The organism is Metabacillus mangrovi, assembly GCF_009711125.1.
Taxonomy (GTDB): domain Bacteria; phylum Bacillota; class Bacilli; order Bacillales; family Bacillaceae; genus Metabacillus_B; species Metabacillus_B mangrovi.
On the sequence record NZ_WMIB01000025.1, the window covers coordinates 1 to 55,711 of the forward strand.

Consider the following 55,711-nt stretch of genomic DNA (forward strand, 5'->3'; position numbering starts at 1 on the left):
AGAGATCCGCTCGACTTGCATGTATTAGGCACGCCGCCAGCGTTCGTCCTGAGCCAGGATCAAACTCTCCAAAAAGTGTTTGACTAGCTCTTGTTTAAAACTTTAGAATTAACGTTGGCACTTCGATTTGTTCAGTTTTCAAAGATCATTTCGTAAAAGTGAAGCTTTATTATAATACCATCAGGCGTTTATAATGTCAACAACTTTTTACTCGTTTTTTTCTTGCGGCCACTGCGTTTTTGCAGCAACGAATATTAATATACCACCCGTGAGGGAAGAGCGCAATAGTTTTTTTAAAAAAATAAAAACAGAGTCCGTTTTTTATACGGAACTCTGTTTTTCTCTCTTAGCGGTGTCTCATTTGCGGGAAAAGCAGTACATCTCGGATGGATGCAGAATTGGTGAGCAGCATTACAATTCGGTCAATCCCAATCCCAAGACCGCCTGTCGGCGGCATGCCATATTCAAGTGCCTCGATGAAATCCTCATCCATCATGTGGGCTTCATCATTCCCCTGCTCACGCTCTTTCAGCTGTGCTTCAAAGCGTTCTTTCTGATCAATCGGGTCATTGAGCTCAGTAAAAGCATTTGCATGCTCACGGGCTACAATAAACAGCTCGAATCGATCTGTAAAGCGCGGATCCTCATCGTTTTTCTTTGCAAGCGGTGAGATCTCTACAGGGTGACCATAGATAAACGTAGGCTGAATAAGAGTTTCCTCAACCTTTTGTTCAAAAAATTCATTTATGATGTGGCCGACTGTCATGTGCCCGGTCACTTCTACACCGTGCTCTTTTGCTGCAGCCTTCGCTTCATCAACGCTCATTTCCTTCCAGAAATCAACTCCGGTTGCTTCTTTAATGGCATCTACCATATGCAGCCTTGTCCATTCTGGTTCTAGGTCTACCTCATACTCTCCATATTGGATGGACGTTGTACCGAGCACTTCTTTCGCGATATGGGCAATCACATTCTCTGTAAGCTTCATGATGTCTTTGTAGTCTGCGTACGCTTCATACAGCTCTATCATGGTAAACTCCGGGTTATGGCGGGTCGAAATTCCTTCATTCCGGAATACACGGCCGATTTCGTAAACTTTTTCAAGGCCGCCGACAATCAGACGCTTTAAGTGAAGCTCAATCGCGATTCTCATATAAAGAGGCATGTCCAGTGCATTATGGTGTGTAACGAATGGACGTGCAGAGGCACCTCCCGGGATGGAATGCATAGTCGGCGTTTCCACTTCAAGGTAGCCGTGATCGTCCAGGTATCTCCGCATGGATTGAATAATCTTGCTGCGGGTAATAAACGTTTGCTTGCTCTCAGGGTTCATGATCAAATCGAGATAACGCTGGCGGTAGCGCTGCTCAATATCTTTCAGGCCATGGTATTTATCAGGAAGAGGGCGCAAAGACTTCGTGAGCAGTTCAAAAGAAGTTGCTTTTACAGAAAGCTCGCCCACTTTTGTCTTGAAGACCACACCTGTTACACCCACTAAGTCTCCAAGGTCAGCAGTTGTAAACAATTCATATTGATCTTCACCTACTGCATCCAGGCGGACATAAATCTGAATCTGCCCTTGCAGGTCCTGAATGTGCGCGAAGCCCGCTTTTCCTTTTCCGCGCTTCGTCATAATACGGCCGGCGATGGTTACGCGGTGTTCCGCTCCCTCGAGGTCTTCTTTTGAAACCTCTTCATACTCGGCTGTCAGCGAAGCTGACTGGTGTGTGGCTTCAAACCGTTTTCCGAAAGGATCCAGACCTTTTTCTCTCAATGTATGTAATTTCTCGCGTCTTACCTGCAGCTGGTCATTTAACTCTTCATGGTTCATTTCCTGTTCACTCACGAGCTTCTCATCTCCTGTTCCTTATTTGCTTGATTTTACAAATATAAAAGGGGGAACCGCTCCAAACGGGCCGGCTCCTTCTATCTATTAAACAGCTTCAGCGCTATTTTCCTGTTTTGCTTCCATTTCTTCTGTAAATTCATCGAGGAGGCTTACAAGCTCTTCTCTTGTATTGCATGTGTTGACTCCGCTGCGGACATTGGCGTTGCCCCGGATTCCTTTCAGGTACCATGCAGCATGCTTCCGCATTTCGCGCACTGCTACATACTCGCCTTTAAGATCAATAAGACGATCCAGGTGCAGTTTGCAGACGGTCATTTTTTCCCTAACGTCCGGTTCTTCGGAAAGTTCTCCGGTTTCAAGATACTTGACGGTACGGTAAATCATCCATGGGTTGCCCAGTGCGGCGCGTCCAATCATTACTCCATCTGCACCGGTCGTTTTAAGCATTCTTTCAGCATCCTGCGGAGTTTGAACGTCACCGTTGCCGATAACCGGGATGTTTACTGATTCTTTTACCTGCTTAATCATATCCCAATCAGCGTGGCCTTCGTACATTTGGACACGGGTGCGGCCATGCAGGGCGATGGCTTGTCCGCCTGCACGCTCGACCATTTGCGCATTTTCAACTGCGTAAATATGATCGCTGTCCCAGCCGGTTCTCATTTTTACGGTTACCGGTTTATCTACCGCATCCACAACCGCGGATACCATTTCATAGATTTTATTCGGATCAAGAAGCCACCTGGCTCCGGCATCACATTTTGTGATTTTCGGAACGGGACAGCCCATATTTATATCAATAATATCGGCAGTCGTGTTTTTATCTACAAATTTGGCCGCTTCCACCAGTGTATCCTTCTCTCCGCCAAAGATCTGCAGGCTAAGAGGTTTTTCTCGTTCATCAATGTACAGCATGCCCATCGTTCTTGCGTTATTGTAAAGGATGGCTTTATCGCTTACCATTTCTGCACATACAAGGCCGGCACCGAATTCTTTAACTGTCAGGCGGAAGGCCGCGTTGCACACACCTGCCATTGGTGCAAGCACGACTCTGTTTTTCATTTGGATGTCGCCTATTTTAAACAACTGGTTTTTTCTCCTTTCTTTTATTCTTTAGGTGATAATTCCTCTACTGTCACATGAAGCGCCGCTGCAATCTCCCTCACAAACTCATGACTGGGAACCCGGTTGCCGCGCTCAACCTCGCCCAGGACGGAAACCGATATACCAAGATCTTTTGCAAAGCCTTCCTGGGTGTAGCCCTTCAGCTTCCGGTAGGCCCTTATCCGCCTTCCCCACTTCTCAGCTTCCATAGTCTGACCCCTTCTTTGTCCGATAATTGATCTATGATGACCGAAACTTGCTTATCTGCCGTTATGCTGCTATCTGAAGAAAGTTCATATAAAGGAATTAAAACAAAAGCGCGGTCCATCATCCTTGGATGAGGAATTATTAACCGCTCTGTTTCAATATTTTCATGATTATACAATAAAATGTCAAGGTCTAAAGTACGCGGTCCCCAGTGGATTTCCCTTGTCCGTCCGAGCTTTTTCTCAATATGCTGGGTTTTATCAAGCAATTCTTCTGGCCCCAGGGTGGTGGAAATTTCCACTGCCATATTTAAAAAAGGATTCTGGTCTGTATATCCAACCGGGTCTGTTTCATAAACAGAGGACTGTTTTACTACATCTATTTCTTCTTCCCCGCTTAAAAGGCTAATCGCATTCTTAAGGTAGTACTCCCTGTCTCCCATGTTGGAACCTAAAGCGAGGTAGGCGGTTTTTTTCATCACCGGTGCCTTGTTATTTCTACAGCTGCATATTCATAATGGCCCGGAATGGGAGGATCGGGCTTTATAAGCTTCACTGTTACGGAATGAACTTCAGGAAAACCTTTTAGAATATCTGCCGCAATGGTTTCAGCAAGGGATTCGATCAATTTCTTAGGTTCCCCCTCAATCACTTCCCTGCAGATCTTATAAAGCTCTCCGTAATTCACCGTATGCTCCAGCTGGTCTGTTTCTCCAGCTTTTCTCAGGTCTCTTTCTACAGTAAGATCCGCCCTGAACCGCTGGCCCAGTTTGTTCTCTTCTGCAAAAACCCCGTGGTAGCCATAAAATTGCATCCCCGAAAGATAAATTTTATCCACCTGCACGCCCTCCTTTCCCGAGCATGGCATCCATCATTTTCGCCATTCGGGCGATTTCCTTCACATCATGAACCCTCACAATGCTGCAGCCCTTTTGAATTCCTAAGCATACAGTTGCCCCGGTTCCTTCCATTCTTTCTTCAGGCGGCAAATCTAAAACCTTCCCAATGAATGTTTTTCTTGATGTGCCGAGCAATACCGGATACCCGAGACTTGTAAAAGCATCGAGGTTATTCATAACCGTCATATTATCATGATAATCTTTGGCAAATCCGATCCCGGGATCAAGAATAATATTGGCATCCTTTACGCCCGCTTCTCTTGCAAGGCTGACGCTTTCCATCAAATCGGATACCATGTCCGGAATTAAATCACTGTATGTGCGTTCTTTCCGGTTATGCATCAGCACAATCGGGACATTGAACTCTGCCGCTGCCGCTGTCATATCCGGATCGGCCTTGCCCCCCCATATATCGTTCAATAGATGTGCTCCTGCTTTGAGGGCCTCACGTGCGACCGATGCTTTATACGTATCGATGGAAATCGGTGCATCAACTTCCTTCGAAATCCGTTCTATCACCGGAATGACCCGCTCAAGCTCAAGCTCAGCCGGAACGAAGTCTGCTCCCGGCCGGGTCGACTCTCCGCCTATATCAATGATGTCTGCTCCCTGCTCAACAAGCATTTGAGCTTGTAAAACAGCCCGGTCGAGGGAATTGTATTTTCCCCCATCAGAAAAGGAATCAGGGGTCACGTTCAAGATTCCCATAATCAGCGTTTTCTCTTTATTATTCAGGGTATAATCCCCGCAGCGTATCCCGTGCTGCCTGTCCATCGTTGGTAAACCCATAGCCCTCATCCTTTACAGCTCATCTTTGCTCCATAAAACGTGCCTTTGTTTTTTGTACTCTCTTTGTAGTCTCTGTGTGATGACACCATTCTTACCTGCAAAGTATTGGTTATTGATCCGGTTAAACGGCAGAATTTCCTGAATCGAGTTGGTCATGAATGCTTCATCTGCATCCAGAAGCGCCTCAAGCGGAAAAAATCCTTCTTCATACGGCAGGTTCAGCTTCCTGCAAAGTGAAAGGACAAACCTCCGGGTAATGCCGTCCAGTGCACCTGTATCAGCTGAAGGGGTAAAAAGCGCCCCATCCTTTACCCAAAATACGTTTGATACAATTCCTTCACAAACATGCCCGTCCCCGGTCAGAAAAATGCCTTCTGTATCCATCTGCCCCTTTAATTCTTTTTTCGCCAGAAAGTTGTTCATGTAATGGCTTGACTTCATACGGAAAAGTCCCTCCGGGGTGTTTCTCCGGAGACTGAGCACCTGCCCCTGTTTTTGATCAGCCGGGACAGCAATCGGCCTTAAAAAACAGGAGATAACGGGCTCATTATAAACCTGATCCGTAAAAGCCGGACCTCCGTCACCCGCAGAAACTGCCAGCCTGACTGCCGCATCTCCGCTTTCAATCTGATTGGCCTCAAGCAGTTCCTGAACCATCCGAACGACTTCCCCAATCGCTAGGTCTGTCTCTATACCCAGTTCTGAAAGAGAACGATGAAGCCTCGTTAAGTGATCTTTTACTAAAAAAGGATGGCCCCGATAGACACGAAACGTTTCAAACACACCAAGGCCATACATATATCCATGATCAAAGAGGGAAATGTTCGCCTCTTCTGCTTTTATCAATTTTGAATTGAGGAAGACCAGCACTATACGACGCTCTCCTCTGTTTTCTTATAGGTCTTTATAAAGTTACTCAGCAGATATTTGCCCGCTGAAGTCATGATGGACTCCGGATGGAATTGCACGCCCTCGATTGGCAGCTCTTTATGGCGGATTGCCATGATTTCATTTTGCGCAGTTCTGGCGGTTACAGCGAGACAATCGGGCAGGGTTTCATTTTTTACAATCAGGGAATGATAGCGCGTTGCCAAAAATGGCTGCTCAATTCCACTGAAAATCGTTTGGCCGTCATGCTCAATTTCGGAAACTTTACCATGCATCAGTCTCTCTGCCCGAACGACATCTCCTCCGAAAACCTGTGCAATGGATTGATGTCCAAGGCATACACCGAAGATGGGAATCTCCCCTGCAAATTCCCGGATCGCATCCATGCTGATCCCCGCTTCATCAGGGCTGCATGGGCCGGGGGAAATCATCAGAAACTCCGGTTTCATGTTCCTGATCTCCTCCAGGGTAATTTCGTCATTTCTTTTGACAATCAGCTCTTCGCCGAGTTCTCCAAGATACTGCACCAGGTTGTACGTAAAGGAATCATAGTTATCAATCATTAAAATCACTCTGCTCACCTCATCGTTTTATTTGCTCTGCTTCACTCTGCTCTGCCGCCGCTTTTAATACAGCGGCTGCTTTCTTCAGCGACTCTTTGTACTCATAGTCGGGATTGGAGTCAATAACAATTCCGGCACCTGCCTGAATATAGCCCGCCCCGTCTTTCGCAAAAAGAGTTCTGATAACTATATTCAACTCTAAATCGCCGTTAAAATCAATCCATCCGACAGAACCGGTATAAATTCCCCTTCTTTTTGGTTCCAGTTCCTCAATGATCTCCATCGTGCGGATTTTTGGGGCTCCGGTAATCGTCCCTCCCGGAAATACGGCCCGGACAACGTCTGACAGTTTTTTGCCGTCTTCCATTTCTCCCTGCACGTTGGAAACGATGTGCATGACATGGGAATATTTTTCGATGGCCATAAATTCATTGACCTCTACGGTTCCGTAGCGGCATACACGCCCCAGATCGTTTCTTTCCAGATCAACGAGCATGACATGTTCTGCCCTCTCTTTTTCATTATCAATAAGCTCCTGCACCAGTCTCTCATCTTCTTCTTCATTTTCGCCTCTGGATCTTGTTCCGGCGATCGGCCGCGTGCTTAACTTGGAACCGCTCTTTTTGATAAGCAGCTCCGGTGATGCAGAAGCGATCTGGAAGTCAGGGGTTTCAATATAGCTCATATAAGGAGAGGGGTTGATGGTTCTGAGCCGCTCATAAATTTCAATAGGATGATGGGCAAGGGGCACTCCCTGTCTGACAGATAAATTGACTTGAAACACATCTCCAGCCGCAATGTATTCCTTGATCCGTTCCACGGCTTTTTTAAATTCCCCGGTTTCAAAATGGCCTTTAGGTTTTAAAGGCTCGGGGGCCATACGGGCTGATTTTTTTGCCGGACTGAGCCAGCGTGATTTCAGCCTGGATAGCCTTTCTGCTGCGGCATCAGCTGATTGGTCCAAAACAATTATATACAGCTCGTCCTTCTGATGATCCAAAATCGCCAGCTCATGAAAAAGCATCCAGAAATAATCCGGAGTTTCCAAGTCATCCTCGCCCAATTCCGGCAGCTTTTCAAAATGGCGTACGGCATCGTAGCTGATAAAACCTATTGCTCCTCCTTGAAAATCAGGCAGCTCGGGGTTCTGTTCCGTCTCGATCCTGGCCATGTAGTCCTGAAGCCATTGCAGCGGGTCGTCAGATTGAAAGGTTTGCCGCTCTCCGCCCTGCAGCAGCTGTATTTCCGCTCCTTTTGAAGAAAGGACAGCAGCAGGAGCGATCCCTGCAATGGTGTAGCGTCCCCCGCGGCCGCTCTCAAGCAATGCATGATAAGGTTCATTCTCCGTAAGCCATTTATAAGAACCGAAAAAATCTGCCGGACCGGTGATTTTCAGGTGATGGGGATACATTTTCATAAGCACACACTCCTAAAAGGCATATACCGATATTTTACTTGATGTACATCGGTTTCTCTATATCCAACTATTACCCTGGGCAAAAATAAAAACAGTCCGGAGACTGTTTTTACGTTCTTTTATTCAAATTGATAAAGCGGTGTGCTCAAGTAGCGCTCTCCGTTGCTCGGAATGATGGCCAGAACTTTTTTCCCTTTACCGAGTTCTTTAGCGACTTTAAGAGCTGCATAGATGGCGGCCCCGGATGAGATTCCTCCGAGAATCCCCTCAGTGCGGGCTGCTTCACGCGCATATTTGAAAGCATCCTCATTTTGAACGCCGATCACTTCTTCATACATCTTTGTATCCAGGATATCAGGAACAAAGCCTGCCCCTATCCCCTGAATTTTATGCGGTCCCGGCTTTCCACCGGAGAGTACCGGTGAATCTGCAGGTTCTACAGCATAGATTTTAATGTCCGGGAAATGCTCTTTCAGCACCTGGCCTGCGCCTGTGATCGTCCCGCCAGTTCCGATCCCTGAAATAAAGGCATCCAGCCCGCCATCCATCTGGCGTACAATTTCAGGTCCTGTTGTTAAGCGGTGAACTTCCGGATTTGCTTCATTTTTAAACTGCTGCGGCATAAAGTAGCCGTGCTCTTTGGAAAGCTCCTCGGCTTTACGGATCGCTCCGCCCATCCCTTCAGCTCCCGGGGTCAGCACCAGTTCAGCACCGTAAGCCCGCAGAAGATTTCTGCGCTCCATGCTCATGGTTTCAGGCATAACAAGAATTGCCTTAATTCCCTTAGCGGCAGCTACCATTGCAAGGCCGATTCCGGTGTTTCCGCTTGTCGGTTCAATAATGGTATCTCCAGGTTTTAAGCTCCCGTTCTGTTCAGCGGCATTTATCATTGCAAGCGCAATCCGGTCTTTTACGCTGCTGCCCGGATTCATAAATTCAAGCTTCAGGTATACATCTGCATAATCGTCTTCCACCATTTTGTTCAATTTAACAATCGGTGTTTCCCCAATCAATTCATGTATGGAATTTGCTACACGCATTCTGAACGCACCTCTATTCCGAGTATTTTTATTGGTTTAATTAAAACTTACCAACCCAATTCGGAATTGTCAATCTTTTTGCCCGTAAAACCATTCCGCTTCTGCTTCCTTCCAAAGGGGACGGACTGTAACAGAGCCTTCCATCTGCTCCAGCGCAAGCTGACGTTTTATCTGATCCTTCACTTCATTGTATGAGTAGGTCCGGCCTTTTATTTTCTCTTCTAAAAAAAGGACGGCAAATCCATCCGCTGTTTGGACGGGGGTACGGCTGTAAGAACCTTTATCCAGCTTCGCTGCTGCTTCCAGGTAGGCTTCCGGAGCTCCGCTGCCTTTCGACACGAAGCCCAGTTCGCCCTGCTGGACGTCCGCTGATGCAAATTCCTCAGCCATCGTTTCAAAACTGGATCCTTCATCCAACTCTTTAATGATCTCTTCGGCCTGACTTTCACTTTTCACAGCAATGTGGGAGAGGTGGTAGGCAGCCTCAAAGGAATATTCATCCTTATGGGCATCGTAGTACTTCTGCACCTCATCCTCCGGAACGTTTACATCCCTCGTAAGGAGCTTTTCCAGCAGGATGCTGTAGCGGATCTGCTCGCGCCACTGCCGATCATTTTCTGCTGATTCACTTTCTGTAGTATTGGAGGAGAGCTTAAACATGGTCAGTTCACGATTGACGGTCTCTTCATCTGCTGTCACATTGTATTTCTCTGACAGTTCCTGGACAACCTGGCTGTTTACCATCTGCTCAAGAGTTTCCTTCCCATACCGCTCCTCAAGCATAGCGAGCCAGTCTTCACGTGTAATGTCTGTTCCTCCTACTTCTGCTACCGCTTCAGCAGATGAATCAGGTTCTTTCTTGGCGGTGAAAAAAATTACGGTGCCAATGTTCAGCAATAGGAGTCCTATGCATGTGAACAACAGGGCTCTCTTATTCATTTCTCCACTCCCGGCTGGCTGTTATTTTGATTCTGCTTTAAGTTCCTCAAGCTCTTCTTTTGAAAAAATGTAAATCTCATTGCAGAAGTGGCATTGAGCTTCAGCCTGTCCGTCCTCTTCAATCATTTCTTCAATTTCCTTTGCACCGAGGCTGATGATCGCAGACCCAAACCGCTCCTTAGAGCATTGACACTGGAAGGAAACCGGCATTTTTTCAAGGATCTTTACATTGCCTTCCCCAAGGATTGTATCGAGGATCTGCTCAGGGGACAGTCCTTTTTCAATCAGCTTGGAGATGGGTTCCATATTGGTGAGGCGCTCTTCTATGGCTGAGATCGTCTTCTCATCTGCCCCAGGAAGAAGCTGAACGATAAAACCGCCGGAAGCGAGAATGGTGTTATCCGGGTTAACCAGCACTCCCACACCTACTGAAGAAGGAATCTGTTCAGAAGAAACGAGGTAATAGGTGAAGTCCTCTCCCAGCTCTCCGGATACAATCGGAACCTGGCCGGTAAAATGCTCTCTCATGCCGAGATCCTTTACAATGGTAAGCATCCCCTGCGTTCCGACAGCGCGGGCGACATCGAGTTTACCGAATTTATTCAAATCAAAATGAGTCTGCGGATGGGTTACATATCCTCTGACTTCACCTTTTGCATTCGCATCTACAAGAATCGGGCCAAGCGGTCCGTTTCCTTCTATTTTGATCGTAAGCTTGTCTTTCCCCTTAAGCATCGTGCCGAGCATTAAGCCGGCCGTCAATGTACGCCCAAGTGCAGCTGATGCAGTCGGCCACGTTTGATGCCTTCTCTGTCCCTCACCAACCGTTTCAGTTGATTTAACAGCATAGGCACGGACCTGCCCTTCATATGCAAGTGCTTTTACTAGATAATCCATTCTTTCTTGCTCCCTTCGCGCTGATTCATATGTCAGCGATTGCGGTCATAAATTAGCTGCAGTCCTTTTAACGTTAAAAAGGGATCTACGATGTCAATAGCTTCTGATTCATTTGCAATCAGGGAAGCCAGCCCGCCCGTTCCAATGACCTTTGGACTCTGGCCGGTTTCTTCCTTCATTCTTCTTACAATTCCCTCAACCTGTCCAACGTAGCCGAACAAGATGCCGGACTGCATGGCACTGACCGTGTTTTTCCCGACAATGGCATCCGGTCTGGCAATTTCAATTCTTGGAAGCTTGGCAGCCCTAGAGTACAGGGCCTCTGTAGAAATATTTACACCTGGCGCAATCGCTCCGCCCATATATTGTTTATCCTCGTTAATATAGCAATAAGTAGTGGCTGTTCCAAAATCGACAATGATGAGCGGACTTCCATATAGATGAATGCCTGCTACTGCGTTGACGATCCTGTCTGCTCCGACCTCTCTTGGGTTTTCATATTTAATATTTAAGCCTGTTTTGATCCCTGGTCCGACAACCTGCGGCTTAAGATCGAAATAAGATTTACACATCCGTTCAAGCGAAAACATAATAGGAGGCACAACAGATGAAATAATAATGCCCTCAAAATCTTTAAAGGAAATGCCGACATGCTCAAACAGGGATTTGAACAGCATTCCAAATTCATCCTCTGTCTTGTTGCGGCTTGTTTCAATCCGCCAGTGGAATTTCAGTTCTTCCTCTTCGTACACACCTATAACTGTATTTGTATTTCCGACATCCAATACTAAAATCAACGATTTTCACCACTCTATTTAGGTTTCTATAAGGGATAATAAATTATTCCGCCCCCATCATATCATAAAACACCTGCAGACAGAGGGCAATGTGCTTTGACACGCAGGGCGGGACAGAAAAAAGCCGCATCTCTATGGATGCGGCTTTATACCGTTAGTCTTTTTTCAGGTTGTTTCCATCAATATCATCAGAAGGAACATCTTCCGTCTTGCGCTGAATATTGATTTTCACATCTGAGGTGCCTTCAGAATCATTGAGGTCCTCAATCCGTTCAGGGAGCTTGCCATTTTTAATCAGATGATCGATCTGTTTCGCATCCAGTGTTTCAACTTCAAGAAGTGTCTTGGCTACAAGCTCGAGCTTATCACGGTTCTCAGTGAGAATGGTCTTCGCTCTGTCATAGCTTGTTTTAATGAAGCTTTGGATTTCGATATCAATTTCATGGGCAATCGCGTCACTGTAATTCGGCTCATTGTTGATGTCACGGCCCAGGAATACCTGCCCCTGAGACTGTCCGAACTGCAGCGGACCAAGTTTATCGGACATTCCGAACTCCGTAACCATGCGGCGGGCAATGCCGGTCGCTCTCTGGAAGTCATTGGAGGCACCTGTGCTTACTTCTCCAAAGACAATTTCCTCTGCTACGCGTCCGCCGAGAAGTCCGGTAATTTTATCAAGAAGCTCAGGCTTCGTCATAAAATAGCGGTCTTCTTTTGGAAGCATAACCGCATATCCGCCTGCCTGGCCGCGCGGAACGATGGTAACCTTGTGCACCATTTCTGCCTCATCAAGAACATGGCCGATAATGGTATGTCCTGCTTCATGGTAGGCAACAATGTTCCGTTCTTTTTCAGAAATGACCCTGCTTTTCTTAGCAGGCCCGGCTATTACACGATCTGTTGCTTCATCGATATCAATCATATCGACTTTTTTCTTATTCGAGCGCGCTGCAACAAGTGCCGCCTCATTCAGGAGGTTCTCAAGATCTGCCCCGGAGAATCCAGGCGTTCTCATTGCGATGGCTTTCAGGTCGACTGAACTGTCAAGCGGCTTATTGCGGGAATGAACCTTAAGCACCGCTTCACGTCCCTTCACATCAGGACGGTCAACTGTAATCTGACGGTCAAAGCGTCCCGGACGAAGAAGAGCCGGGTCAAGGATATCTGCACGGTTTGTAGCTGCAACGATGATAATTCCTTCGTTCGCACTGAAACCGTCCATTTCTACAAGCAATTGGTTCAGCGTCTGTTCACGCTCATCATGGCCTCCGCCAAGACCTGCGCCGCGCTGGCGTCCAACTGCATCAATTTCATCAATAAAGATAATGCATGGTGCATTTTTCTTCGCATTTTCGAACAGGTCGCGCACACGTGATGCACCGACACCTACAAACATCTCAACAAAGTCAGAACCGCTTATGGAGAAAAACGGTACTCCGGCTTCACCGGCTACTGCTCTTGCAAGAAGGGTTTTACCGGTACCTGGAGGCCCTACAAGCAGAACACCTTTAGGGATTCTTGCACCAAGTTCGGAGAATTTGCGCGGATCTTTAAGGAAGTCAACTACCTCAACAAGCTCCTGCTTCTCTTCATCTGCTCCAGCAACATCCTTGAATCTGACCTTTTTCTTTTCTTCACTGTACAGCTTCGCTTTGCTTTTCCCGAAGTTCATGACACGGCCTCCGCCGCCCTGAGCCTGGTTAAGCAGGAAGAAGAACAGGATGAAGATGATGACAAAAGGAATGATGGATGTGAAAAATGTTACCCACCCGCTCGTTTCCTCAGCAGGCTGAAACTCGGTTTTGCTTGATTTTGCAGCTGCGGTAATCTGGTCAATCGACTCACTTGGAACGTGAGTTAAGAAGAATTGATCCTTCTCTCCGCCTTTAAGCTGTCCTTTTACCTCAAAAACGCCTCTGACCGGCTTCGCGGTAATCTGGCTCACTTGCCCCGCTTCCAGCTTCGAAACGAATTCAGTGTAAGTCAATGGTTCTGTTTTCGGATTTTGGCCGTTAAACGTACTGACAATTCCGATCACAACCAAAAATATGAGTAAATAAAAGATCGTATTCCGGAAGATCCGTTTCATTCCTTACCTCCTCCCACAGTAGGCACAACTAGTTTAAATAGTATCATAGAAAATCATGCCAATACAAACAATATGGCGCCATTTAATCAGGCCTTAGTCCTCAGTTGGCATCCTGATAGACACGAGGCTTCAGAACACCGATATACGGAAGATTTCGGTAGCGCTCAATGTAATCGAGGCCATAGCCTACAACAAAGGCGTCCGGCACTTCAAACCCGACGTAATCAGCCTGGATATCCGCTTTTCGGCCGCTCGGCTTATCCAGAAGGGTTACAATTTTAATGGATTTGGCTTTCCGATACCTGAATAATTCCACAAGATAGCTCAATGTTAAACCACTGTCGATAATATCTTCTATGATAAGGATGTCCCGGCCCTCGACAGATGTGTCAAGATCCTTGAGGATCTTAACCTCGCCGGAGGAAACCGTGGATGTGCCGTAGCTTGATACATCCATAAAATCCATCTCAAGGTATGTATCGATGTGCTTCAGAAGATCGGCCATGAACGGCAGTGCGCCTTTTAATACTCCGATCGCCAGCGGAAACGTGTCTTTGTATTCCTCAGTCAGCATGGTTCCCAGTTCTTTGACTTTCTTCTGTATTTCCTCTTCTGTCACTAAAATTTTCTCAATATCCTGTTTCATCATGCGTGTTTTGCCCCCTAGAAGATCCTTGTTGATGATATTGTATAAAAATGAACGGGCCGCTCCGGCCGTCATTTCCCTCCCGGTCTGACTTTACAAGCCCCGGAAGCCACAAAATCGTTCCGTTTGCGTCTTCGAGAACCGGCCACTGATTTCTGGCTTCAATTGCGATCTTCTTGTCAATAAATATATCTTTGACTTTTTTTGTGCCATTCATGCCTTTGACTTTCAGTTTGTCCCCATTTTTTCGGGAACGCACCGTCAGAGGCAGCAGGACGTGATCCGGCTTTATGAGAAGGCTGTTCTTTCCCGTTTCCTCATTCGGTCTCTCCAGTGCTGTTTCCGCCACAAGTTTTCCTCCATTCGGAAGAAAAGCTGTACCGGGCACAGGCAGTTCCAATTGGTAGGGAGCAGGCTCCTCATGTTCAAAAGTAAACAAGCATGACTGATAGGATTTCACTGCTTTTAAACCATCTGGAAGGTGAATGGTACCGGAAGGATGTGATTGGGAAAGCATAGATAGAACGCTTTCTGTATGTATGGATGATAATGAAGACGGAACATTTTTGTAAAGATAGTTTAATATTAGATGAATCCCTCTTCTTTGTAAAGGTAAAGGCAACCTTTTAAGCAGATCGATTCGGAGTTCTGCCCCGTGCTCCCTGCTTATCCATACTGTATTCATTTCCCTTTCCGTTAATTCCAGCAGCAGCTGTTCATCTTCAAGCAAATTTTCGCTGAAGGACTGGAATTTCTCATGGACAAGCGGATTTTCTTCTTTCAAAAAAGGAAGAATCCGTTTTCTGAAGCGGTTGCGGGTATAGCTTTCTTTTTCGTTGCTTGGATCGACCCTGGGCTCCAGACCGTTCTCATCGCAATAGGACAGCAATTCCTGTTTCGTCAACCCTAGCAGCGGACGGATTACGTAGCCGCCTGCAAAAGGCCGCTTCGGCTGGATTCCTGCCAGTGCTTTGCCTCTCGTCCCGCGGACGAGCCTCATCATGATGGTTTCGATCTGATCATCGCCATGATGTCCGAGCGCAAGCACATCCGCATCATGTTTTGCCATCATGTCTTCAAAGAACCCGTAACGGCATTCTCTTGCCCCCTCCTGAGCCCCCACCTTGTGCAAGGCTGCATAAGCAGCGGCATCCACACGGCAGCCTTCAAACTCAAGACCGTTCCTGCTGCAGAACCTTTGGACAAATTCCATTTCCTGAAGGGACTCAGCCCCTCTGAACATATGATCAACATGCAGGACAATGATCCTCAGTTTCCACTCTTCCCGGATGCTGAGGAGCATATGAAGGAGGGTCAGGGAATCAGGGCCGCCTGATACACCCGCCAAAACGACGGAAGAAGGCTCGAGCAGCCTGTGTTTTTTTATAAATGGAATAAAGGGTGCCACATCATTCCCTCATTTACTAAAAGAGATTAACCATAAGCTGAACATATCGTACCATTTTTGTCCGGCTCACTGCAAAATCCAGCCTTTCGTTCACAAAATCAACACTTTTAAGGCAGAAGGAAATGATAAATATAAAGGGCGTAGAGGATGAAGGCACCGCTGACCACGATGAAGGCATCCATCATGCTGCCTGACCGGCTGCTTTTCCGCTGTTTTACGGCTGCTGGTTTGCTGCGTTTTTTTGGCGCTGCCCCCGCAGATGAAGCTGCACGCTGCTGCCCTCCTGCACGCTGTCTTTCTGTTCTTTTCTCCCCGGCCGCTGCGATGCATTCAATAAGATCCTTCTTCATTTCTTCAGCAGAGCTGTATTTACCGGTCAGTGCATTTCTCCATACCTTTCTCTGGCCTGCCAGCAGCGGCACAGAGTCGATCTTATCAAAAAGGAGCTGCTGCGCATTTTCTCTTTTCGGGAAACGGCCTCCTGTACCGGCATTTAAGGCAATCATAGCTGCCGCGAAGAGATCATATTGCGGATCGGCCTTTCTCATCCCCATTCCCCAGTACCCCCGGTCAAAGAACTCCGTAAATTCTTTTATGGATCTGCCCATTCCGGTTGTGCCGCCCACATCCACAATGCGCACACCGACCGGCGCATCGGCAACGATCAGATTTTCAGGCTTCAGATCTCCAAAAGCCCATCCGGCTTTATGAAGCTCTGCAAGGCTCCCAAGAAGCTGAAGCATCAGGACCGGAATCCACTCTCTTCCTTTTGCCTTAATAAAATCCAGAAAAGGGAGCCCTTTTATGTATTCCATCACATAAAAGGAACGGATGGGGGACGCTTTGCCTTCCGTCCAATCATCCGTATCATACAAACGAGGCCCAAGGCTTTTCCCCTGGACCTTCGAAAAGTGCTTCAGCACATTCACCTCGGATGTAATGGACATGCTGTTGTCACTCAGTTTCAGGGCTTCAAGCCCTCTGCTGCTCTGGACAAGATAGACTGCTCCATTCGCTCCTTTGCCGAGAGATTTTAATACAGTATAGCGGTTTCCGTTCCACTTCCCTGTGATGACAGTACCCGGAAGAAGTTTATCGGCCCCCTTCATAACGATACTCCTCGTCGTCCAGCATGTCTCTTCTGCTCTTTTTCTTTTTGCTGAACAAGGCAGCTCCCTCACGGATTGCCGGACCGGTAGGAGTAAGCCCGCCTGCAGAAAGCTTGGAGAACATCGAGGAAATGGACCCCAGACGAGGTGTCCAGTCAATGACCATTTCCGCATCCGCACGTTTCCCAGGAAATACACAGACTGAGAATTCATTTTCGCCGATTCTGGAGTTCAGGCTGATGGAAAGATCCAAAAGCGCCTCTTTTACTGTAGGCAGCTTCGGGGTCATGCTGGCACTTGCATCCACAAGAATGACAAGCTCCAGCTGCATAGTTTCCCCGAGCTCATCCACCACTTCCAATACTTCCCCCCTTTTATCAGGCGGCAGTTCTTCCATCGAAACCTTTTTGCCGAGAATCTGCTGAAGTTCTTTATTGACCACTCCCTGAATGGTCTGAGTCATTGCTTTTCTTGTCACCATTTGAACGGTTTGCGACAAAGATTTTGTATAAACGGTCTGGCTGACTCCCCCTCCGGAAGCTGCAATGCTCTCGATCTCCCTCATTGCGTCCTCATCAACTGCTTTTTCATCTGCAATTCCAATCACATTCACTGTGATCCCTTGCTCGCTGGCTAACGCAGCCATTGCGGCCGGATCCTCTCCATGGTTGGAGCATCCGTCTGTAATGAGCAGGATCTGTTTCAATTTTCCTCGGTTCATTCCGTTCCCCTCCTAATGGCTCTGATATGTATCAGCCTTGCCACAGGAGACTGTTTCTCATACTATTAAATTTTTATTCCCTTAACCCGGGCAGGGTGCCTGGCCTGGACTAGCCTGAATGATTTCATGCCATTCTGATCAGATGGCCCGCTGAATCGCTATCCGGCAGGTTCCACTCCCCTTTATGAAACACTCTGTTCTTTCTTTTGAAAGTAGCGGCTTGCCGGAATGGCCGCCCATTTAGGAGTGTTGTGTTCAACTTTAGCTGCAATAATCGTCATATCGTCTTCTATTTTTCCAGATCGGGTCCTGATGACCTCTTCCATAATCAGATCCGCTACCTCTTGCGGATCATCTGTTTCGAGCTCTGAAATCTTTCTTTTCATCCATACATCATGATTTTCTACGTGCTTTGGCCCTTCAAATATCCCGTCACTCATCATAATAAGCAAATCCCCTGCTTTAAGCTGCTCACCCACTACATCCACTTCAAAATCATCGATGATCCCGATCGGCAGATTGCTCGCCTGTATTTTTATCACTTTATCCCCCCGTTTGATAAAGCTTGGCGTTGAGCCGATCTTTAAGAATTTGCACATGGCGTCCTGCAGATCTACAATAGCCAAATCAAGTGTAGAAAACACTTCATCTGTCGTTCTTAAGGAAAGGATGGAATTCACTGTTTTAATCGCTACCTTCTCATCAATTCCGGACTGCAGGATTTTTTCAAGGAGCTTAATGGTTTCGTTGCTTTCAAACTGTGCTCTTGACCCGTTGCCCATTCCGTCACTTATGGCGATCGCATGCTTGCCAACCCCCAGTTCAATCATTGAATAGCTGTCCCCCGATACAAGTCCTCCTCCTTTTGCTGCATGGGCTGCCCCGGTTTCCACTTTAAAACTTTTGGCTGAACCGAACGCCACGTGGCAAAAGCCGTTTGGATACAGGCCGCAATCCTCCTGCTTTACAATGACCTGTTCTTCCAATATATCTGAAAGCATTGGAGCAATGATTTTTTCACATTCGCCATGGCCCTGGCAAAATGGAATGGACATTTCCATGTCTACATTTCCCTGCTCCAAGCTGTATATTTCAACGTGGCCGATTTCTACTCCGAAATTCCGGAGTGCTTCCAGAATCTGTTCCTCAAGCAGGTAATGATTCTCCCTCTCCCTCCTGATTTCCCGGGAAAAGTCCTTCATTACTTTGGATACGCCAAGCAGCTGCTCTGCTACCAGCCTGCGGCTCTCCTGCACTTGCCGGTTCAGTTTCTGGCCCGCTTTAAATTCATTCAGCTCCTGTTCAATCGCGATCTCTACTGATGCAGCCTTTGAACAGTGGGAATGGAACTCTTTTTTGAGTTTCCGGTTCTGCGAGTACGTGTCCGCACCCGTTTCGTTGGTGACCTGCGTCATCAGATCATAGGTGGTTTGAAAGTTCTGGACCCAGCATTTTTCTTTCTTATAACAATGATGGCAAGTCTTTTCAGTGATCGTACTTAAGAATAAATCGGTTTCACGCGATGAATCGCTCTCGCTTCTTTCGTAAAATGCATTAAAGCTCTGGGATAAAGCCTCAAATACGCCGGAAAACTGATCCACCCGGTGGGCAGTTACATCTCTGATTCTTGTTGCGTACAGCTGCTGCTCCTGCGCATGTTCACTCGTCCCCGGAATATGCTTCGCAAGACTCGCAGTCACAGCTTTCGGAGTGAGGAAAAACAAGAGAATGGCTGCACCGGACTCCAGCAGGGTTGTCATGATCCCGGCAGTGCCTCCTCCATACATGGACAGCAGCACTGAACCAATGAGAAGGCCGGCCGCCGCCCCGATTTTCCTGCCTTCCTTAAGGAGGCCGCCGAGCAGGCCTGAAAAAGCAAGCAGACTCATCTGATAAAGATTCCCGACATTCGCCAGGCTTAAAATGAGGCCTGTCACTACTCCAACCGTGCATCCGATGCTTGAACCCCCGATAAAGGCGAACAGCAGGACGATGTACCGCGAAAAAACATGCTCCGCTTTGACTTCCATATATGCGACACCGGTCAGCCCGGTCATTATAGAGGCAATGAGAATCATCAGACAAATGATTTCTTCTGATTTCAGTGCCTGCTTATACCTTGGGCTCGCAATAAGAGGGATGCTTTGAAGGAAAATCAGTGTAAGGATAAAAGCCAGGCCTGCTTCCACCCCTGCCATCATGGCATCATACGATGTCACCTTGCCGTAAACGATCCAGGTAAAGGTGAGCCTTGTCGCTGCTGCAGCGAGCAGGATGATTGCCGGCAGTGTCCGTACCCGGTCCTTAAAAATAAATGCACCGGCCTTTTGCAGAAATAAGAAGAAGAGCAAATGGCAAGTAATGATGAGAAAGGTTTCGAGGGAGATCGTCAAGCCCCCTGCTGCGAGTGACAGAGCGCCGATCAGGGCCTTGTCCTTTTTCAGGAGGAACAGGACTCCGAAGAACGGAAGGGCAAATGGGAGAATCTCTGTCAGGATGACAGCCCGTCCAAGCAAAAACCCGATAAACATATAGATAACGCCTTTATGAAATAGTAAGGATTGAAAATGAGCACCCATTTTTCTTGCAGACCGCTGAATCGCATGCTGCGTTTTTTCTATTGCCTCTCCGGCTATTGGTTCCATTAATCTTCTTTCTGCTTTTTCCATTCACCCTACCTCCAAAATTGATTCATTGAGGTCATTATAGCGGACAGAATACAGGGATTTTGTCAAAACAACGGCTCCCCGGTTCAGAAGTGTTCGACGGTTTCAGCTCAGGCCTGAGGGAATCCACCAGCATTTCCAAAAGAAAAGCAAGATTGCTGGCATCATTTCGCCTAACGTGTAGAAACTGCTGAAAAGTTAATGGAATATCTTTTTATTTTTCTGGCTATAAGGTATTGAAATCCGGTCTGTGAAAACACAAAAAAAGCTTCCTGCAGATGAGGAAGCTTTTCAATAGAATGACCCGTACGGGATTCGAACCCGTGTTACCGCCGTGAAAGGGCGGTGTCTTAACCGCTTGACCAACGGGCCGTAAGAATAAATATATGGTAGCGGCGGAGGGGATCGAACCCCCGACCTCACGGGTATGAACCGTACGCTCTAGCCAGCTGAGCTACACCGCCATATAATGCCCGGTCTGCCAGGACCGTGCTGCTGCACTCCTTTCAGACAGGCTTGCTGTCCTATGAAGCACAAGTTCTATAATACAAAGGATTCCTTTCTCAGTCAAGTACTTTTTAATATTTTTTCAGAGTGGGAATGGATGCATCAACCTCCGCCAGCTGTGCATTGCAGACCGCACCGGAACGGCCATTAAAAACAAAAAACACCCCAGAGGAGTGTTTTTATCTATATGATCAGCAGCAAGTTAACCTCTTCTTGCTCCGCGTCCGCCACGTTTGGATTCTGTGTTTCTTTTAAGAGAAGATAAACGGTCTTCGCTGTCCTTCAGAAAACGGCTCATTTTTTGCTCGAAGTTTTCTTTCGGACGGAATTCTCCGCCTCTTCCTCCTCCTCCTCCACCACGGTGTGGACGGTCTTGACGCGGGCGGTCCTGGCGAGGTCGGTCAGGACGCTCAGGACGGTCAGGACGGTCGATGGCTTTCTTAATGGAAAGGCCAATTTTGCCGTCTTTTTCTACGTTGATGACTTTTACTTCCACCATATCGCCAACTTTAAGATGGTCATTAATGTCTTTCACGTAGTTATCGGCTACTTCACTAATGTGAACAAGACCTGTAGAACCTCCCGGAAGCTCTACAAAAGCTCCGAAATTCGTAATGCCAGTTACTTTACCTTGTAACTTGCTGCCAACTTCAATGGACATAAAAAAAATGCTCCTCCTTAAACTGATAAAAAAATCATCATTTCTTTAATTATACCTAATCAAAAATCATAGTGTCAATAAAGGCTACTTTTTGTCCGGAGAACTGAAAATAATTTCATTTTCCCCTGAAAGGAAGTAATCCCTGCGCGCAAGCTCTGCAATGTAATCATCATCATTCAGCTTGGTAATTTCTTCTTCCAGCAGGTTTTGCTCTTTTTTCAGCACCTGCAGCTCTTCTTTAAGCTTGTCCTTTTGCTCGGACTGCTCTGCAAGAGACACGGTCTGATCGATCAATCCCGCTGCTATAAAGACCACGGCAATCAGAGCAGCTGCTCCAAATACGGCAAGACGGCGGTAAAGGCCTCTCTTCCTTCGTTTAAGGATCTGGTCGTTGCGTTCCTGCTGCTGCATATATTGAGACTGAAGCTGAGTCACTTTACGGCTTCTTTCAGCTGACATTAATGTCCCCCTCACTTTCCAGTGATTCGTTTTATCCGGTTCCATGTATTCAACAATAAATTCTTGGCCTTTCCTGCAAATCCTTCTGCTTTTACGAAAATCTTTGAAATGAATTTCTTTAAAAACGCCGGAAGCAGCTTCCACAAAAGTCTTAAGGCCCATTTAACAGGTGATAATACGATTTTAACGGCTCCCCATAAAAAAAGAAACGTCCATTTTGAGATTTTCCAAAAAAGATTCAGCAAGCCGGCTGCAATCAGAAAAACGAGACGGAAAACAGCTTTTACCGGCTTAATCAGAACAAAGTTGCCAATTCCGGCCAAAACCTTTGCAATCAGCATGACCGTGCGGATGAAGAAATTAAGCGCCGCCATATAGATTCCCTTAAGAAGACCCTGATACGCAGCAAAACCGCAAAGAATCGCTAAAAACATATATACCCGCAATTCCCCTTCATTAACAAGGAGCAGCACATAAAAAAAGAGAATGCTTTGGAGCAGCCAAAACACGATGTCATGAAAGAATACGATCCATCCCGCTCTTTTTGAGCGGACTAAAAATCTTCTGTACGTATCAAGGGCCGCTCCAAGCCATGCTCCCATTCCCGCCATGGCAAACATGGTATAAAATTGAACGGTCAAACTCATTTAAACAGCTTGCTAAAGAATCCTTTAGCTTTCTCCGAATGCTGTTCATCCAAGTAGACAATATCCAGGATGCGGCCTTTGATCGTAACTACGCCCCGGTCGACATCCAGGTTTTGCATTTGCAGGTTTTCACCTCTGATTGCCAGTGCACCCATTACCGTATCGAGCAGGAATTCTTCATTATCAAAGCTTTCTACTTCCTTGACACCTGTAATATCCAGAAGTTTTCTGCCTTTCATAATCAAATCGTGGTCTTCCTGCTTAGCCTGCGGCTGATTTTGCTGGTAGTAATTCATCCCCATTCCCCCGCTTTGCGTCGTTATAGTAATAGGTATGAAACGAAGGGGGGAAAAAGAACAAGCTCTGCAGTCTTACAGACTTTCACCGAGCTTTTCTTCTTTTATAATGGTATACATTTCAGCGGCTGCTTCTTTTTTTACTGTTTCTTTAAGATGGTCAACCCGTACAGTCACTCTTTTCTGGCCAAAACGGATAATCATCTCATCGCCTTCTTTAACAACAGTGCTTGCTTTTGCGGCTGTACCGTTTATTTCAATCCTGCCCTGATCCGCAACTTCCTTTGCAAGTGTTCTTCTCTTAATCAGCCGGGACACCTTCAAAAACTTATCAAGTCTCATGGCAAAAACCCCTTCTCTATTCTAAATTTTTCGCTTCATCCCAATAGCGGTCCATCTGCTCAAGCGACAGTTTTTCAAGATCTTGACTGTTCTCCCTGGCTTTCTTTTCTATATATTGGAATCTGGTCTTGAATTTAAGATTGGTGGCAGACAGTGCTTCCTCAGGCTCGATCTTCAGGAAACGGCCGACGTTCACCAGAGCAAACAGCAGATCCCCAAATTCTTTCAGGAGCTCCCTGTTCTCTTCGGAAGGACGGTCCTTCAGCTCCTCCTCAAACTCGAGCAGCTCCTCTTTCACCTTTTCCCACGCATCCTCCGCGTGATCCCAGTCAAAACCGGCCTTTGCTGCCTTTCTTTGAAGCTGATAGGCTTTGGAAAGCGCGGGCAGTGCACCCGGGATCGAATCAAGGCGGGATTCATGGACAGCTTTCCCCTCTTGTTTCTTAATCTCCTCCCAGTTTACAAGCACCTCTTCCGCCGTCTCTGCTTCTGTGTCGCCGAAGACATGAGGATGACGCCGGACCATTTTCTCAGCAACGGTGCGGATGACCTCATCCATGGAAAACAGCCCTTCATCCTCTCCAATCTGGGCCTGCAGAACGACTTGGAGCAGGACATCCCCCATCTCCTCCACCATATGGTCAATGTCTCCGGCCTCAATGGCATCCAACAGCTCATAGCACTCTTCAATCAAATATTTCTTTAGAGAGTGGAAGGTTTGCTTTTGATCCCAGGGACATCCGCCCGGACCTCTTAAAGCGGCAACAATTCCTCTGAATTCATCAAACTGATGATACAGGAGCTGTTCTTCCCGGACGGGCGGGATATACAGACTGGTTAGATTTGATATAGCTGACAAACGGTCAAGCTCAAACAGAGGGACCTTTGTAATTTCCTCTCTTTTGCTTCCTGCTGCAGTGACAATATACACCTCATAATCATACGGGAGGTCCTCCATCAAAGTCAGCTTCACCTCAGAGGCCACCATTTGATCGTAAACCTGGCACAGGATGATATGGTGGTGAAATTGCAGATCCCCTTTTTTGACTGTACCTGCATCAGCCATTTGAAACCCATCGATTGGATCGATATTCAACGCGGCAAACGTCGCATCGAGAAAGCTCTGTCCCCCTGCGACACTTACCCGGAACGTTTCTTTTTTTGACTCTTCCAAAAGAATCTGCACTGTTTTTTCCGCAACCATCGGGTGGCCGGGGACAGCGTATACGACATCCCCGCTCTTCGATTTACTTATAAGCAGGGAGGCAATCTCTTCATAGACCTCTCCAAACCCGGAATGCTTCACATAAATTTCATCGAAAGAACCGGTAATGTCCAGCTCCTCCTTAAGCTCTTCCAAAACAGGATGATCCATCGTCCTTACATAGAGGCGGCCCGGATCCTTAAGGAGACGGTAGATCCCCATTGGCAGCTGATGAATGTCTCCGGCCCCGAGGCCGGCTATATGAATTGTATTCATTTTTTACCTCCCCTTTTTTTATGAGACCATAACCGGATTTTTGTACCGAACGGAACGATATCTAATTCCTCATTGCTGAAAACGTTCAGCTTGATGACGGAATACAGGTAAACTGCCCCTCCGGCAGCAACAGCTGTCAGTGCTTCAATGGAAGCAAGGGCTCTGTTCCTCCCAAAAATCCACTCAAAGCCCGCCATATACCCTCGTAAAACCGCAAGCATCAAGATCGCGGAAAGACCGATCTTAACAATGCTCCGGTAGTCGTTCAGCTTGTACTGCTTTTTCCGGAGGAAATAAATGTTCAGTATAGCAACAACAAAGAATGCAGCAACTGAAGCAACAGCTGCCCCGTCCGCTTCATATTTCGGTATGAGAGCAAGATTTAGCACAATTTTAATCACAACACCTGCAATAACAGAAATAGCCGGATAAATCGTCTGGTTGAGCCCCTGTAAAATGGCTGCAATGGTCATAGACAGAGAGGTAAACAAAATGGACAAACTCAAAATTCCGAGAATTTCAGATCCATAATTGTTCCGGAACAGCATAATGTTCGTCTCTTCCACGATGCCAATCAGACCGACCGTCGCCCCTGCACCTACTGCAAGGCACACTTTTATGGACAGGTTGATTTTATCTCTGATAAACTTTTCATCATTCCTGCGTTTCGCGCTCGAAATAAGCGGAACGAGCGACAGCGATAACGAGGTGGCAACAACGGTTCCGAGCTGAATTAACGGCTGACCCCGGTCATAGATTCCTTTAAGGGTTTTGGCAGCAGTCGGATCCATCCCTTTGTTGATCAGCATTGAAAAAAGCTGAAGGGCATCCACAAGCTGGATCAAAATCAGCAGCAGGCTGCTCACACAAATCGTAAACGTAAAAAGCAGAAGATCCTTAACAAGATCCCGTATCCGGATCTGCGAGGGCTGGGAAGGTCCGGCCAATTCTACACGGTCACGGCGGTACCAGTAAATCACCAAAACAACTAGAGCCGCTGCACTCCCAGTCAGCGAGCCGATCAAGGCCCCCTCCCCCGCTTTATAAAGCGAGCTCCCTGATTTCAATAAAATATAGGCAAGACCAATAATGGTAATCACACGAAAAGCCTGTTCCACCACTTGGGAAAGTGCAGTCGGAAACATATGATGCATTCCCTGGAAATATCCCCTGAGCACAGACACGAACGGAACAAGCAAAAAAGAAAAAGAAATAATTTCAATTAGCGGCTGCAGATGCATATCACCCATAATTCCGGCAATCCACCCTGCACCTGTATACAAAAGTGTAAAAGAAAGCAGGCCGGTTAAAACAAGAAACACACTGCTCACCCGCCAGATCCTGCGCAAATCCGCAGGGTTATGCCCCTCACCGTATTCCGCAAAAAGCTTCGAAACAATGACAGGAAATCCAGAGGTAGCAAGCATAATGGCAATCCCGTAAAACGGATAAACCTGCTGATATATGTAAAATCCAATATCCCCGACAATGTTCTGATAAGGCACGCGATAAGCCGCGCTCATAATTTTCGTCAGCAAGCCGGCAATCGTCAAAACGATCGCCCCCTGAAAAATCACACTCTTTCTAGACGGCACTGCCATCCTCATTCTCCTTCCAAACAAACTAACGAGGTTATTATATCACATGAAATGCGGAGGGCGCTTGCTTAGCTCTGAAGGACGGTGGAGGTCTCGACCGAGGGGCGCTTTTTGCCCCAACCGAGAGACCGAAGCGGCCGAAGAGCTAGCGCCCGCAGCTGGACACCATGAAATGCGGAGGGCGCTTGCTTAGCCGTGAGAGACGGTGGAGGTCGTTTGATTTTCGGGGACTGTCCCCACTCTCGCTAAAGCACTAAAGCTCCGGCACCCGTTCGGCAGGCCGTTGGGGGGCTTGGGTTTGCACAACTATGCCTCTGTCCCCCGCCGCTTTAAAGGATGTGGGGTCAGAGGCAGTGCCTGTCCCCACTTTCGCTAAAGCACTAAAGCTCTGGCACCACTGCTGTTAAAGCCTTATACAGCAAGGCTTGGCAGTCATAAGCCTTTGTCCCCTGCTGCTTTAAAGCATGTGGGGTCGGAGGCACGCACTCACGACTCCGCCCAGAAGTCCAGGTCAGAGGCACCCGCTCACACCCCATCCAGAAGTCCAGGTCGGAGGCACACACCCACGACCCCATCCAGAAGTCCAGGTCGGAGGCACACACCCACGACCCCATCCAGAAGTCCAGGTCGGAGGCACCCGCTCACGACTCCATCCAGAAGTCCAGGTCGGAGGCACACACCCACGACTCCGTTCCGAAGTCCATGTCGGAGGCACCCCACCGTCTCCCGCCCCACTTCAAAAGGCAGCCCTCGAAATAGGGCTGCCTTCTAAAAGAAAATAAGATGAGATCAAAGCTTAGTTTTCCATTTGGCGGGCCAGGAACCCGGCTGCAGTTTCGACGGCTTTTTTTTCGACTTCGCCGAGGGTGCCCTCTTTTGTGTAAATGACAACTGCACCAATTGGGTCCCCGTTTGCGATGATGGGTCCGATTGTGTAGCCTTTGACTTCTTCTTTAACGCCTTCAAGCAGCTGAATTTCGCCGCCTTCTGCTTTGAGTACGGAGGTTCTTTCCTCCATGGATTTTTCGATATCTTCGCTGATGTTGCGGTTTAAGTATTCTTTCTTTGAACCGCCGGATACGGCGATGAATGCATCCCGGTCACAAATGAGCACTGGATGGCCCATGCTGTCGTACAGGGCATCTGCATATTCTCTGGCGAAATCGCCAAGCTCGCTGATGGGCGAGTATTTTTTCAGGATGACTTCTCCGTCGCGGTCGACAAAGATTTCAAGCGGATCTCCTTCGCGGATGCGGAGTGTCCTCCGGATTTCTTTCGGAATGACTACACGTCCTAAATCATCAATTCGACGAACAATACCAGTTGCCTTCATCTATTGCTGCCTCACTTTCACCTTGTGAATTGATTCTTGGGATTTGCCGCATTTATCGCTGCAAACACCTTTTGTTGAGAATAGTATCCTTCACTGGAAAGGGAATATACACACAATAGATGAAAATATAAGCAAAACTCAGCCTGCGGAGATTTCTTCTTTCTTTACCTTGCGGAGTCCTCTGAGGAGACCGATCAGGATGGAGAGCTTTTCTTCCGGTTCCAGACCTTTCGTTTGGATGGAGATTTTCAGCTTGTTCCCATCCATTCCAAGGCCGACCTTCCTGCCGTATTTGCTGCTTAGTTCAAACAGCTTCTGGCCGTCCGCTCTCATGCTGGCTTCCTCTTCTACAGATAAATAAATAACGTTCTTTGCTTCTTTGATGGTTTCTACCCGTTCTCTTACCGAAAGCAACTTTGCTTCGGCTGCTTTGAACAGATAGCTGACCTCTGCCGGGTAGTTTCCGAAGCGGTCTGTCATTTCCTCTTGTAGCTCTGAGAGATCCTCTTCAGATGTGATGGCCCGGAAGCGTTTATACATATCAATTTTCTGCTTGCCGTCAGAAATATACCCTTCAGGAATATATGCATCCAGATCAAGGTCGATTTCCGGTACGAATTCTTTTTCCTTCGGTGCATCGCCCTTACGTTCTTCGATGGCTTCCTTCAGCATTTGTGAGTACAGATCAAAGCCGACTGAGTCGATAAAGCCGTGCTGCTGGGCGCCGAGAAGATTACCGGCTCCCCGTATCGATAGATCCCTCATGGCGATCTTAAAGCCGGACCCGAGCTCGGTGAATTCTTTAATCGCCTGCAGGCGCTTCTCTGCCACTTCGGTCAGGACCTTGTCCTTGCGGTACGTGAAATATGCATAGGCAACCCTGCTGGAGCGCCCGACACGGCCTCTCAGCTGATAAAGCTGGGAAAGGCCCATTTTATCTGCATCATACACGACAAGTGTGTTGACGTTCGGTATATCCACTCCCGTCTCAATGATGGTGGTACTGACCAGAACGTCCGATTGGCCTTCAAGGAAATTCAGCATGACTGCTTCCAGTTCGTTCTCCGACATTTTCCCGTGGGCATAGGTCACACGCGCATCCGGGACGAGCATGGAGATTTCGTCAGCTTTCCGGCTGATGTCTTCAACACGGTTGTAAAGAACATATACCTGGCCGCCGCGTGAAAGTTCCCTTTCGATCGCCTCCCTGACCAGACCGCCGTTATTCTCCACAACGTATGTTTGAACCGGGTAGCGGTTTTCGGGCGGCGTTTCAATGACAGACAGATCCCTTACTCCGAGCATGGACATATGCAGAGTGCGGGGAATCGGCGTAGCCGTCAGCGTAAGCACATCGACGTTGGCTTTCATCTGTTTGATTTTTTCTTTGTGGGTCACCCCGAAACGCTGCTCCTCATCAATGATCAGAAGACCGAGGTTTTTGTATTTCACGTCTTTGGAGAGGAGGCGGTGGGTTCCGATTACGAGGTCAACTGTCCCGTTTTCCAGACCCTTCGTCGTCTCGTTCATTTCCTTGCGTGTTCTGAAGCGGCTCAATAAGCCGACTGTCATCGGATAATCCTGGAACCGCTCACGGACGGTTTCATAGTGCTGCTGGGCGAGAATAGTCGTCGGCACAAGGAGGGCCACCTGTTTCCCGTCCGCGATCGCTTTGAAGGCAGCACGGATGGCGACCTCGGTTTTTCCGTAGCCTACGTCCCCGCAGAGGAGGCGGTCCATTGGACGTTCACGCTCCATATCACGCTTGATCTCATGAATGGAACGGATCTGGTCCTCTGTTTCCTGATAAGGGAAGGCCGCTTCAAAATCCCGCTGCATTTCACTGTCAGGGGAGAACGCATAGCCTTTGCTTGCTTCCCTTTCGGCATACAGCTTGATCAGATCATCTGCAATGTCCTGAACGGAAGATTCAACCTTCTTTTTCACCCGGCGCCAGTCATTGCCTCCGAGTTTATATACTTTCGGTTCTTTTCCTTCCGAGCCCACGTATTTCTGCACCTGGTCAATCTGTTCTACCGGCACATACAGCTTGTCGGAGCCCTGATAGCGGATATGGAGGTAATCTTTATGATTTCCGTTGATTTCAAGCGTTTCAATCCCAAGGTACTTTCCGATCCCGTGATTGATATGAACGACATAATCACCGGTTTGCAGCTCCGAATAGCTCTTGATCCGCTCGGCATTGGATAGCTTTTGGCGTCTTGGCTGTTTTTTGACCCGCTTTTTAAACAGCTCTTCTTCCGTCACCACAGCAATCTTTTGAAGAGGCAGTTCAAATCCGGTCTGAAGGTCGCCTTCAAGAATATAAGCATGGCCCGGCTTCAGGGGGTCCCCATCCTTAATGACGGTTGCCTGCATTTCATAATCTTCAAGCACCTGCTCGAGTTTCTGGACGCGGTCTGCATTTGCTCCAAGGAAAACGGTAATGAATTTCCCTTTTTTCCACCGGTCCAGTTCCCCTTTCAGGACATTCATCTGCCCGTGAAAGTTCTGCATTTGCTTGCAGGATACATTTAGAATATTCTGCGGGCTTGTATGCGGAACGTGGCGCAGGAACAGCGATAAGTATACAACGGAATGGGGAGTAAGGTTCAGCGGATGTTCCCGGGATATTTTTGCATCATGGACGATTTTCCCCTGCTCAAGCATCCCGGTAATCCAGTCGGCTTCCTCATTTTCAAGCTGTTCCATCATTTCGTGGATTCTGCTGATTTCATCCATGACCACTGCTGCGTTTCCTTCAAAATAATCTATTAAACTAGCAGGCTTTTCATAGAAGAAGGAGAGGTACTTATACAGCTCTTCTTGAATTTGCCCGTTTCGGATCATTTCAAGGTCATGCTGGATATTTTGAAGGAGCAGTTCTTTATGCTGATCATTCTTCAGCTTTTTCAGCGATTTTGAGAGAGCCTCTTCAAGCAGTGTTTCACAGCGCTCCAGCTGGTCCCTTTGAAGAAGAAATTCTTTGGCAGGACCGATGGTGAGCCTTTCTTTTTTATCCAAAGACCGCTGATCGGCTAAATCAAACGAGCGGATGGAATCAATCTCTACATCAAAGAGCTCAATCCGGACCGGATGTTCCTCTGTGAGCGGATACAGGTCAATGATTCCTCCCCTGACGCTGAACTCTCCGGGAGCGGAAACCATGCCTGCCCGCTCGTAACCGATCTGGGAAAGCCATTTGTAAAAAGATTCTGTATCGAGCTCATCTCCGATTGCGACTGTCTTCTGGCTTGCTGTCCACTGGCTCTTGGATGGAAGAAGCCTTCTAAGGGCAGCTGCCGGAGCGACTACGATCCCTTTTTTCCCGGAGGCCAGATGATTGAGAACCTCCATCCTCTGCGCCATCAATTCAGGGCTCGCAATCGCCATATCGGATGCGATCAGCTCATTTACAGGGTAAAGAAACACATCATCCCCGGACAGGTTTGACAGATCTTCATACACCTTTTGAGCCTGAAACAGGTTGTGGGTGACGACAAGAACAGACTCCCCGATTTCTTTGTACAGGGAGGAAGTAAAAAGGGTTCTGGCTGATCCGGACAGACCGGCCAGCAGCTGCTCTTTAAGACCTTCTTTTAAACCGGCAGCCACCGTTTTAAAATCTTCGTTGGAATAAAAAAATGAATGCAGACTTTTCAAGCCTTTCCCTCCTTCCGTCAACATTCCCCGTGCCTGGACGGGGACAAATAGAAAAATGCTTTGGATGAAAGCCAAAGCTCCTTATTGTATAAACTTGTCAACCTGATGAAAGGCCGGGTTGCGGTCCAGTGCCTCCTGGCAGTCCTCGCAGATCGTTACGACCTCTATATCTCCATTCGCCGCGTAGCGGATCATTTCCTGTCTTTCTTCACTGGTCAGATGATGAAATCCCAAGTCGCCGCTGCGGATGGATTCCTGATCAAGCGTGCCGACCTTTGTGCCGCAATGACGGCAATAATAGTGGTAGCCCATAGGTTCCTCCATGCGCTTTTTACAGTTAGTATAGACGCATCGGGGAACCGTTATACTTATTTAGGCTGGTTAAAATCATTCATCACCTGCAAAAACGGCTTGCTGAGCCACTCCTCACAAGCTACTGCAGAACGTGTAACCGCCTCGCTGATGAGCGGCTGCTCTTCTTTTGAAAAGGAGCCCAGCACATAATCAGGCACCTTCATGCCGGCAGGCGGACGGTCGATCCCGATGCGGATCCGGTTGAACTCCTGCGTGGCAAAATGCTGGATCATGGATTTAATGCCGTTATGTCCACCGGCACTGCCTTTTGTACGAAGCCGGATTTTTCCGGCAGGCAGATCAAGGTCATCATAAATGACAGCCATGTTTTCATCCGGTACTTCATAATAGTCCATCAGCGGCCGTACACATTCCCCTGATAAATTCATATAAGTAAGCGGCTTCACGAGCAGCACCTTGCTGCTTCCTGCAAACCCGGTGCCGTACACACCATTGAATTTTGTTTTATCCAGCGGTATCGAGAGCCGCCGGGAAAGTTCATCGATCACCATAAAACCGGCATTATGCCGGGTGTCGGCATATTGCCTTCCCGGATTACCCAAGCCTACAAAAACCTTCAAGTGATTCCCACCTTTATTTTAAAATCCGTGATCGAGCATGAATGGATCTTTTTTTATTGTTCTTCTGCCTGGCCGTTTTCTTCCGTCTTTTTGAAAAATCCCGATAATCCCGGCTGTTGCTTGCAGCCGGCAGGTAGAAAAGAACTGCTGTTTCCCTACTCCATTATAGTATAGAAAAGACTTCGGACATAGAAAAGAGGCTGGCACAAAACAAATTGCTTTGTGCCAGCCGGCTGTAACCTTATTCTGCCTTTGTGCCTTCTTCGCGGCCTTCTTCATTCTCAGGCTCGCCAGGTTCCTGTTCTTCACCGGAATCAATTTCCTCTTCCACACGAGGAGGGAGAATTGACGCGATGACTTGATCCTGCTCGGTGCTGATCGTGTATTTCCCCTCCGTTTTCAAGTCGGCAACAGTCAGAGTGTCATTGACGGCAAGCTCTGAAATATCTGCTTCGATTTGCTGGGGAATCTCACTCGGCTTAGCGGAAACCATGACTTCGTGAAGGGATTGCTGTAGCACTCCGCCGTCTTTGACGCCTTGAGCATCTCCGGTCAGGTGAAGTGGAACAGCGACCTCAACATCAGAATCCATGTTGACTACGAGAAAATCGGCATGAAGGATTTCGTTTTTCATTGTATCCATCTGCATGTCATTTACCATTACAGAATGTTTTTTACCCTCTACATCCAATTGGATGATGGCATTCCGTCCATCATCGCGCAAAACCTTCAAAAGCTCTACGCTGTCAAGGGAAACGGCTTTATTGTCCGTTTTGTACCCATATATGATGCCAGGCACATGGCCCTTTATTCGCAATTCTTTTACAGCTGATTTTTTAAACGTTTTTCGTTCTTGTGCTTTAATTGTGCTCATGTCCTACACCTTCCTAGTATCGTGATAAATTGCTTATTATAATCAATTCCCACAACCCGTCCGGTCTAAACATACAGCTTTTGCTCAATCGAAAAGCGTGCTTACTGACTGCTCTTCATGTACACGGATGATCGCCTCTCCGATAAGAGGTGCTACAGACAGTTCGATGATTTTTCCAATTTTCTTTTCTTCAGGCAACGAGATGGAATTTGTCACGACCAGCTCTTTGATCTTTGAACTTTCGATTCTTTCAATGGCCGGACCGGATAGCACCGGATGAGTACAGCATGCATATACCTCAGCTGCGCCGTTCTCAACAAGAGCATTGGCTGCAAGGGTGATGGTGCCGGCAGTATCGATAATGTCATCGATCAGAATTGCTGTTTTCCCTTCAATGTTCCCGACGATGTTCATAACCTCAGACACGTTCGGTCTCGGTCTGCGCTTATCAATGATCGCAATCGGTGCTTTCAGGCGGTCTGCAAGCTTGCGCGCGCGTGTAACCCCGCCGTGATCCGGAGAAACGATGACGATATCCTTCAGCTCTTTTTTACTGAAATAGTCACCAAGAATCGGAACACCCATCAAGTGGTCGATCAGAATATCAAAGAAGCCCTGAATCTGCGGTGCATGGAGGTCAAGCGTGATGACACGGTTCGCTCCAGCTGTTTCAAGCAGATTGGCTACCAGCTTAGCAGTGATCGGTTCACGGGCACGCGCTTTACGGTCCTGGCGCGCGTAGCCGTAATATGGCATCACAATGTTGATGGTTTTGGCAGATGCTCTTTTTAATGCATCAATCATAATCAGCAGTTCCATGAGGTGTTCGTTGACTGGGGCACTGGTCGACTGAATGATGTAAACATCGCAGCCCCGGATGCTTTCCTCGATATTAATCTGAATTTCTCCATCGCTGAAGTGTGTAACGGAACATTTACCAAGCTGAACGCCTACTACGTCTGCAATTTCTTCAGCTAGCGCCGTGTTTGAATTCAGAGAGAAAATCTTTAAATTTGCATCACCGTACTGATTGGACATATTAAGGTGAACCTCCAATTAGGTATTAGAATTTTGATTCATGCTAAGCCGCCCGACATAGTCTTCTTTGTTGACCTGTCTTGCGCGCGCTACAGAGAGCGCCTGGCCGGGCACATCTTCGGTAATCGTTGAGCCTGCTGCTACGTAGGCTCCTTTTCCGACAGTAACCGGTGCAATCAAGTTTGAATTGCAGCCGATAAACGCGCCGTCTTCCACCTTTGTCAGTGCTTTATTTTTCCCATCATAATTTACAGTAATGGAACCGCAGCCGAGGTTTACGTCTGCTCCGATTTCCGCATCCCCGATATAGCTTAAGTGAGAGGCTTTACTGCCTTTCCCCATTGCGGACTTTTTAACTTCCACAAAGTTGCCGATCTTGACTTCGTCTGCAATAGAAGACTGCGGACGGATGTGCGCAAACGGTCCCACAGCAGCATCGCTTCCAATCTCGCTGTCATGAACAACCGATTGGCGGATAACCGTGCGGCTTCCAATCACACTGTCTTTGATCTCTGAATTTGCTCCGATTTCGCTATCCTCACCGATGATGGTTTTTCCTTTGATGATGGTACCGGGATAGATCACGGTGTCCCTGCCAATTTCCGCTTCAGCTGAAATATAAGTCTGCTCGGGATCAATCAAAGTCACGCCGTTTTTCATGTGGAACAGATTGATCCGTCTCTTCATGAACTTTTCTGCTTCTGAAAGAGCTGCACGATCATTGACGCCAAGCGACTCTTCAAACGAATCAGCCTGATAGGCAGAAACCGTTTCTCCGGCGTTCTTAAGAATTTCGATCACATCCGGCAGGTAGTATTCCCCCTGGACATTATCATTCGTCACTTTGCTAAGCGTGTCGAAAAGCATTTTATTATCGAAGCAGTAGGTGCCTGTATTGATTTCATCAATGGCTCTTTCTTCTGCGGATGCATCTTTATGTTCGACAATTTTCTCCACCAGACCTTCTTCATTGCGGACGATGCGGCCGTAGCCTGCAGGATCCTCTGCTTTGACAGTCAGGATGGTAGCTTTGGATTTCGTTTCACTGTGATGGGCAAGCAGGTTCTCCATCGTATCAGACGTAATGAGGGGTGTATCTCCGCATACGACGATGGTTGTACCTTCAAGATCTTGAAGCTGGCTTGAAGCCTGCATAACCGCATGGGCTGTTCCAAGCTGTTCGCTTTGCAGAGCATATTCACTCTTGTCTCCAAGCTGCGCCTTCACCATTTCTGCTCCGTGGCCAACGATTGTCACCACTTTGGAGAGTTCAAGTTTGGACAATTGATCCGCCACATGCTGAACCATTGGTTTGCCGCAGACAGGATGTAGAACTTTATAAAGCTTGGATTTCATGCGTGTACCTTGACCAGCTGCCAAAACGACTGCAAAACGATTTTCCATGTATGTATGCCTCCCAGGTATCCCTATTTATCCATAAAAAAATATATCTTAAATAAGGGCTTTTTTCAAGGAGCGATCAAAAAGTGCCTTATATTTCTCACATTTGTAAAATAAGGAACGGGACTTTTACAGCATGCCTTTTACCGGAGGAGAAGCGGAGGAAGAGGAGGAGGACATAAGTAAACCCCTGTTACACGGTAACAAGGGCCATCATATTTTTAGGAAGCACCTGCTTCTTCAAATTCAACTTCTTCCATTTCACCTAGCCTGTGATACTCGGTCAGTACGGCTTCCTGGATTTTCCCGCGCGTGCCCGAGTTGATCGGATGTGCAATATCACGGAATTCTCCATCAGGAGTTCTTTTGCTCGGCATCGCTACAAATAAGCCATTGTTCCCATCAATCACCCGAATGTCATGCACAACAAACTCATGATCCAGTGTAATGGATGCAATCGCTCTCATGCGGCCCTCTGTGTTAACGCGGCGTAATCTTACGTCAGTCACTTCCATTATGTTCACCACCTTTTCCCTGGATGAAAAAACTTTATAGTAAGAATTCCACGGAAAGATTGGATATCCTGCAAATTCAGAAAATTTTTTTTGGAAAATCAGGAAAAGGTAGGAATGTTTTCATATTGACTTAGGAAAGTGATTTGACTAAGGCAATGCATTCGATTTCGATCAATGCATCTTTTGGCAGTCTGGCCGCTTCCACACAGGAGCGTGCAGGCTTGTGGGTATGGAAATACTCTGAGTAAATTTCATTGATTTCAGCAAAACTGTTCATGTCCTTAATAAAGACCGTCGCTTTAATAACCTGATCCAGCGAACTCCCTGCTTCTTTAAGAACCGCTTCCAGATTGGCAAAAACCTGATGGGTCTGCTCGCGGACGCCTCCCTGGACCATTTCGCCGTCCGGCTTAAGCGGGATTTGTCCTGAAGTGAATACAAGGTTATTAACGAGCAAGGCCTGCGAATAAGGTCCGATTGCAGCAGGTGCATCAGCTGTTTCCACAATTTTCATTTTACTCATCCCTTCTTTTTCTCTTCCATCCGCCAATATCTTCCCGGGTCGAACAAGTTGCCTTCCTGCAGTTCAATCTGCTTGCCTTTGACATCAACACCGGTCAGTTTCACGAGTGATACATAATCATCCACGAGACGCTCTTCTGCTCCTTCTGTTTCCACAAGGACCCCGATTCCAGCTACATTTGCCTGAAATTCATCCAAAAGACTGACCATCCCGTTGATGGTTCCTCCTGCTTTCATGAAATCATCAATAATCAGGACATTTGAGCTTTCTCTCAAACTCCTTTTTGCAAGAACCATTGTCTGAATCCGCTTGGATGACCCGGACACATAGTTGATGCTGACGGTTGATCCTTCTGTCACTTTACTGTCCCTTCTGACGATGATAACAGGGACATTCAAGTAATTGGCAGCTGCATATGCCAGCGGAATCCCCTTTGTAGCGACTGTCATGACAAGATCAATTTTCCGGTCAGCAAAAAGAGAAGCAAACATCCGGCCAATTTTCTGAACGAGTGCAGGATCACCGAGTATATCGGTCAAGTATAAGTAGCCTCCCGGAAGAAGACGGTCCGGCGCCGCCATTTTCTGTCTGAGCGAGCCCAGAATCATCCTGGCTTCCTCAGCGTCCATACCGGGAACAAACTTGACTCCCCCTGCCGCTCCGGGCACTGTCTGAAGTGTACCGGCTCCCTGCTGCTCGAACGTTTGCTTAATAATGGTTAAATCTTCACTGATGGATGACTTTGCAGACTGATACCGTTCAGAAAAATAGGTAAGAGGGACAAGCGAATGCGGATGGCTCAGCAAATAATTCGTCATGTCCACGAGTCTGCCGCTTCGACGAAGCTTCATGGAATAACCCCCAAAATCCGAATATTGTTAAAGATAATATATCTTAACATACGGATTTAATCAAGTTCACATCGATCGCCCAGCATCCTTACGGCAAAGACCTGATCGCAAAAACCTCTTAGCCCATTATAGATCCTCTGCACCTTCGACTCGTATTGGACAAGGCCGAATACGGTCGGTCCGCTGCCGCTCATCAGAACCGCGTCAGCGCCGAACCGCTTCATTTGATCCTTTATAACCGCTACTTCCGGCTGCATTTTTAATGTAACGGACTCCAGAACATTGCCGAGATTTTCGCAAATCCCCTCGTAGCTTTTTTCCTGAATGGCCTCAATCATTCTGCCTGTATGGGGATGCCTTACATGATCCAGCTTCAGTCCTCTGTAAACGTCTGCTGTAGAAACACCGGCAGCAGGCTTGGCCAGAATCACCCAGCAATGAGGCGGGGCTTCAATATGCCTGATTTTTTCGCCCCGTCCGGTAGCTAAAGCTGTGCCTCCATACACACAGAACGACACGTCCGATCCGATTTCCGCTCCAATGACTGCGAGTTCGTCCAAAGAGAGCCCCAGATTCCATAACCGGTTTAACCCTCTTAAAGCTGCGGCTGCATCACTGCTTCCGCCTGCAAGCCCTGCGGCTACCGGTATGACCTTGGTGATCCCAATGGACACTCCCCGCTTTATGCCGAACCGCTCTTTCAGCAATTGGGCAGCCTGGTAGGCGAGGTTCCGATGATCATCGGGGACAAACCGGTTATGGGATGTGATCGAGATCCCGCCTCTTGGGCCAAGGTCTGTTAATTCGATCCTGTCTGCCAGATCAATGGTCGTCATCACCATTTCCACTTCATGAAATCCATCGGGCCTTTTATGTAAAACATCCAGCGATAAATTAATTTTGGCCGGTGCCTTTTCTAAAATACGCATTTTTTCACCTGCTTCTGAAACGAACTGAAATTGTATCCACATTGTACCACAAATTAAAGAGAAATATCGCTGTTTTTCGACATGACCGTTCGCTGTGAATCCTTTCAACCATACGGAAAGGGACAGCCATTAACAAATGGCTGCCCCTTCATTTATCTGGTCTGTGATGCAAGCTGTGCTTTTGCGAGCTCTACGGCCCGCTTCGTCATATTTCCGGCATCCTTGGAGCGGATGCCGCCCCAGCCTTCATTCATTACTGTATCGTAAAAGCCCAGATCCTTTGCAAGCTCATATTTGAAGCTTTCGGTCATGACTCCTCTTCTTCTGCCCATGTCCAGAACCTCCCCATTTGTTCTCACAAGTGTCCGGGATGATGCAGCCGGGACTCTTTTAGTATGGGTCCCCCGCGGCAAAAGAAGCAGCATAAAAGGCTGTAAAATCAGGCGAATTCAGGAAATTTAACGAGTATATTGATGAATGATGGCATACGAAAAACCACCCGGCTGCTGCAAAGTCTCCAGCCCGGTCCCCATGGATTCTGTTTCACGATTGCAAAAGCATGACTAAGCGGTCTGTCTCACAGGCAGCTGCCCCCGGCCTTACCGGCCGGATTTTTCCCATTAAAAAAAGCAGCAAACCAAATGTTTACTGCCCGCTTAAAGCCAATGCTCCTGATGCATCTTCAAAAAATGTTAGTTGTACAGTTTCGGTGAGAACATCTGCATAGCTGTAGGAAACCCTTTCAAATGCGTTTTCATCCTGATCCAATTCTACGATAAAGACGGCTGGATAGGTTTCAGCAAGCACTCCAGATCGCTCTACAGTCTTTCTGCGACCTCCGTTAGCCTTCAAGGTCAATCTCTTGCCCAGATTCAAATCCAACGAGTTTTTGATATCGGTTAAAGTCTTCGCCATTGCATCCACCTCACTGTAATTGATTATACCTCTTTAACGCCCTAAAGTCAAATAAAATTTAAATTATACAGAGGCTAAACAGCAATGTCAACAAAATTATTTCTACAATATTCTTTGCTTTCCGCACCTAGTATGCACCTTAATTTTTCAAGTTATGTATGTTTTTTCTATTTATTTTTACAGAGATGAATCGAGCCATCAAATTGGCGTTTACTACCGGGCCGGCACTTTCCCTTCACACAATCCGCTTTTGCACATAGGCTAAAAAAGGACCCATTAGCAGGTTTGTTCCAAAATCCCCGTTTTGGAGTGAGAATATGGCTTTTACTATAGGAGATATCGTAGCACGGAAATCGTATCATATGGATATGCTGTTCCGGGTGATTGATTTAAGACAGGGGCAGAACGGAGAAATGATTGCGGTCCTTTACGGAGAAGAATTCCGCCTCATTGCTGATGCTCCGTCCTCTGACCTTGTAGGGATCAGTGACCGGGAACTGAACCAGCGGCACGTTCAGCAAAAGGAGAAAATTGATCAGTCCCTTTACCTTTTGAAGCAGGATTACCAGCTGCTCAAGGAAAAGAGAGAATATTATGCGACGGCAAATTACAGCCACCAGGAGGACTTCTTTCATGTTCCCGGGAAAGTTTTGCATATGGATGGAGATCCGGTATATCTCCAGAAATGCCTGGCGCTTTATGAAAAAATCGGTGTTCCTGTGCACGGGGTTCACTGCCTTGAAAAAGAAATGCCGGATAAAGTGAACGAGCTGATGGCACGTTACCGTCCTGACATCCTGGTTATTACCGGCCATGATGCCTACTCGAAGCATAAGGGGAGCATGAGTGACCTGAATGCATACAGACATTCCAAGCATTTTGTAGAAGCTGTCATGAATGCGCGAAGCCAGGTTCCGAACCTTGACCAGCTCGTCATCTTTGCAGGCGCATGCCAGTCCCATTTTGAATCGCTGATCCGGGCAGGAGCCAATTTTGCCAGCTCGCCTTCAAGAGTGAACATTCATGCACTGGATCCAGTATACATCGTTGCGAAAATCAGTTTTACCCCGTTTGTGGAGCGCATAAATGTATGGGATGTACTGCGCAACACACTGACAAGGGAAAAAGGCCTTGGCGGTGTGGAAACAAGAGGTGTCCTGCGAACCGGTATGCCCTACAAACGGATTCAAACGACCGTCCAGGAATCCTAGCCAGTTCCGGACGGTTTTTTCCGTTCAGCACGCCGAAAAACAGAAACAGCCCAAACCATGTAAGCGGTTTGGGCTGTTTGCGTTTTATTTTTTCAGCAGCGGAAGCAGCACATCTGAAACTTTGGCAAATTCTTCAACAGTCAGGGACTCTCCCCGCCTTTTCGGGTCAATCCCGGAATCAAGAAGCTTCTGTTCGATCTCCTCTTTCACTGCTCTTCCATGCGGATAAAACTGCAGAAGGTTATTCATGAGCGTCTTTCTTCTCTGGGCAAAGGATGCCTTCATCAGCTCAAAGAAGAAGGCTTCATCGAGCATCTCTGCTGCCGGCTTGTCTCTTTTCAGAAGACGGATAACCGCGGAATCGACATTCGGCTGCGGAACAAAAACGGTTTTTGGCACGACCATCACTGTTTTTGCTTCGGTGTAATATTGAATGGCGATGGACAGCGAGCCGTATTCCTTTGTGGAGGCGTTGGCTGCTATTCTGTCGGCCACTTCTTTTTGAAGCATGACCACAATGCCTTTCAGCGGCAGCTTGTCTTCCAGAAGCTTCATGATGATTGGCGTAGTTACATAATAAGGAAGATTCGCTACCACCATGACTTCCTTACATTCTGAAAACTCCTCCTCCATCACAGATTTGACATCTGCCTTCAAAATATCTTCATGGATGATTTTGACGTTGGGATACGGAGAGAGTGTGTCACTTAGGATCGGCAGCAATCTCTGATCAATTTCAAAAGCTACGACTTTTTTAGCCCGCTTGGCAAGCTGTTCAGTCAGCGCTCCAATTCCAGGTCCGATTTCAATCACGCCGGTGTCTTCCCCTACTTCTGCATGATCGACGATCCGGTGCAGCACATTTGTATCGATTAAAAAGTTTTGTCCGAGGCTCTTTTTAAAGGAAAAGCCATATTTCTTCAAGATTTCCTTCGTGCGGGCCGGTGTTGCGATATCTTTACTCATTCTTCATTTCCTCCTGCAGAATCCTGTCCATTGCTTCTTCGAAAGCAGGCTTGGTGATTTGAAACATCTGCAGCCTTTTCAGCAGCTGCTTTCCATTGGTATGCCCTATTTTCAGACTCGTGCCCAGCTTCTCCCGCCGCTCACTTGCAAGCGGATGGCCGATCAGGCCATAGGGCAGGAGATCATCCTGTGTCCAGGTTGAAGGAGAATCAGGCATTTCTTCCCGAACCTCTTTCAGCGCCTCCCGGATCGCTTCAGGTGACGCATGTTCTACTCCGATGCCCCTTCCCCTTTTAGGGCGTGCATCTGCTTTTTCTATAAACGCATGCTTGCAGCCTGGGACAGCTGCTGCAATGGTTTTGCGGATTTTCTCTCCCGGAAAATCAGGATCGGTAAAAATAATGACCCCGCGGGCAGCAGCCGCCAGCCGCACCCGCTCAATGACATCGGCACCGATGGCAGAGCCGTTCGTTTCAATGGTATCGGCCTTAACCGCTCGTTGAATAGCGGTTGTATCATCCCGGCCCTCGACCACAATTATCTCTTTTATTTTCATTTTTTCCTCCAGAAAGTGAAACTTTCAGAAATTTCAGATCGTCTAATTCATGTAAACATGTATCGTTATTATAACGCAAAGTGCCTGATTAGCGAAAAATGCCTTTTACTGCACGAAAAAAACAGAGGGCGGAAATCCCTCTGTGCGTATGAGCGTGCGGCTGAAAAACAGGCAGGTGTTAATTGAGGATTTTAATTTTTACCCGTTTATTGCCCCACTGGACGGCAGATGCCTGGTCAGCGAAGAATACATCAATTTTATTCCCGTTGATGGCAGAACCGGTATCTGCTGCTACTGCGTAACCGTACCCTTCAACGTATACTTTCGTCCCAAGCGGAATCACATCCGGATCCACTGCTATGACTTTTGCGTCCGGATTTGCCTTTAGATTCACGCCTGTTGCTGTACGGCCTGAACATCCGCTGCAGCTAGCCGTATAAGCAGTAGAAGTTACATACATCTCTTTGGAAACCGCATCATTGCTTCTTGATGCAATGGTTTTCGGAGCAGGCTTGGCTGCTTTCGGTTCAGCGGATGCACGGACCGGTTCCGGTTTCGGCTCGGTCTTTGTGCCTACTGCCACGATGCGGTCCTTGCTTTCCTTGACTGTTTGCTCCTTCACAAGCTTGCGTGAAACTTCTTTGCCATTTTCTTTTAAAACATCAAAATGTTTTTTCTTTGATCCTTTTTCGCCTTCTTCAACGACTCGCTGCTTTCCGCGTTCCAGGTTGCCGTCGTTTTTCGTAACGACAGCAAAATCAAGCGGTTCTTCCACTACATCGGTGACTTTTTCTACTCTTTTTACGGTGACAGCTTCATTCGGCTGCAGCGTATCATCTAAACCTGGCTCAACTTTATCTGCTGGATTGAGTTTAACGTTCTGATTCCTTAAAAAGTCAGCGACCGTAGTCGAAGTGGTCCATGCCTTTTTCTCTTTGCCGCCTACATTCATGGTCAGCTGGAAAGCACGGTTGATGGAGAGGGAAAGCTGATCCTTTATCTTCGTATCCGGGGACGGTCTGATCTGATCATGGCTGGATAATTTAATGCCTTCATCCTTAAGCATCTCGCCTACTGTATCAGCCGTTGTCCACAGAGTCTTTTCCTTGCCATTGTCTGTTAAGCTGACCGGAACGGCTGCTTCATAGACAATTTTCATGCTGCTGTCTAATTTTGTGTTCTCCGAATGAGAAAGCTGGTCTTGCTCGCGCACATCTATATCTAATTCTGCGAATAAATCTCCAACTGTGTTTGCGTGCGTTCTGATGTTCTCCTCGTTTCCGTTCACCGAAACAGATACTTCATCCTTCGTTCCCTCGTATGTACCGAAAGCAGTACCTGTTCCCATTACTAGCAAACTAGTAGCGGAGAGGATGAGTTTGTTTTTACTCACCTTTTCGGAAAACAGCTTTTTCAAGTTTTCTATCACTATGAAAAACGCCTCCTTATCCTCCGAGTGATTATATAGAGTATCTCTCAGACTGTCAACCCTCACCACATTTCTCTTATTTTTCTAGCCGCAGTCACTATTATGCTTATTCACCGCTGATTAGGGAAGGAAAACTTGTCGACAAAGTTATCCTATGTCCCGGCTTTCCAATGTAGAACTTTTTTGAAAAAATGACATAAGAGACAAGCTTCCCTATCATTTGACAGGGAATTTTGTCATGAAATGCCGAAACATTTTTTCGCGTTTTCCATCGTGATGTCTGCGATCTCTTCGTAGGTCATGCCCCTCAGCTCCGCAATTTGCTCGGCCACGAATTTCACATAACCCGGTTCATTTCTTTTCCCGCGGAAAGGATGAGGCGTCAAATACGGACAGTCTGTTTCGATCAGCAGCCGGTCAAGCGGGATTTCCGCTGCCACTTCCTTCGGCTTTTTCGCATTTTTGAACGTTACCGGTCCGCCAAATGAAATATAGAAATTCATATCAATGCATTCCATGGCGGTCTCTGCACTTCCTGTAAAGCAATGCATGATGCCGCCCACTTCCTCGGCACCCTCTTCTTTCAGGATTTCTACTACATCTGCGGTCGCATCCCGGTTGTGAATAATGATCGGCAGCTTCACTTCTTTAGCAAGTGCGATTTGTTTTCTGAACACTTCTTTTTGAACTTCCTTCGGGGATTTATCCCAATGATAATCAAGTCCCATTTCCCCAATAGCCACTACCTTTGGATGAGAAGCAAGCTCTTTAATCCAATCCAGATGCTCATCCGTCATATCAATGGCATCAACCGGATGCCAGCCAACAGCAGCATACATAAAGTCATATTGTTCCACGAGCTCCATTGCCCGATTGATTGTGTCTGTATCAAAACCGACTACGACTATTTTTTCGACCCCTTCCTGACGGGCCCTTGCAATCACTTCTTCAAGATCTTCTTCGTACTGTACCGCATTCAAGTGTGCATGTGTATCAAAAAGCATAAATGTGCTCCTTTCAATTGTGCTGCTGTCATCCCTTTTTGTAAAAAAACAGGTAGAACCGGCTTAAGCGAGCAGGTGTTCAAATGCAGCAGCATGTTTTTACATATCCTAACAAAAAAGACCTGCATCTCCCGCATAGTTTATCAAAAAAAGAGGCGGTCCGCCAAAATGTTACACGTGGAACGCCTCTTTTGATTTTATTTAATTTTTGTTCCGTTCGGAAGCGACTGATCAACTGTAGTGACCGAAAGCCCATCGTCATGGGATCCAGCCAAAATCATCCCTTGGGAAAGCTCTCCTCTCAGCTTGACCGGCTTCAGGTTTGTCACACAGATCACTTTTCTGCCAATCAGGTCTTCCGGTGAATAGTGCTTGGCAATCCCTGACACTACCTGACGTTTTTCCGTGCCAAGATCCAGCTGAAGCTTCAGTAGCTTATCCGCCTTCTTGACTGGTTCTGCATGAATGACTTCGGCCACTCTCAGATCCACTTTAAAGAAATCATCTACCGTGATTTCTTCTGTTTCTGCCGCTTTTTCCTCCGGCTTTTCTTCTGGAGCAGTGCCTCCGGACATCTGGGATTTAATATATTCCACTTCCTCTGCCATATCAAGGCGCGGGAAAATCGGATCTCCTTTCACGACCTGAATGTCTTTCAGATGGCCAAAGGTTTTCAGACTGTCCCATTCGGTCAATTCCCCGTCCTCGATCCCTAGCTGGGTGAAGATTTTTGCCGGGGTTTCCGTTAAGAACGGCTTAAGCAGAATCGCAATTCTGCGCAGAGATTCTGCAAGGTGGTGCATAACAGATCCCAGATCACCTGTTTTGGATTCATCTTTAGCCAGTGCCCAAGGCTGCGTTTCATCAATGTATTTGTTTGTCCGGCTGACAAGCTGCCAGACAGTGGAGAGAGCGATGGAGAATTCCATTTTTTCCATCGCATCCTCGTAGCGCTCTGCAGCCGTCCGGTTCATTTCTTCAAGAGCACGGTCAAACTCGGTAACAGATCCTTCATATGCCGGGATACGGCCGTTAAAATATTTGTCGATCATCGCAACGGTCCGGTTAAGCAGATTTCCTAAATCGTTCGCCAGATCATAGTTGACTCTTTCTACGAAGCCTTCCGGGGTAAAGACTCCGTCAGAGCCGAAAGGCACCTCGCGAAGGAGGTAGTAGCGGAGTGCATCCAGTCCGTAGCGCTCGATGAGGGTCACCGGATCAACAACATTCCCTTTTGATTTAGACATCTTTCCGTCCTTCATCAACAGCCAGCCGTGGGCGAAAACCTTCTTCGGAAGCGGCAGGTCAAGCGCCATCAGCATGATTGGCCAGTAAATCGTATGGAACCGGACAATCTCCTTGCTCATCAGATGAACATCAGCCGGCCAGTATGTACGGTACTTCTCATCCTGATCCGTTCCATAGCCAAGTGCTGTAATGTAATTGGAGAGAGCATCAATCCACACATAGACAACATGCTTTGGATCTCCCGGCACTTTCACGCCCCAATCAAACGATGTTCTGGAAACCGCCAAATCCTCAAGGCCCGGCTTGATGAAGTTATTGATCATCTCATTTTTCCGGGATTCCGGCTGGATGAACTCCGGATTCTCTTCATAATATTTCAGCAGGCGGTCCGCATATTTTCCAACACGGAAAAAGTAAGACTGCTCTTTTACAAGTTCAACAGGATGCCCGCTGTCCGGACTTTTCCCGCCGACAATTTTCCCGTCTTCCATAATGGGATCAGCCAGCTGGTGAGCTGTGTAGTAGGTTTCATCAGGGATGGAATACCAGCCTTCATACTCGTCCAGGTAAATGTCGCCCTGGTCAAGGAGCTGCTTGAAGATTTTTTCTACTACCGTTTTATGGCGCTCTTCCGTCGTACGGATAAAGTCATTATAAGAAATGTCCATCCGTTTCCACAGGCTTTTGATTCCATCAACAATTCCGTCTACATACTCCTGTGGAGAAACACCTTTCTCCGCAGCTTTTTGCTGAATTTTCTGGCCATGCTCGTCCGTGCCTGTTAAATACATGACATCAAAACCGCGCATGCGCTTATATCTTGCCATGGCATCGCCTGCAGTTGTTGTGTAGGCATGCCCAATATGTAAATTTCCGCTTGGATAATAAATCGGAGTTGTTATGTAAAACGTCTTCTTGCTTTCCATGAGTTCCACTCCTCGGCTTAAATTAGAAGAAATGCCCCCGCCCCAGAGGACGAGAGCATATTTATACCGTGCATCTCTCTTTATGATACCATCTTAGCCTTTAATATCAAGAAAATATACCACATGTATGGACAAAAAATTGGGTGCTTTTCAGAATTATATATTATTGCAGTCATTCCAAATGCTGGATGATTTAATTTTTTGTTGAAATTTGTCGAATGCTGTATATAATTAAACTTTGAAAATACTATTTTCCTCATCATAATCTGCTGGAACAGATAGGTTTATTTCCCTATTTTTTAGGGTACTTGGTCTAGTAAAAACCTTACTGCAGAAGGAATTACAGGAACCCCTGTAATTGATGTGAAATTATGTGAAACAAAGTGATTGACGTAATTTGGAAACACTGTTATGCTTATGAAGCAAACAAATTTTGTCGAATTATGACGAAGTTAAGAGAAAAAAAGCATATATAGCAAATATGGGAGGAGAACATTCAATGAAATCTACAGGTATTGTACGTAAAGTTGATGAACTAGGCCGCGTGGTGATTCCGATTGAATTGCGCCGCACACTTGGAATTGCTGAGAAAGATGCATTGGAAATCTACGTTGATGATGAGCGCATCATCCTTAAAAAATACAAGCCAAACATGACTTGCCACGTAACTGGTGAGGTGTCTGATGACAATATGACTCTTGCAAACGGCAAATTGGTGCTCAGCAAAGAAGGCGCTGAACAACTGATCCAGGAAATCCAAAACCAATTTCAATCTAAATAATAAGCACAAATAAAAAGTCCCTTTTCAGGGACTTTTTTCTTATGGGATTTATTCATTTTCTTCTTTATGGTATTCGTTATACACTTCTCTTTTTGGCAGTCCTCTTTCAGTGGCTACCGTTTTAACCGCTTCTTTCGCTGATATCCCTTTTTCAATATAATGTTCGACATGGGTAATAATCCCTATTCCGTTCCACCATGCCGTTTCGTCCTGCTCCACTTCTTCTTCTGCTGCTCCCTCAACGAGAACACAGAATTCGCCCCGGATTTCGCTTTCTTCTGCCCATTTGATGGCTTCTTGCAGAGAGCTCCTGACGAATTCCTCGAATTTTTTCGTAAGCTCTCTTGAGAGAACCACTTTCCTGTTCCCGAGAACCTCTTCCATCGCGCGCAATGCTTCTTTAAGACGGTGCGGGGATTCATAAAAAATGATGGTTTCCCGCCTGCTTTTCAGCTGTTCCAATTCCTTTTTCCGTTCTTTTTTCTGACGGTTTAAAAACCCGTAAAAATAAAAGGGCTGCGGCACAAGTCCGGATGCCATCAATGCAGTCAGTGCAGCATTTGCTCCAGGAAGCGGGACAACGGAAATGTGTTCAGCCAAAGCAGCCGCAACAAGCTCACTCCCGGGGTCTGAAATCGTCGGCATTCCGGCATCACTCACAAGTGCCACATTTTTTCCTTCGTTCAGAGAATCGATAATCCGGTAGCCGCTGCTGTCTTTATTATGTTCATGATAGCTTGTTAAAGGCGTGTGAATCTCGAAATGATTGCACAGCTTTTTTGACTGCCTTGTGTCCTCTGCCGCAATCAGATCCGCTTCTTTCAAAATGCGGATCGCTCTGAAGGTCATATCCTCAAGATTGCCGATCGGCGTCGGGACAAGATAAAGGGTCCCCTTCTCCGCATTTTCCCTGAAGCTCTGCTGAATCTGCATGCTCATTCATCCTTTTCCAAATTGGAAGACGGGCTTCCAAATATTTTTCTTTATTCTTTCTTGTCATCCTCTTAAAAAAATATTCTTCTCTCATGGCTTCTGTTTTGGTCCCGAACGGTGCAGCATAGATCAGCTCGACAGGCCTGCGCGCTCTCGTATATTTGGCCCCTTTTCCTTCATTATGCTTTTTCAGGCGTTCTGCCAGATGGTTGGAGTAGCCGCCGTAGTAGCTCCCATCACGGCATTCCAGTACGTAAAAATAATGACTATTCTTCTCCATAAAGGATGGTCCTGATTTCCTTCGTATATTCATGGTTCTCATCATAGACGAACAGCGGCGGAAGAATCTTCAAATCAGGCTGGCCGCCCTTTGTTCCTTCTATTAAAAGAGTGTTTGATTCCCGGCCCTTTTTCGGATACACGAACTGAATCCGTTTTGGCTCAATTTTATACTGCTTCATATACTCCGTGATTTCAAGGAGCCGGCCAGGCCGGTGAACAAATGCCACTTTTCCGCCCGGCTTGACCAGCTGGCTGCTCACCCGTACGGCATCTTCCAGCGTACAATGGATTTCGTGGCGGGCGATAGCCAGATGTTCATTCTCATTTTGTTCCCTTTTCTGCGGTGTTTTGAAGTAGGGCGGATTGCAGGTGACCACATCATACTTCTGATAACCCAATACAGAAGGCATATCTTTCAGATCCCCATGAATCATCCGGATCTGGTCCGAAAGCGAATTGTATTCGACACTGCGCCTTCCCATGTCATAAAGCCGTTCCTGAATTTCCACCCCGGTAATCTGCGCTTTCGATCTGCTGCTCAAAAGAAGAGGAATAACAGCATTCCCTGTACAGAGATCGATCACATTCCCTTTCTGAATCGGCATATAAGCAAACTTTGAAAGCAGGACCGCATCCAGCGAAAAGGCAAAAACACTGGGACTCTGTATGATCCTCAAATTCTCCGCCAGCAAATAATCCAACCGTTCATCTTCAAATAAATCGACGTTCATCACGTAATCCCTTCCTATTGTTCTGTCGTGGAAGCATATCCAGGTCCATAAAAAAAGCCTCCAAATGGCAGGAGGCTACTTTTTGTTTAAGAAGGACAGGCAGAAGAGACAGTCTCCATCCTTCCGGAGACTTCCGTAATGGACGTTGCAAATATGGAAGCCCTCCTGGTAAAGTCTGGCCAGATTATCATAGCCTTCCCCAATATCCAGACTGTCTTCTTCGTTCTGGGCCTTTTCCTTCCGATCATCACTGTGCGGACTAGTTTTCTGCCCGGAAGAAAGGTCAAGCCTTCTTCTTAAGTTTTGATTTTCAAGCGACAAGGCCTGATTTTCTTCTATTAACTCGGCTATATGCTGCTTCAATGCACCCAGCTGGTTATATAGAGAACCGATTTGGTCTTCCAGGCTGGTCACAGATTCGAAGATTTCTTTTTTCTCCACACTTTCCACCTCATTCTGTGGACTGCATCACAGCGCCTTCCTGCTGTAGCTCTTCCCAGCTGAACTCAACCACACCGTCTCTTTCCTTCAGCTGTACCTGCAGAATCCGCTCTAAAATATTCAATCCGACTACTTTTCCTGTTCCTGATGGCGTTTTAATCATCTCGCCGAGGTCGGGAAGGAGCTCTTTCGCGGATTCATATTCATCATTTTCATACTTCAGGCAGCACATAAGCCGTCCGCACAACCCGGAGATCTTCGTAGGGTTAAGGGACAGATTCTGGTCCTTTGCCATTTTGATGCTGACAGGCTCAAAATCCCCCAGAAATGTGGAACAGCAGAGCATTCTTCCGCAAGGACCGATTCCTCCGAGCATTTTGGCTTCATCCCGGACACCGATCTGCCTGAGCTCGATCCTGGTTTTGAAAATGGAGGCTAAATCCTTTACAAGTTCCCGGAAATCCACCCGGCCATCTGCTGTAAAGTAAAAGATTACTTTATTCCGGTCAAACGTATATTCCACATCCACAAGCTTCATATCGAGCCCATGCTCTCCAACTTTCTGCTGGCATGTCTCATACGCACGCAAAGCTGCTTCGTGATTTTCCTCGACAAGCATCCGGTCCCTCTGATCCGCTACCCGAAGCACCTTTTTTAAAGGAAGGACCACATCATGCTCGTCCACCTTTTTGCCTGCCACCACAATCTTGCCGAACTCTACACCCCGGACCGTCTCAACGATGACACAGTCATCCTGATTTATATCAAACCCATTCGGGTCAAAATAATAGATTTTGCCGGCTTTTTTGAACCGGACCCCTACTACATCATACAAAATTATCCCTCCTGCAACGTTAAAACCAGCTGCTCCATCAAAAGCTGCGGATTCGCATTCGACTGGAGCTTCCGCTTGGCCTCCAATATGCTTAAAACCCTCTCTGTTATACGTTGCTGACCTGTTTGAAGGGCCTCTTTCTCCAAGGTTTCCTTCATATCTATATAAATAAGTAAATCTTCCATTCCCGTCTGAATGGAGAGAAGGTCTTTATATAAAAACAGCAATAAATCCAGACCTTGTTCCTGTTTTTCTTTATCCGGAAAAAACGGCATCCACTGAGTATGGATCAGAACGAGTGCCTGCCCCTTTCTAACCGTCAAGGCTTCATACAATTTTATCACTATCGCTCTAGCTTCTGCAAACCAATCATTTCGACTTAATTCGATAGCATCCTCAAGATTATTCGTCATTTGGGCTGCTGCTGCTGCCATATATGCCAAAATTCCCTGATTCTCAAGTTCTGTCCGGATCGCACGGGAAGGCAGCGGACTGAACGGCAGCACCTGGCATCTTGACTGAATCGTATCCAGAATCATGTGAACCTGTTCCGTTGTTAATACCGCCATGGTATCCCTGCCAGGCTCTTCAAGAAACTTTAAAAGACTGTTGGCGGCATTCGCCGTCATCTTTTCCGCATGGACGATCATATAAAATTTTCTGGAGGACTCCAGTCCCTTTTTGGTGAACTCCCCTTGAAGGCTCTGAATCTGGTGCTTTTTAATCGACAGGCCATCCGGTTCGATCACGTGCAGATCCGGATGATTCCCTGAGTCTATGCGCCGGCAGCTGCTGCACGTGCCGCAAGGCTCTGCATCTGTCCGCTCCCGGCAGAAAAAGCTTTTCGCAAGAAGGACGGCGGTTTCTTTTTTCCCCGTACCTTTTTTCCCTTCAAAAAGATACGCATGGGCCAGCCTTTTTTTCCCGATGCTGTTCCCGAGCAGCTTCAGCACCCTCGGCTGATAGATCTCAAGTTCTTTCCATGTCTTCGTCATTGTAATCACTCACTAAATATATAAATTTACCAGCATTCCTTTAATCTCCCCTACGGTTCCAAGGATATCAATGGATGTCTTTTCTTTATTGACGATTTCCTCTGCGAGCACTGTAAGCTTTTCATCGATCTGCTCCACCAGTGTCAGTGAGCGGCTGTTCCCTTGGAAATCCCAGCTCTTTGACTCTCTCAGCTGCATCCCGTAATCCACGGCTTCCTGGACAATTTTCTTCACGAGAACTTTGACCCTCGCCAAGTCCTGAAAATTCCTTGACCTGGAGAGTCGCGCTCCTGCTGTTTCAAGTTCCTGGATCATTTGTCCGAGCTGTGCAGCCTTCAGCTGTCCGCTTTCCTTCAGAACCGCATTTCTAAAGTTTCCCGAGGAAGCTGTAAGATCTGCCTGGCGTACTCCCCGTTTATCCGGGGGCACCCGGAAATCCTGATTTATTTTCATGATGGCCGCTCCTTAAAATTGATGGAATTCATCAACGGGAAGAACAAATACCGTCGCGCCGCCTACTTCTACTTCCACGGGATAGGGAACATATGAATCTGCGTTTCCTCCCATAGGCGATACGGGAGCCACCAGCTGCTCTCTCGACTGGGAGCTGTCCTTGATGATTTGAAGCGCCTTCTGCACCCTTACTTCATCTGTCCCAATCATGATGGTCGTGTTCCCGGACTTAAGGAATCCGCCGGAGGTTGCAAGCTTCGTTACACGGAATTTATGATCTGTGAGTGATTTAATCAAACGGTTTGTATCCTGATCCTGTACAATGGCAATAATCATCTTCATTTGGAATTCCTCCTCCGTATTATCGGTTCAATTCATCTATAATCAGCTGATAGACTTCCTCGGCCACCAGTGCGGGCGGCTGGTCCGCATTTACCGAAAGGATGCGCTCGGGATACCTTTTCTTCAAAAGTGCGTAGCCTTCCTGCACTTTCTTATGAAAAGAAAGGTCTTCCTGATCAAGCCGGTTGACCTCCCGGTTCTCCCCGGCATAGACTCTCTTCAGGCCTTTTTCAGCTTCAATGTCGAAATAAATGGTCAGGTCCGGCATCAGGTCTTCAATCGCAAACAGATTGATCGAGAGAACCTCCTCCATTCCAAGTCCCCTGGCATACCCCTGGTAAGCGAGCGAGCTGTCAATAAAACGGTCACACAGCACGACTTTATTTTGCTGCAGTGCAGGCAGGACTTTCTCAGCCAAATGCTGCCGCCTCGAAGCTGCATAAAGCAGTGCCTCTGTCCTAGGGTCCATTTCGATATTTTCCGTATCCAAAATAACCTGCCGGATCTGCTCCGCAATCCGGATGCCTCCAGGCTCCCTCGTCGCTTCCACATCTCTGCCTTCCTGCTGCAGCCTGGTGTATACTTCTTTTAAAATCGTCGTTTTTCCTGCACCTTCAGGACCTTCAAACGTTATAAACCTGCCTGTCAATCTGCTCAACCTCTCTTATATACCAATACGTTATTTACATTGTGGTGTCCCTGAAAGCGTGCGCCTTGCTCCTTCATCTGAAGAATCCATTGAAGATGAAGGGAGGTAAGTTCTTCCCCCGCCAAAACAACGGGGATGCCGGGAGGATATGGGATAATCGGCTCTGCCATAACCCGTCCTGCCGCCTGTTCAAGCGGAAGACTCTCTGTTTCAAGCTCCTCCCTCTCCCGATAAGACAGGGCAAGCCTCGCCGGCGGAAGAGAAGGGAAAAATACCGCTTCAGGTCTTCTGCCGGCTGTCCCGGCAGAAGCGAGCTCTTTTTCAAGACTGGCCGCCGGAAGTTCCTGATTCCCGATTCCCGCGACAAGCAGCAGGCTTCTGTCATCGGCCAGCTCACCATAAAGACCGCACCTCTCAAATATCTTCTGCAGCCTGTAGCCGGATAAACCCGATTCAGACTGGATTGAAAGCTTCAACGGATCGTGCATGGCTTTTGCATCCTTCGTCCTTACTGACTGAATTCCCTCTGCAGAATTAAAGTACTCATGCCATTTTTCGGCATTTTGAGCAGCTTCTTCTGCTCTGCCGGACTCTTTAATATCCTGAATAAATGCTCTAGCCAGATCAAGGGAAGCCATAATTGGATAGGAAGGACTGCTGGACTGCAGCATCGCCAGCATCCGAGCCGTTTTTTTGATGGAAACCAGCCCGCTGTTCACATGAAGATACGAGCCCATCGTCATAGCGGGAAGGGTTTTATGTGCAGACTGTACGACTGCATCGGCACCCGCTGCGAGTGCCGATTCTGGAAATGGGGCGCCAATGCCAAAATGCGCACCATGTGCCTCATCCACAAGAACCGGGATATGACAGGAATGAGCGGCACGAATTACATTCGTCAAATCGGCCGTCACTCCGTAGTAATTTGGATTTGTTAAAATAAGCGCTTTTGCCTCTGGAAAATCGTTCAGCGCCGCCTTGATCTGTTCCTCTTCTATATAAGAGGGAACCTGCAGTGCTTCGTCCAGCTTAGGACTCAGGAAAACCGGATCTGCCTTCACAAGCTCAAGAGCATTCATAATCGACTTATGGCTGTTCCGCTGTACCAGAACAGTATCACCCTCACTGCAGCAAGCCATAATCATCGCAAGATTTCCTGCCGTCGAGCCATTCACAAGGAAAAACGTCTTCTCTGCCCCGTAATGGGAGGCAGCCAGCTGCTCTGCTTCAAAGATGATTCCTTGAGGATCATGCAGATCATCAAGCCCCGTCAGCTCCGTAGCATCCAGCTTCAAAAGCTCTTTATAATAAGGCGCAGCCTGCTCCGGAAAAAGCTGTCCATACTTATGGCCTGGAACATGAAACGAAACCGGCCCCTTTTCATAATGCTTAACAAGCGCTGAAAACAATGGAGTATACATAAGAAATAGGTCCCATCCTTCATCTGCATTACCTCCATTATACCAATTATCGTCCTTTACTTCAGCACCCATTCCAATCTCCCGCTGCAAAAGAAAAAAGACCCTCTCAGGTCTCACGAATACAGCGGCGGCGTCTTCACACTCTTTAGCTTTCTGACAAAATAATCATACTTCGGCTCTTCCGCCTCCGTCCTGACCATTTCTCTTTCACAATCGGTACATATGAAACTCGTATAAAGATGAATCCCGTCGAGCTTTGGCTGATCACATATAATACAATCCTCTGCCTTCCGAGCTCCGTTCACACTTTCGCTCAATTCCTCCACCTCCATACTGCTATTTTTGCCAGCAGCGGCAAGTTATATACAAAATTCAGAATCTTACACCCCTGGCTGTATCCCTCTGCCCTTAATGTATGTAGGTATCCGCCCATCTGTGTATGTCTTGGTAAAAGTTTTGGGGTTTGGGGGTGAGGTGGGCTGAGAGATGCGGTGGGTCGAGTGGATGGGTGAAGGGGTTGAGAAGGGGGTCGGCTAGAGGGTTAGCAAGGGGATTGGCTAGGGGGTTAGCAAGGGGATTGGCTAGGGGGCATTATGTAAACTAAAACCAATTATTGATCAAATTGCGGAAAAAGCGTTTAATCCGGAGAAAGATCGGTCATTTTGGAGGCTTATCGATCAATTGGAGCAAGATATTAATCTATTGGTTACATTCGAAAGGCCAACATAGTGGAAAATGGATTTGAAAGGGCGTTTCAGCGGAGTTTCGACCGATTGGAGGACGTATCCATCCGGTTATTTGCGAAAATCACTCATTTATTTGCGAAATGGGCTTCAACGCTCATTTTTGGTGGATGGATTTCTCAGAACAGTCTCAAACTCTGTCTCCGGCTGCCTCAAAAAGTGCGGAATCCCACCTTTTGCGATCGAGATTTTCGATATATTATCGAAATGGCATCGTTTATTATCGAATTTTTTCATATATTATCGAATTTCTTTATTTATTATCGATATTTCCTATATATTATCGAATTTCCTTATATATCATCGAAACGCTGGCCCATTGCACTATTACCAGGAGTCTGGCAGAGGGATCCGGAGTTCTGGTCTGCCAGTGTATCCGCTGCCCGTCCTCCACTCTACCGGATTCCCGGTGTACGTTCCGCCTATCCTCCACTCCGCCGGATCCCAATATACGATCCGCGTATCCGCCACCCCTCTCCACTCACTAAACCTGAGCGTATCCACCGGCTTCAACCCCTGGATATGCATGCCTCCCGCAAACCCGAAAAACACAAAAAAACCCGCCCTCAGCGGGCGGATCTCTTCATATGAACCTGGCGGCGTCCTACTCTCACAGGGGGAAACCCCCAACTACCATCGGCGCTGAAGAGCTTAACTTCCGTGTTCGGTATGGGAACGGGTGTGGCCTCTTCGCCATAACTGCCAGATCTTTAGAAAGATTGCTCTTTCAAAACTGGATAACGAATGTTCACGAGTGTCATGCCTTACGTT

Annotated in this window: 56 protein-coding genes, 2 tRNA genes, 2 rRNA genes and 1 pseudogene; 2 read left to right on the forward strand and 59 right to left on the reverse strand. The window is 47.3% G+C overall.

All coding sequences use genetic code 11. The features are described 5' to 3' along the window. From GKZ89_RS17630 to veg, 42 genes are all read right to left on the reverse strand, one after another. A 16S ribosomal RNA gene (locus GKZ89_RS17630) occupies positions 1-75 on the reverse strand; the annotation flags it as partial. A 271-nt stretch (positions 76-346) separates the two neighbouring features. Beyond that, entirely contained in the window at positions 347-1,846 is a 1,500-nt protein-coding gene (gene lysS / locus GKZ89_RS17635; protein WP_162357060.1) for a lysine--tRNA ligase, read from the reverse strand. Positions 1,847-1,933: 87 nt separating this feature from the next. Beyond that, complete coding sequence (dusB, locus tag GKZ89_RS17640; protein WP_155113725.1) at positions 1,934-2,935, reverse strand: tRNA dihydrouridine synthase DusB; 1,002 nt, start codon at positions 2,933-2,935, stop codon at positions 1,934-1,936. 20 nt (positions 2,936-2,955) lie between these two features. Further along, positions 2,956-3,162, reverse strand: coding sequence for a helix-turn-helix domain-containing protein (locus GKZ89_RS17645; protein WP_155113726.1), 207 nt, complete (start codon positions 3,160-3,162; stop codon positions 2,956-2,958). After that, a complete protein-coding gene (folK, locus tag GKZ89_RS17650; protein WP_155113727.1) occupies positions 3,132-3,638 on the reverse strand; it encodes a 2-amino-4-hydroxy-6-hydroxymethyldihydropteridine diphosphokinase in 507 nt (168 codons plus the stop codon). The genes GKZ89_RS17645 and folK overlap by 31 nt, the downstream gene beginning before the upstream one ends. Then, entirely contained in the window at positions 3,638-3,997 is a 360-nt protein-coding gene (gene folB / locus GKZ89_RS17655; RefSeq protein ID WP_162357062.1) for a dihydroneopterin aldolase, read from the reverse strand. Before folB ends, folK begins: the two co-directional genes overlap by 1 nt. Beyond that, on the reverse strand, positions 3,990-4,847 hold the full coding sequence (gene folP, locus GKZ89_RS17660) for a dihydropteroate synthase (protein WP_155113729.1): 858 nt from the start codon (positions 4,845-4,847) through the stop codon (positions 3,990-3,992). The genes folB and folP overlap by 8 nt, the downstream gene beginning before the upstream one ends. A 12-nt stretch (positions 4,848-4,859) precedes the next feature. Further along, positions 4,860-5,717: an aminodeoxychorismate lyase gene (pabC, locus tag GKZ89_RS17665; protein ID WP_162357064.1), complete on the reverse strand. Its 858-nt coding sequence runs from the start codon at positions 5,715-5,717 to the stop codon at positions 4,860-4,862. After that, on the reverse strand, positions 5,717-6,307 hold the full coding sequence (gene pabA / locus GKZ89_RS17670) for an aminodeoxychorismate/anthranilate synthase component II (RefSeq protein WP_162357067.1): 591 nt from the start codon (positions 6,305-6,307) through the stop codon (positions 5,717-5,719). The genes pabC and pabA overlap by 1 nt, the downstream gene beginning before the upstream one ends. Positions 6,308-6,317: 10 nt before the next feature. Beyond that, positions 6,318-7,715: an aminodeoxychorismate synthase, component I gene (gene pabB, locus GKZ89_RS17675; protein WP_155113730.1), complete on the reverse strand. Its 1,398-nt coding sequence runs from the start codon at positions 7,713-7,715 to the stop codon at positions 6,318-6,320. Between the two features lie 119 nt (positions 7,716-7,834). Beyond that, entirely contained in the window at positions 7,835-8,755 is a 921-nt protein-coding gene (gene cysK / locus GKZ89_RS17680; RefSeq protein ID WP_155113731.1) for a cysteine synthase A, read from the reverse strand. A gap of 69 nt (positions 8,756-8,824) precedes the next feature. Then, complete coding sequence (locus tag GKZ89_RS17685; RefSeq protein WP_155113732.1) at positions 8,825-9,694, reverse strand: peptidyl-prolyl cis-trans isomerase; 870 nt, start codon at positions 9,692-9,694, stop codon at positions 8,825-8,827. 21 nt (positions 9,695-9,715) lie between these two features. Continuing rightward, entirely contained in the window at positions 9,716-10,591 is an 876-nt protein-coding gene (gene hslO, locus GKZ89_RS17690; RefSeq protein ID WP_155113733.1) for an Hsp33 family molecular chaperone HslO, read from the reverse strand. 32 nt (positions 10,592-10,623) lie between these two features. Next, the gene (locus GKZ89_RS17695) at positions 10,624-11,388 is read right to left on the reverse strand and encodes a type III pantothenate kinase (RefSeq protein ID WP_155113734.1); all 765 of its coding nucleotides are present in this window, start codon (positions 11,386-11,388) and stop codon (positions 10,624-10,626) included. A 154-nt stretch (positions 11,389-11,542) separates the two neighbouring features. After that, entirely contained in the window at positions 11,543-13,477 is a 1,935-nt protein-coding gene (gene ftsH, locus GKZ89_RS17700) for an ATP-dependent zinc metalloprotease FtsH (RefSeq protein ID WP_155113735.1), read from the reverse strand. A 100-nt stretch (positions 13,478-13,577) separates the two neighbouring features. Continuing rightward, entirely contained in the window at positions 13,578-14,126 is a 549-nt protein-coding gene (gene hpt, locus GKZ89_RS17705; RefSeq protein ID WP_155113736.1) for a hypoxanthine phosphoribosyltransferase, read from the reverse strand. Then, positions 14,107-15,531: a tRNA lysidine(34) synthetase TilS gene (tilS, locus tag GKZ89_RS17710; protein ID WP_338324946.1), complete on the reverse strand. Its 1,425-nt coding sequence runs from the start codon at positions 15,529-15,531 to the stop codon at positions 14,107-14,109. The genes hpt and tilS overlap by 20 nt, the downstream gene beginning before the upstream one ends. A 107-nt stretch (positions 15,532-15,638) precedes the next feature. Beyond that, positions 15,639-16,640, reverse strand: coding sequence for a protein kinase domain-containing protein (locus tag GKZ89_RS17715; RefSeq protein ID WP_155113737.1), 1,002 nt, complete (start codon positions 16,638-16,640; stop codon positions 15,639-15,641). Then, positions 16,624-17,361, reverse strand: coding sequence for a VWA domain-containing protein (locus tag GKZ89_RS17720; RefSeq protein WP_155113738.1), 738 nt, complete (start codon positions 17,359-17,361; stop codon positions 16,624-16,626). Before GKZ89_RS17720 ends, GKZ89_RS17715 begins: the two co-directional genes overlap by 17 nt. A 182-nt stretch (positions 17,362-17,543) precedes the next feature. Continuing rightward, complete coding sequence (gene spoIIE, locus GKZ89_RS17725) at positions 17,544-20,030, reverse strand: stage II sporulation protein E (protein ID WP_155113739.1); 2,487 nt, start codon at positions 20,028-20,030, stop codon at positions 17,544-17,546. Between the two features lie 297 nt (positions 20,031-20,327). Further along, a tRNA-Glu gene (locus GKZ89_RS17730) sits at positions 20,328-20,399 on the reverse strand. A 15-nt stretch (positions 20,400-20,414) separates the two neighbouring features. Continuing rightward, positions 20,415-20,491: transfer RNA gene (locus GKZ89_RS17735), tRNA-Met, on the reverse strand. A 245-nt stretch (positions 20,492-20,736) separates the two neighbouring features. Next, the gene (locus GKZ89_RS17740; RefSeq protein WP_155113740.1) at positions 20,737-21,195 is read right to left on the reverse strand and encodes a S1 domain-containing RNA-binding protein; all 459 of its coding nucleotides are present in this window, start codon (positions 21,193-21,195) and stop codon (positions 20,737-20,739) included. Between the two features lie 84 nt (positions 21,196-21,279). Then, positions 21,280-21,654 carry an FtsB family cell division protein gene (locus tag GKZ89_RS17745; protein WP_155113741.1) on the reverse strand — a complete coding sequence of 125 codons (375 nt, stop codon included), beginning with the start codon at positions 21,652-21,654 and terminating at the stop codon, positions 21,280-21,282. Positions 21,655-21,665: 11 nt separating this feature from the next. Next, positions 21,666-22,301, reverse strand: coding sequence for a spore cortex biosynthesis protein YabQ (yabQ, locus tag GKZ89_RS17750; RefSeq protein WP_155113742.1), 636 nt, complete (start codon positions 22,299-22,301; stop codon positions 21,666-21,668). Continuing rightward, positions 22,298-22,597, reverse strand: a complete 300-nt coding sequence (yabP, locus tag GKZ89_RS17755; protein ID WP_155113743.1) for a sporulation protein YabP — start codon at positions 22,595-22,597, stop codon at positions 22,298-22,300. Before yabP ends, yabQ begins: the two co-directional genes overlap by 4 nt. A gap of 75 nt (positions 22,598-22,672) precedes the next feature. Continuing rightward, entirely contained in the window at positions 22,673-22,939 is a 267-nt protein-coding gene (locus tag GKZ89_RS17760; RefSeq protein WP_155113744.1) for an RNA-binding S4 domain-containing protein, read from the reverse strand. Positions 22,940-22,955: 16 nt separating this feature from the next. Beyond that, the gene (gene yabN / locus GKZ89_RS17765; RefSeq protein ID WP_155113745.1) at positions 22,956-24,419 is read right to left on the reverse strand and encodes a bifunctional methyltransferase/pyrophosphohydrolase YabN; all 1,464 of its coding nucleotides are present in this window, start codon (positions 24,417-24,419) and stop codon (positions 22,956-22,958) included. Beyond that, positions 24,416-26,020, reverse strand: a complete 1,605-nt coding sequence (locus tag GKZ89_RS17770) for a putative polysaccharide biosynthesis protein (protein WP_241680314.1) — start codon at positions 26,018-26,020, stop codon at positions 24,416-24,418. Before GKZ89_RS17770 ends, yabN begins: the two co-directional genes overlap by 4 nt. Before the next feature lie 793 nt (positions 26,021-26,813). Then, positions 26,814-27,350: a stage V sporulation protein T gene (spoVT, locus tag GKZ89_RS17775; protein ID WP_155113747.1), complete on the reverse strand. Its 537-nt coding sequence runs from the start codon at positions 27,348-27,350 to the stop codon at positions 26,814-26,816. A 138-nt stretch (positions 27,351-27,488) separates the two neighbouring features. Next, the gene (gene mfd, locus GKZ89_RS17780) at positions 27,489-31,013 is read right to left on the reverse strand and encodes a transcription-repair coupling factor (RefSeq protein ID WP_155113748.1); all 3,525 of its coding nucleotides are present in this window, start codon (positions 31,011-31,013) and stop codon (positions 27,489-27,491) included. Between the two features lie 81 nt (positions 31,014-31,094). Then, positions 31,095-31,325 carry an anti-sigma-F factor Fin gene (fin, locus tag GKZ89_RS17785; RefSeq protein ID WP_155113749.1) on the reverse strand — a complete coding sequence of 77 codons (231 nt, stop codon included), beginning with the start codon at positions 31,323-31,325 and terminating at the stop codon, positions 31,095-31,097. A gap of 56 nt (positions 31,326-31,381) precedes the next feature. Beyond that, on the reverse strand, positions 31,382-31,948 hold the full coding sequence (gene pth, locus GKZ89_RS17790; RefSeq protein ID WP_155113750.1) for an aminoacyl-tRNA hydrolase: 567 nt from the start codon (positions 31,946-31,948) through the stop codon (positions 31,382-31,384). 241 nt (positions 31,949-32,189) lie between these two features. Further along, entirely contained in the window at positions 32,190-32,822 is a 633-nt protein-coding gene (locus GKZ89_RS17795; RefSeq protein WP_155113751.1) for a 50S ribosomal protein L25/general stress protein Ctc, read from the reverse strand. 84 nt (positions 32,823-32,906) lie between these two features. Next, on the reverse strand, positions 32,907-33,860 hold the full coding sequence (locus GKZ89_RS17800) for a ribose-phosphate diphosphokinase (protein WP_155113752.1): 954 nt from the start codon (positions 33,858-33,860) through the stop codon (positions 32,907-32,909). An 18-nt stretch (positions 33,861-33,878) separates the two neighbouring features. Continuing rightward, positions 33,879-35,264: a bifunctional UDP-N-acetylglucosamine diphosphorylase/glucosamine-1-phosphate N-acetyltransferase GlmU gene (gene glmU / locus GKZ89_RS17805; RefSeq protein WP_155113753.1), complete on the reverse strand. Its 1,386-nt coding sequence runs from the start codon at positions 35,262-35,264 to the stop codon at positions 33,879-33,881. A gap of 218 nt (positions 35,265-35,482) precedes the next feature. Next, positions 35,483-35,776 (reverse strand): septation regulator SpoVG, encoded by a 294-nt coding sequence (gene spoVG / locus GKZ89_RS17810; protein ID WP_123913162.1) that lies wholly within the window; start codon positions 35,774-35,776, stop codon positions 35,483-35,485. 130 nt (positions 35,777-35,906) lie between these two features. Then, positions 35,907-36,290 (reverse strand): RidA family protein, encoded by a 384-nt coding sequence (locus GKZ89_RS17815; RefSeq protein ID WP_155113775.1) that lies wholly within the window; start codon positions 36,288-36,290, stop codon positions 35,907-35,909. A 5-nt stretch (positions 36,291-36,295) separates the two neighbouring features. Further along, entirely contained in the window at positions 36,296-37,150 is an 855-nt protein-coding gene (gene purR, locus GKZ89_RS17820) for a pur operon repressor (protein WP_155113754.1), read from the reverse strand. A 56-nt stretch (positions 37,151-37,206) separates the two neighbouring features. After that, positions 37,207-38,079 (reverse strand): 4-(cytidine 5'-diphospho)-2-C-methyl-D-erythritol kinase, encoded by an 873-nt coding sequence (gene ispE / locus GKZ89_RS17825; protein ID WP_155113755.1) that lies wholly within the window; start codon positions 38,077-38,079, stop codon positions 37,207-37,209. A gap of 152 nt (positions 38,080-38,231) precedes the next feature. Then, on the reverse strand, positions 38,232-38,411 hold the full coding sequence (locus GKZ89_RS17830) for a small, acid-soluble spore protein, alpha/beta type (RefSeq protein WP_155113756.1): 180 nt from the start codon (positions 38,409-38,411) through the stop codon (positions 38,232-38,234). A 313-nt stretch (positions 38,412-38,724) separates the two neighbouring features. Continuing rightward, positions 38,725-38,994: a biofilm formation stimulator Veg gene (gene veg / locus GKZ89_RS17835; protein ID WP_155113757.1), complete on the reverse strand. Its 270-nt coding sequence runs from the start codon at positions 38,992-38,994 to the stop codon at positions 38,725-38,727. A 317-nt stretch (positions 38,995-39,311) separates the two neighbouring features. Here veg and yabG point away from each other — a divergent pair, with 317 nt between their 5' ends. Continuing rightward, on the forward strand, positions 39,312-40,205 hold the full coding sequence (gene yabG / locus GKZ89_RS17840) for a sporulation peptidase YabG (RefSeq protein WP_155113758.1): 894 nt from the start codon (positions 39,312-39,314) through the stop codon (positions 40,203-40,205). Positions 40,206-40,289: 84 nt separating this feature from the next. Here yabG and rsmA read toward each other — a convergent pair whose 3' ends face one another. The 5 genes from rsmA to metG form a co-directional block, all read right to left on the reverse strand. After that, positions 40,290-41,171: a 16S rRNA (adenine(1518)-N(6)/adenine(1519)-N(6))-dimethyltransferase RsmA gene (rsmA, locus tag GKZ89_RS17845; RefSeq protein WP_155113759.1), complete on the reverse strand. Its 882-nt coding sequence runs from the start codon at positions 41,169-41,171 to the stop codon at positions 40,290-40,292. Further along, positions 41,164-41,727 (reverse strand): ribonuclease M5, encoded by a 564-nt coding sequence (gene rnmV / locus GKZ89_RS17850; RefSeq protein ID WP_155113760.1) that lies wholly within the window; start codon positions 41,725-41,727, stop codon positions 41,164-41,166. Before rnmV ends, rsmA begins: the two co-directional genes overlap by 8 nt. A 178-nt stretch (positions 41,728-41,905) precedes the next feature. Then, positions 41,906-43,159 carry a ubiquitin-like domain-containing protein gene (locus GKZ89_RS17855; RefSeq protein WP_338324947.1) on the reverse strand — a complete coding sequence of 418 codons (1,254 nt, stop codon included), beginning with the start codon at positions 43,157-43,159 and terminating at the stop codon, positions 41,906-41,908. Positions 43,160-43,392: 233 nt separating this feature from the next. Next, positions 43,393-44,160: a TatD family hydrolase gene (locus tag GKZ89_RS17860; RefSeq protein ID WP_155113761.1), complete on the reverse strand. Its 768-nt coding sequence runs from the start codon at positions 44,158-44,160 to the stop codon at positions 43,393-43,395. Between the two features lie 197 nt (positions 44,161-44,357). Next, positions 44,358-46,334 carry a methionine--tRNA ligase gene (metG, locus tag GKZ89_RS17865; protein ID WP_155113762.1) on the reverse strand — a complete coding sequence of 659 codons (1,977 nt, stop codon included), beginning with the start codon at positions 46,332-46,334 and terminating at the stop codon, positions 44,358-44,360. Positions 46,335-46,833: 499 nt separating this feature from the next. Here metG and abrB point away from each other — a divergent pair, with 499 nt between their 5' ends. Further along, entirely contained in the window at positions 46,834-47,115 is a 282-nt protein-coding gene (abrB, locus tag GKZ89_RS17870) for a transition state genes transcriptional regulator AbrB (RefSeq protein ID WP_035412587.1), read from the forward strand. A gap of 48 nt (positions 47,116-47,163) precedes the next feature. Here the strand turns inward: abrB and rsmI are convergent, their stop codons facing one another. From rsmI to rrf, 12 genes and pseudogenes are all read right to left on the reverse strand, one after another. After that, on the reverse strand, positions 47,164-48,054 hold the full coding sequence (gene rsmI / locus GKZ89_RS17875; RefSeq protein ID WP_241680315.1) for a 16S rRNA (cytidine(1402)-2'-O)-methyltransferase: 891 nt from the start codon (positions 48,052-48,054) through the stop codon (positions 47,164-47,166). A 22-nt stretch (positions 48,055-48,076) separates the two neighbouring features. Beyond that, positions 48,077-48,328 (reverse strand): annotated as a pseudogene (locus GKZ89_RS17880) (GIY-YIG nuclease family protein); the annotation flags it as partial. Then, the gene (locus GKZ89_RS17885; protein ID WP_155113765.1) at positions 48,315-49,061 is read right to left on the reverse strand and encodes a tRNA1(Val) (adenine(37)-N6)-methyltransferase; all 747 of its coding nucleotides are present in this window, start codon (positions 49,059-49,061) and stop codon (positions 48,315-48,317) included. The gene GKZ89_RS17885 and the pseudogene GKZ89_RS17880, both read right to left, overlap by 14 nt. A 75-nt stretch (positions 49,062-49,136) precedes the next feature. Beyond that, positions 49,137-49,502, reverse strand: coding sequence for a DNA replication initiation control protein YabA (gene yabA, locus GKZ89_RS17890; protein WP_162357069.1), 366 nt, complete (start codon positions 49,500-49,502; stop codon positions 49,137-49,139). A 10-nt stretch (positions 49,503-49,512) separates the two neighbouring features. Then, complete coding sequence (gene ricT, locus GKZ89_RS17895) at positions 49,513-50,337, reverse strand: competence/sporulation regulator complex protein RicT (protein WP_155113766.1); 825 nt, start codon at positions 50,335-50,337, stop codon at positions 49,513-49,515. A gap of 2 nt (positions 50,338-50,339) precedes the next feature. Further along, positions 50,340-51,332 carry a DNA polymerase III subunit delta' gene (holB, locus tag GKZ89_RS17900; protein ID WP_155113767.1) on the reverse strand — a complete coding sequence of 331 codons (993 nt, stop codon included), beginning with the start codon at positions 51,330-51,332 and terminating at the stop codon, positions 50,340-50,342. A gap of 12 nt (positions 51,333-51,344) precedes the next feature. Continuing rightward, on the reverse strand, positions 51,345-51,785 hold the full coding sequence (locus tag GKZ89_RS17905) for a YaaR family protein (protein ID WP_155113768.1): 441 nt from the start codon (positions 51,783-51,785) through the stop codon (positions 51,345-51,347). 12 nt (positions 51,786-51,797) lie between these two features. Beyond that, positions 51,798-52,127 (reverse strand): cyclic-di-AMP receptor, encoded by a 330-nt coding sequence (locus GKZ89_RS17910; protein WP_155113769.1) that lies wholly within the window; start codon positions 52,125-52,127, stop codon positions 51,798-51,800. A 19-nt stretch (positions 52,128-52,146) separates the two neighbouring features. Beyond that, complete coding sequence (tmk, locus tag GKZ89_RS17915; RefSeq protein ID WP_155113770.1) at positions 52,147-52,776, reverse strand: dTMP kinase; 630 nt, start codon at positions 52,774-52,776, stop codon at positions 52,147-52,149. 5 nt (positions 52,777-52,781) lie between these two features. Further along, positions 52,782-54,269 (reverse strand): aminotransferase class I/II-fold pyridoxal phosphate-dependent enzyme, encoded by a 1,488-nt coding sequence (locus GKZ89_RS17920; protein WP_241680316.1) that lies wholly within the window; start codon positions 54,267-54,269, stop codon positions 52,782-52,784. Between the two features lie 41 nt (positions 54,270-54,310). Next, positions 54,311-54,529 (reverse strand): sigma factor G inhibitor Gin, encoded by a 219-nt coding sequence (locus GKZ89_RS17925; protein ID WP_155113771.1) that lies wholly within the window; start codon positions 54,527-54,529, stop codon positions 54,311-54,313. Between the two features lie 1,002 nt (positions 54,530-55,531). Continuing rightward, positions 55,532-55,647, reverse strand: a 5S ribosomal RNA gene (rrf, locus tag GKZ89_RS17930). Positions 55,648-55,711: the final 64 nt, after the last annotated feature.

Excerpts from the sequence above, each read along its gene's own strand:
- GKZ89_RS17645 (WP_155113726.1), bottom strand. The coding sequence starts at position 3,162 with ATGGAAGCTGAGAAGTGGGGAAGGCGGATAAGGGCCTACCGGAAGCTG.
- folK (WP_155113727.1), bottom strand. The coding sequence starts at position 3,638 with ATGAAAAAAACCGCCTACCTCGCTTTAGGTTCCAACATGGGAGACAGG.
- folP (WP_155113729.1), bottom strand. The coding sequence starts at position 4,847 with ATGGGTTTACCAACGATGGACAGGCAGCACGGGATACGCTGCGGGGAT.
- pabB (WP_155113730.1), bottom strand. The coding sequence starts at position 7,715 with ATGAAAATGTATCCCCATCACCTGAAAATCACCGGTCCGGCAGATTTT.
- cysK (WP_155113731.1), bottom strand. The coding sequence starts at position 8,755 with ATGCGTGTAGCAAATTCCATACATGAATTGATTGGGGAAACACCGATT.
- GKZ89_RS17685 (WP_155113732.1), bottom strand. The coding sequence starts at position 9,694 with ATGAATAAGAGAGCCCTGTTGTTCACATGCATAGGACTCCTATTGCTG.
- hslO (WP_155113733.1), bottom strand. The coding sequence starts at position 10,591 with ATGGATTATCTAGTAAAAGCACTTGCATATGAAGGGCAGGTCCGTGCC.
- ftsH (WP_155113735.1), bottom strand. The coding sequence starts at position 13,477 with ATGAAACGGATCTTCCGGAATACGATCTTTTATTTACTCATATTTTTG.
- hpt (WP_155113736.1), bottom strand. The coding sequence starts at position 14,126 with ATGATGAAACAGGATATTGAGAAAATTTTAGTGACAGAAGAGGAAATA.
- GKZ89_RS17715 (WP_155113737.1), bottom strand. The coding sequence starts at position 16,640 with ATGAAGGGGGCCGATAAACTTCTTCCGGGTACTGTCATCACAGGGAAG.
- GKZ89_RS17720 (WP_155113738.1), bottom strand. The coding sequence starts at position 17,361 with ATGAACCGAGGAAAATTGAAACAGATCCTGCTCATTACAGACGGATGC.
- spoIIE (WP_155113739.1), bottom strand. The coding sequence starts at position 20,030 with ATGGAAAAAGCAGAAAGAAGATTAATGGAACCAATAGCCGGAGAGGCA.
- GKZ89_RS17740 (WP_155113740.1), bottom strand. The coding sequence starts at position 21,195 with ATGTCCATTGAAGTTGGCAGCAAGTTACAAGGTAAAGTAACTGGCATT.
- GKZ89_RS17745 (WP_155113741.1), bottom strand. The coding sequence starts at position 21,654 with ATGTCAGCTGAAAGAAGCCGTAAAGTGACTCAGCTTCAGTCTCAATAT.
- yabQ (WP_155113742.1), bottom strand. The coding sequence starts at position 22,301 with ATGAGTTTGACCGTTCAATTTTATACCATGTTTGCCATGGCGGGAATG.
- yabP (WP_155113743.1), bottom strand. The coding sequence starts at position 22,597 with ATGAATTACTACCAGCAAAATCAGCCGCAGGCTAAGCAGGAAGACCAC.
- GKZ89_RS17760 (WP_155113744.1), bottom strand. The coding sequence starts at position 22,939 with ATGAGACTTGATAAGTTTTTGAAGGTGTCCCGGCTGATTAAGAGAAGA.
- yabN (WP_155113745.1), bottom strand. The coding sequence starts at position 24,419 with ATGAATACAATTCATATAGCCGGCCTCGGGGCCGGAGACATTCATCAG.
- GKZ89_RS17770 (WP_241680314.1), bottom strand. The coding sequence starts at position 26,020 with ATGGCAGTGCCGTCTAGAAAGAGTGTGATTTTTCAGGGGGCGATCGTT.
- spoVT (WP_155113747.1), bottom strand. The coding sequence starts at position 27,350 with ATGAAGGCAACTGGTATTGTTCGTCGAATTGATGATTTAGGACGTGTA.
- fin (WP_155113749.1), bottom strand. The coding sequence starts at position 31,325 with ATGGGCTACCACTATTATTGCCGTCATTGCGGCACAAAGGTCGGCACG.
- GKZ89_RS17795 (WP_155113751.1), bottom strand. The coding sequence starts at position 32,822 with ATGAGCACAATTAAAGCACAAGAACGAAAAACGTTTAAAAAATCAGCT.
- GKZ89_RS17800 (WP_155113752.1), bottom strand. The coding sequence starts at position 33,860 with ATGTCCAATCAGTACGGTGATGCAAATTTAAAGATTTTCTCTCTGAAT.
- glmU (WP_155113753.1), bottom strand. The coding sequence starts at position 35,264 with ATGGAAAATCGTTTTGCAGTCGTTTTGGCAGCTGGTCAAGGTACACGC.
- spoVG (WP_123913162.1), bottom strand. The coding sequence starts at position 35,776 with ATGGAAGTGACTGACGTAAGATTACGCCGCGTTAACACAGAGGGCCGC.
- GKZ89_RS17815 (WP_155113775.1), bottom strand. The coding sequence starts at position 36,290 with ATGAAAATTGTGGAAACAGCTGATGCACCTGCTGCAATCGGACCTTAT.
- purR (WP_155113754.1), bottom strand. The coding sequence starts at position 37,150 with ATGAAGCTTCGTCGAAGCGGCAGACTCGTGGACATGACGAATTATTTG.
- ispE (WP_155113755.1), bottom strand. The coding sequence starts at position 38,079 with ATGCGTATTTTAGAAAAGGCACCGGCCAAAATTAATTTATCGCTGGAT.
- GKZ89_RS17830 (WP_155113756.1), bottom strand. The coding sequence starts at position 38,411 with ATGGGCAGAAGAAGAGGAGTCATGACCGAAAGCTTCAAATATGAGCTT.
- veg (WP_155113757.1), bottom strand. The coding sequence starts at position 38,994 with ATGGCGAAGACTTTAACCGATATCAAAAACTCGTTGGATTTGAATCTG.
- yabG (WP_155113758.1), top strand. The coding sequence starts at position 39,312 with ATGGCTTTTACTATAGGAGATATCGTAGCACGGAAATCGTATCATATG.
- rsmA (WP_155113759.1), bottom strand. The coding sequence starts at position 41,171 with ATGAGTAAAGATATCGCAACACCGGCCCGCACGAAGGAAATCTTGAAG.
- rnmV (WP_155113760.1), bottom strand. The coding sequence starts at position 41,727 with ATGAAAATAAAAGAGATAATTGTGGTCGAGGGCCGGGATGATACAACC.
- GKZ89_RS17860 (WP_155113761.1), bottom strand. The coding sequence starts at position 44,160 with ATGCTTTTTGATACACATGCACACTTGAATGCGGTACAGTACGAAGAA.
- metG (WP_155113762.1), bottom strand. The coding sequence starts at position 46,334 with ATGGAAAGCAAGAAGACGTTTTACATAACAACTCCGATTTATTATCCA.
- abrB (WP_035412587.1), top strand. The coding sequence starts at position 46,834 with ATGAAATCTACAGGTATTGTACGTAAAGTTGATGAACTAGGCCGCGTG.
- rsmI (WP_241680315.1), bottom strand. The coding sequence starts at position 48,054 with ATGAGCATGCAGATTCAGCAGAGCTTCAGGGAAAATGCGGAGAAGGGG.
- GKZ89_RS17885 (WP_155113765.1), bottom strand. The coding sequence starts at position 49,061 with ATGAACGTCGATTTATTTGAAGATGAACGGTTGGATTATTTGCTGGCG.
- holB (WP_155113767.1), bottom strand. The coding sequence starts at position 51,332 with ATGACGAAGACATGGAAAGAACTTGAGATCTATCAGCCGAGGGTGCTG.
- GKZ89_RS17905 (WP_155113768.1), bottom strand. The coding sequence starts at position 51,785 with ATGAAAATAAATCAGGATTTCCGGGTGCCCCCGGATAAACGGGGAGTA.
- GKZ89_RS17910 (WP_155113769.1), bottom strand. The coding sequence starts at position 52,127 with ATGAAGATGATTATTGCCATTGTACAGGATCAGGATACAAACCGTTTG.
- GKZ89_RS17920 (WP_241680316.1), bottom strand. The coding sequence starts at position 54,269 with ATGGGTGCTGAAGTAAAGGACGATAATTGGTATAATGGAGGTAATGCA.
- GKZ89_RS17925 (WP_155113771.1), bottom strand. The coding sequence starts at position 54,529 with ATGGAGGTGGAGGAATTGAGCGAAAGTGTGAACGGAGCTCGGAAGGCA.